This window comes from Methylomonas sp. Kb3 (assembly GCF_002834115.1).
GTDB classification, from domain to species: domain Bacteria; phylum Pseudomonadota; class Gammaproteobacteria; order Methylococcales; family Methylomonadaceae; genus Methylomonas; species Methylomonas defluvii.
Map to the genome: position 1 here is coordinate 1 of NZ_PIZT01000017.1, position 47,656 is coordinate 47,656.

Below are 47,656 nucleotides of genomic sequence, written 5' to 3' on the forward strand. Positions count from 1 at the left end.
GCTCGACTACTCGAGCTTCTTCCGTACGGCTCGCTGCGCGTCGCTCTAACTCTGCCCGCACGTCCGCGGAACACTCAATTTTTGGGGCTACTCGTGACATCCCTCCAAGATTACATTATTAGCGCTTAATAACGCAACTAAGCACTAGTTCTTTAAGCCATTTTTTTGCAGCGATTGTCTGCTGTTTTTTAAGTGTCTTTCTCTTGAATTTCTTGTGGTCTAACACCATATTGGCATAGAAACATTCAGGTTTTTACATGCAACAAAGAGGAGAATCGACATGAGTAACTTAAGCCCATTTGTTAGTCGCGGTCTGTTTGACGAACTGTTTCGCGATGTTAATCCCGGTTATTACATTAAACCGCTGCACGGCGACGGTTTGCCGGCGCAAATCAAAGTGGATGTGAAGGAAAATCCGTCGGAGTTTATCGTCCAAGCCGAAATTCCGGGCGCCGGTAAAGAGAATATCCATGTGGACATCGACGGCAACGTGGTTGCCATCCGCGCGCAAATCAGCCAGCTGGATACCGAAAACAAAGACGATAAATTGCTGCGCAGCGAGCGCTATTTCGGTGAAGTGTCGCGTAGCTTTCAACTATCCGCCGAGATTGACGAGGAAGCCAGCAAAGCCCGTTACGAGAACGGCATATTGACGCTGAATCTAGCGAAGAAGCTGAAAAAAAGCGGACAGCGGATGACTATCGATTAACTGCCCGGAGGAACCTCTATAGTGGGTGGTTCACGGGTTGACTGAGGTGAGCCCGTGAACCGATCTCCGATCAATAAACGTCTCTGACGTAGCGTTTATCTTTTTTCAATTGGTTGACGTAATCAACCGCCTCAATTAGGGATTTTTTGCCGTGCTCGCGGATCACATCGTGCAGGGCTTGATCGACGTCTTTGGCCATCCGGTAAGCGTCGCCGCAAACGAAGAAGTAGCCGCCTTGTTCCAGCCAGGCATAGAGTTCGGCACCATGCTCTTTCATGCGATCCTGCACATAAATTTTTTCCGCTTGGTCGCGTGAGAACGCTAAATCCAGCTTGGTCAGCAAGCCGCTGGATTGCATCGCTTCGATTTCCTCGCGGTAGATAAAATCGGTCGAGGCGTTGCGGTCACCGAAAAACAGCCAGTTTTTGCCGGAGGCTTTGCGGAATTCCCGTTCTTGCAGAAAAGCGCGGAACGGGGCGATACCGGTGCCGGGTCCAACCATAATCATGGGCAGGCTATCATCGGCCGGCACGCGGAAGTTGTTGTTGGGGGTGAAGAATATCCGTACATCGGTTTCTTCATTCACCAAATCCGCCAGATAAGTGGAGCAAACGCCTTTGTGCTGGCGGCCATGCGCGTCGTAGCGCACGCTGGCGACTGTCAGATGCACGCTGTCCGGATGTTTCTTGCCGCTGGAGGAGATGGAGTAAGCGCGATGTTGCAACGGTTTTAATAAACGCAAAAATTCGGCGGCCGAAAATTCCACGCCGGGGAATTGCAACAGCAGATCGAGTATGTCGCGGCCCCACAGGTAATCGGACAGTTTTTCCTTGTCGCCGGACAGCAATAATGCGTTTAACTCTTGATCGCCGGAACGGCTGGCGATTTCTTCAATCAGTTCTTTGCTGGGTAATTTGATCTCGAAATGTGTGCGCAACGCATCCGACAGCTTCATCAACTCACCATTGACCGGTTCATCTTCCGCACCGGTGCAACCGATGGCTTTAACGATTTGAGCGACCAGATCCGGGCAGTTAGTCGGGATCACGCACAATGCGTCGCCGGCTTCGTAACTCAGGCCGGAGCCATTGATAGAAATTTCGTAATGCCGAGTTTCTTTCGACGAATCCAATGCCGTGACAATGCGGTTGACGCGCATTTTGGCTGGGAATGGGTTTTTGCGGTTGTAAACCGATTTGGCAGCTTGGGTTTCGGTATCGACTACCGCAACAGTGCTGGCGCCTTCCGCCATCAACGGAATCACTTCGCTGAGCCATTTTTCCGCTGGGGCTTCGAAATCCACATCGCAGTCGACGCGGTCAAACACGCGCTTGGCACCCAGAGCCGCCAGTTTATTATCCCAGTCTATGCCGGCCTGACAGAACAAGTCGTAACTGGTATCTCCCAGGGCCAATACCGAATAATTGACGTTGTCCAGGCGCGGCGCGGCATCACTATTGGCCGCTTCCCAAAGCATTTCGGCGTTGTCCGGCATAGCGCCTTCGCCGTATGTGCTGGTAATGATCAGCAAGTATTGCATTTGCGGCAATTGGCCGATTTCGACTTCATCCATGCTTTTGACGACCGGTTGCAAGCCATGTTTTTTGGCTGCATTGGCGGCGTCGTTAGCCAGCGACTCGGAGTTGCCGGTCTGAGTACCGTAAAGAATATGCAAGGTGCGGGCGTTCGCTTGATTGACACTACCGGCGCTTTGCAGCATATGGCTATGCATGCCGGCGAAAAAACCGCCAAGCCAGGCGCGTTGAGTATCACTAAAAGGGGCGTTTTGCGGGATAAAAGGTGCTTTCATTTCATTACCATCTGTGGACAGGTGTCAGGTTGTCCAGTCACTGTATTTGGTTCTTGCCAAGTGGCGCGAAGGGTGCGTGAAGCACCCTCCCTCAGCTCAGGCAGACGCGCTTTCCAGCATGTCTTTCACAATAGACAGGCTTTCCAAGCTCGCCAGATTTTTATCGATAGACGGCAGGCCGGCCAACGCTAAACGGTTGAATCTATCTTGTTCGATGATCCAGGCCGTGGAGCCTATCGAGTAAATGCTTTGCACGTCGCGCAGCATCAGCGTGGTTTTGTAGTCGTTCAGGCGTTTTTCCGCCATCAACGCGGCTAACTGACCATCATCGTATTGGCTGTAAGCTTCGCGGATATTTTTAATCAGCGCATCTTGCAGCTTGCGCGGACGTTCCATCACGAGCTTGTAGGCATGTTGATCAACTAAGGCTTCAGTAGCCGGTTGGCCGGCTTTAGTTAACTGATCGCGGGCAATTTGCTGGGCTTTATCGATCACCGCATAGCTGTTGATCAATTTCAAGGTCAGATCGGTGTCGGTTTCGCCGTAACCCGGAATGGCGCCATCGAACAATGGTGTATTGTGTTTGTAAGCCTGTTTGATTTGCTCGATTTGTTTTTGCGCAAATGCCACCGACAACTCTTCGATCATCGCTTTGCGATCCAGCGCTTTGCTTAGGTATTCCGCGGTTTGCGTGCGATTTAACCAGAGCGGCAAGGCAAATTTGAAGTGCCGACGCTCGTTGGCCCAATTAGCCAGGATAGCCTTGGCTTTTTCCGAGTCGGTATGTTCAACATGTTGTTCCAGCATGTACAAAATAAATTGCTCATGGCTGCTTGCTAGGTCGTTGTCATCGGTCAAACTGTGTATGGATACCGAGGTATCGTCATACAAATCATTTAAACGATTGTCTGGATCGTACTGATAAGCGTTGCCGCCCGACATGCCGGTGCAGAAGCCTTTACCGAAACCGCCCAGATTCAATACCGCGCCGTTAATCATGTATTCGCAGGCAAAATCACCGACGCCTTCGACAACCGCCATCGCGCCGGAGTTACGCACGGCAAACCGGTCGCCGGCTTCGCCATTGATAAAGGTTTTGCCGCCGGAAGCGCCGAACAGAGCGAAGTTACCGATCAACACGTTCTCGCCAGGTAACTGGGAGCCGCCACCGGGTGATTTAATCACGATGGTGCCGCCGCAAGCGGTTTTTCCGACACCGTCGTTGCAAGTGCCGGTGTGTTCCATGCGCATGCCGTCGTTGTTGAACGCGGCATAACTTTGTCCCGCCGAACCGTGGGTACGGACGATAATCGTATCGTCGGCTAAATAGCGGCGACCATGTTGGTTGGTATAGATGATGTTCGATTTAGCGACTTGCTCAGGGCTGAGTTCATAAGCCAACAAGCGTTCCAGATCGACTGCGGTTTGACCGCCGACGGTTTTGTTACGGTTGTTCAGTTTGAATTCGTCGCCTTCGACAAGTACTTGCTTTTGACCTTTTTCGAACAAGGCCGATTTAACGCGGGCAAAGATCAAATCGTCGATGGCGAAATCTTTTTCCAGATAAATCGGTTTCTCAATTTTGACAACCGGTACTTCCGCCAGTAGTTTTTGCAAATGGATTTGGCCGACCATGCTCGGATGGTCGATCAGATGCAGCAACTCGGTTTTACCGCGAATTTCCTGCAAACTGGTGTAGCCTAAGTCAGCCAGGATTTCGCGCACTTCGTGGGCCAGGTTCATAAAGAACTGTGCCAACACGCGCGGGTCGCCTTTGAATTCCTCGTGGGCAGTGGTCAAACCGGCCGGGCAGCGGATGTTACAGTTTTTCGCCATCACGCAACGCAACATCATCAAGGCGGTGGTGCCGAATTCAAAGGAATCGCCACCTAAAATAGCGGATTTGACGACGTCGGCACCGTTCTGGTGGGCCGCGCTGCACCGTATAATCACTTTATCGCGCAAACCGTTGGCCGCCAGTGCTTGATGCACTTCGGCGATACCGATTTCCGGAGAACGACCTGTGTTTTTCAAACTGGTCACCGCCGCTGCGCCGGTGCCGCCTGTGTTGCCGGCCACGTTAATCACATCGGCGCCGGCTTTAGCCACACCGACTGCGATGGTGCCGATACCTTCCGAAGATACCAGCTTGACCACCACGCGAACGCGCGCGGCTTTGGCATCGTGGATCAATTGGCCCAGGTCTTCGATGGAATAAGTGTCGTGATGCGGTGGTGGGCTGACCAGTTCTACTTTGGGTGTGCCGCCACGTAATGCAGCGATTTCCACTGATACTTTCGGTGCAGGCAATTGGCCGCCTTCGCCGGGCTTGGCGCCTTGGCCGATTTTAATTTCGATTTCTTCCAGATTCGGATCGGCCAGATAGCCGGCCCAGACGCCGAAGCGGCCGGACGCGAACTGTTTGATTTTACTGGAGCGAATCGTGCCAAAGCGGCTGGAGTGTTCACCACCTTCGCCGGAGTTACTCATGCCGCCGGCAATGTTGGTGCCTTGCGCTACGGCTTCGTGGGCTTCGGCCAGCAGCGCGCCGTGACTCATCGCGCCGGACGCGAAAGTCGGGGTGATTTGATGGGCAGGTTGCACCTGATCCAGTGCTATCCGCGAGCGGGCAGAGCGCACGTTGCTCAAATAGTGGTAAATCAGGCTGTCGCTGTCGTTCGCCCGCAGACTGATACTGTCGTTATCCAGGTTTAAACCAAAATCGTTGCCGGCAAAACGCGCTTTCAGATGTTCTGCTAGTTGTTCCAGACGCGCTTTGCTTGAGTTCTCGGTAAAGCGAATGTTGAACACCACGCCATTGCTTCTCTCGACCTGTAAGCCGCGGATCATGTAATTGTTGTTACCGTGCAAATCCTGGCTGCCCAGTAGGCGATCAAAATCGGCTTTGCTATTAGCGCTGCTGACATCGGCTGGGAACTCCATCACATCGCGCAAAGCAGCGGGACGGTTCGCGCGTTCCTGAGCCAGATTGTGGGTAAAGCTGCGATAGGCCGGCGTAATGCCGAAAGCGTCGATTTGCTCGGGTGTGCGTTTTTCGTAGCCGAAATCCAAATAGGCGGTATCACTGGCTTCCGGCGCTTGTTGTGGCGCTATATACATGATCGCTTCATCGGTCATGTTGATATATTCTCGCACCGCCGTATTGCCAAACGTGTGGCCGGCGCCTTCATTCCGCTCTTTGAATAATCCAAGGAATGGAATATCGCTTTCGCTGGTTACGGATAGCGCCTTATGGTGCCATTCCGTTGCGCTGGCGGCTATGTCGCTGTAGCGAACACCGCCCACCGAGGCATTAATGTTGGGGAAATACGGTTTCAGCTTTGGTTCGTCAGTATCCAGGTAGTTGGATTCGAAAAACTCCCCGCCAATATAGCTTTCCGCTGTACACAAGCCGAATTTGCCCATGGTTTTCATCAGCGATTTTTCGACGCCTTTTTGAAAACTGTACAGGGCTTTTTGTTGCGCGGTCACATCGGCATATTCGGTAATTACCCGGTTATGCACGCTGAGCGGGCAGATCGCGGAGGCACCGAAGCCCAGAATGGTGGCGACGTCGTGCGGGCTGGCTGCCTGGCCGGTTTCCATGATCAGCGAGCTGTTAAAGCGCAGACCATGTTTGACCAGATGCTGGTTGGCCGCAGCAATGGCGAGCAGCGCCGGGAGAGCTGCCTGGGATTTGCTGATGTTGGCATCGCTTAAAATGATAATGCCGGTATTATCGCGCGCAGCTTGTTCGACTTGTACGCATACCGCTTGCAAGGCTTGTTCCAAAGCCAGTTCGTTTTGCGCGGCATTGTCAAAGTTTGGAGTGTATAGCGCCTCAATAGTCGCGGTTTTTACCTGGCTTTGTCTGCGAATCTGCTCCAGTTGGGTGCGTTGCAGAATCGGCGATTCGATCATCAGCTGTTTGCTGCTTTGCGGCGCAAAAGTAGGTTTGGCGCCCAGTGCCACGCGCAAAGTCATGCCGTCGCTTTCCCGCAGGGAGTCCAGCGGCGGATTGGTCACTTGCGCAAAGCGTTGGCTGAAATAACGCGACATACCTCCTTCAGATGCGCTCAAGGCGTTTGGCGTCAGGCCGTAACCCATCGCGGAGACTTTTTCCAAGCCGGTTTGCAGGATAGGGTCCAACAAAAATTTAAAGCTTTCCTGGTTTAGCGAATAAGCCGTGTGACGCTGGTCGATATTCAGTTCATGCTCGTTACTGAGTTCCGAAAGCTCTACTTTGGGCAATTCGCTGATATGAACACAGCTTTGTTTCAGCAGCGCTTTGTAGTCTCTTTCCTCAGCCAAACGCTCCATCACTTGATGGCTGTTGTACGACTCACCGGTGCTATGGTCGAAATACAGCATGCCGCCTGCTTCGATGCGGCCGCGTTTGAGCACTTTTTCCGGTGGAAAATCGATCTGGCCCGCTTCGGACATCACCGCCAGATACTCTGCGGTTTCGACCGAGCGCAATGGTCTTAAGCCAAGGCGGTCCAGGCGTGCGCCGACGCGAATGCCGTCATTGAAGATTAACGCGGCCGGGCCGTCGTTTTTCTCTTCGTACAGGCTGAAATATTCCAGCATCGCGCGTACATCTTCCGATAGGGTGCTATCGTTTTCCCAAGCCGGTGGCATCATCGCCAAAATAGCGGTGACAATGTCCAGTTGATCTTCATTGATGCGGCGGGTCAAGGTTTGATCCAGGCGGCCGGAATCGGATTGGCCGCAAGGAAACACCACATGTTTGTTGTTTTGCCGAGCAATGGCGTTTTCGCTGAGGCGGTTTTTCTTGTCGGTGTTCAGCTCGCCGTTGTGTGCCATATACCGAAACGGCTGCGCCATCATCGTCGCCGGTGCTGTGTTCGTAGAAAAACGGGTGTGGAAGAACAGCGTACTGATTTCGTGGTCCGCGTCGTACAAATCGACAAAGTAGGGGATGACTTCAAACGAGTTCAGGCGGCCTTTGTAAACTTGGGTGCGGGAACTCATGGATAACGGGTAAAAGCCATTCAGTTCCGGGCGAGTAAAGCCATGGGCTTCAATAGTCAGCAGCGCAGACTGAATATGTCTTTCAAAAGCCTCGTGACTGGCATCTTTGAGGGATTTTGGCCGACCGAAAATGACCTGTTTGATCGGCAATTGCGCGCGCAACGCTGCGGCATTCAACACAGAACTGTCAACAGGCACTTCCCGCCATTTGATAATCGGTAGATCGAATTCCAGAAATTGTTCTTCGACCAGTTTTTGTGCTTCGGAATCGTAATGCGCGTGATCTTCCGGGAAGAAAAAGTTGGCTACGCCGAATTGCCCCAGTTCCAGGTCCGCATTCCCTGTGGCCTTACGGAAAAACTTCAGAGACAAATCGATATTAACGCCGGCGCCGTCGCCTATACCTTCCGCGCTCATGCCGCCGCGATGAGGAATAGTACACAAGGCTTCGTGTGACTTGACTAGGAGCTCGTGAGTCTGTTTGCTGTCTTTGCGGGTGATAAATCCAACACCGCAGCTGTCCTGGGAAAGATCAGCGTCGTAAAGCATGTGTATTGCGTTAATTTTCTGGGCGTTTTTAATCATTGCTATCCAGATCCTCTCATACTGAATAAATGCGCTAGCCGGTATTTTCCTTACCGGTAGTGCCGTTTATGGTTTTTCTGCCTGCTGCGTGTTAGAGTCGTCCCATGCGGCGAGAATCCCTGATTAACTTCGGAATTTCAGTTGGCGAAACTTTGTAATTCTACCATGTGGCGCGGCCTCTGTCATTCCGTAAAGCCAATGGCGGCGTCGTTCTCTCGTCTGGTCTCTAGTTTTAAAACTTTGTGAAGAAATATGAAAGAACAATTTGATGTGGTGATCGTCGGCGGAGGGATGGTGGGTGCCGCCGTGGCTTGTTGTCTGGGTGGTAGCGAGTTAAAAGTAGCTGTGATAGAAGCGCAGGTTCCGGAAGCTTTTGCCAGCGATCAGCCACATGATTTAAGGGTTTCGGCACTCAGTATTGCCTCGAAAAATATTCTGGAAGCAGTAGGCGCTTGGGAAGGCGTGACATCGCGGCGTTATTGCCCGTTCAAGCGCATGCGGGTTTGGGAAACCGCCGGTGATACGACTTTTAATAGTGATGACATTCGCTATCCCGAGCTGGGCTATATCGTCGAAAATCGCATCACCCAGCTGGCGTTACTGGATAGGTTGTCCCATTTCGACAATATCCAATTGCTGATGCCGCAAACCATCAGCAAGATCAATTACGATGGTCACGAATCTGAGTTGATATTAGCGGACGGTCGTATACTCCAGGCAAAATTGCTGGTGGCGGCGGACGGCGGACAGTCGCGAGTCAGGCAGGCGGTAGGTTTGGGTGTGACCAGTTGGGATTACAATCAGCACGCTTTGGTCATTTACATAGAGACCGCCTATCCGCAGCAAGACATTACCTGGCAGCGCTTTGTGTCCAGCGGCCCGCAAGCCTTTTTGCCGTTGACAGGCAATTACGGTTCCATCGTTTGGTATCAATCCCCCGATGAAGTTCGGCGTTTACAAGCCTTGTCTTACGAGCAATTGCGGGATGAGCTGGTTGCGGCTTTTCCTGATTGCCTGGGCGAGGTCAAGCAGGTGTTAGGTGTGGCGAGTTTCCCACTGAAGCGGCAGCATGCGCAACGCTATGTGAAACAAGGTGTGGCTTTGGTGGGTGATGCGGCGCACATGATTAACCCATTGGCCGGGCAGGGCGTAAATATCGGCTTACTGGACGCTGCGGCGTTGGCGGAGATTTTGGTGGATGCGCGTAAACGCGGTCAGAATATTGCGGATTTGGCGGTGTTACAGCGTTACGAAGCGATGCGCCGCAACGAAAATCTGAAAATGATGACCCTGATGGATGTGTTTTATAAATCGTTTAGTAACGATATTTTGCCGATCAAGTTTTTAAGAAATCTTGGGCTGGGCTTGGCGCAGCGCATCACCCCAGCGCGCAATAAAGCGATGAAGGCTGCGATGGGGCTGGAAGGCCGTCTGCCGAAATTGGCGCGCGGTGAGTCCTTGTTGGCAAGATAGCTTTCCTAACCTTTGAGGCTCAAATATCTCAACATGGTGGTACGTATCTGGGCTTTTTTGTCTTCGTCGGTGATCGGCATTGATTGCTGGTCGCTGATGTAGAACATGTCTTCCGCGCGACTGCCTATCGTCGTGATTTTTGCGTCGTGCAGTTGAATATCCAGCTCCGTAAACGCCTTACCTATGGTCGATAGCAAGCCGGCGCGGTCCGTCGTCACTAATTCGATGACGGTGTGTTTATGCGAAGGATCTTCCAGAAAGGTGATGCTGGTTTCTATCGGAAAGTGTCGGGCCTGGCGGGACTGCTTGTGGATATTCTTTGACGCTTTCACTTTTTTGGCGATTAAGCCTTGGCGTAGCGAGGTGCAGATATGTACTTCGCGATACAAGTCGTTAATGGCTTCGCCGGATTGTTCCAAAACCTGAAAACTGTTCAGTACGTATTGATCGGCAGTCGTGATGATTCTGGCATCCAGAATTGTTAGGCCCAAATGGTCCAGAGTGGCGGTCGAAATCGAAAAAATCTGCGCTTCGTTGCGGGTGTAAACGAAAATCTCCGCACTGCCGCGCTGGGTTTGCGGGCGCAGTAATACCAACGGCAGTTCGCTTTCCTGGCAGGCCGCGATGGCGATGGTGTGCCAGGCGATTTCGTCCGCAGAATAACGCAGAAAATAGTCGTCGCTGAGATGCTGCCACGACTGCGTGATATTGGTTTTGGATATACCCAGTTTCAAAAGCTCGTCGCCCGCTTCTTTTTTGTTTTCCTGTACCCGTTCCGAGCGGGCCACCGGATTTTGCAGGCCGCGGTGCAAGGCTTGGTGGGTGGAAATATACAAGTCTTTAAGCAATACGTCTTTCCAGGCATTCCATAAGCTAGGGTTGGTGGCGCGAATGTCCGCCACTGTCAGTAGATATAAATAATTTAGCCGCTCTATACTGCCGACTTCTTGGGCGAAGGTGTGGATGACGTCCGGGTCGCTAATATCCTTGCGTTGTGCGGTCATTGACATCAACAGGTGCTGACGAACCAGCCAAGTGATCAACTTGGTATCGTGGCTTGATAATTCGTGTTGCTGGCAAAAGTTGTTGGCAATGGTTTCGCCGAGCGTGGAATGATCCCCGCCCCTGCCTTTGGCTATGTCGTGAAACATGGCGGCGATGTACAAAATGTCAGGCTTTGAAATCAGTAAAAAAATATTATTGCAAAACGGCAATTCCTTGTTGTGTTTGGCCAGCGAGAAGCGCCGCAAATTACGGATAACAAACAGAGTGTGCTCGTCCACGGTATAGATGTGGAATAGGTCGTATTGCATGCGCGCCACGATATTGGCGAAATCCGGCAAATAGGCGGCGAGTACGCCGTATCGGTTCATGCGCTTGAGTTGGCTGGTAATGCCGCGGGGTTGTCTGAGAATATCCATAAACAGGCGATTGGCCTGTTTGTTGGTACGGAAGTCGGCATTGATCAGGTGCAGATTTTTGCGAATCAAGCGGATGGTGCTGGCGCGAATTCCCTTCAAAGAGGGCGATTGTTGCAAGATTAAAAAAATTTCCAGCAAAGCCAGCGGTTGTTTTTGAAATACGTCTTTGTGGCTGACTTCCAGATAGCCGTCAATCGATGAAAAATTGGCGGTGATAGGGATGGGAGTTAGGCTTTCCTTGTTGCTGATCAGTCTCTCGTTCAGCAGTTGCAAGAGCATTTCATTAAGGCGTTCAATGTCCACGACAGTTTTGAAGTAAAACTGCATGAATTGCTCGACGTCGGGTTGTTCGTTTTTATCGATGTAACCGAACTGGCTGGCTAGCTCGCGTTGGTAATCGAACACCAATCGGTCTTCGCAGCGGTTGGTCAGATTGTGCAGTGCAAAGCGCAGGCGCCAGAGGATGTCGCGAGCGGTAATAAGATTGTCGTATTCGGATTTAGGTAAAAAACCGTACTTGATCAACTCGCGGAGAGAGGATGCGTTGTAATGGCGCTTGAATACCCAGCTGATGACCTGCAAGTCGCGAAGTCCACCAGGGCCTTCCTTAATGTTGGGCTCCAGGTTGTAAGCCGTGTCGTGGTACTTGCTGTAGCGCTTTTGCTGTTCAGCCATTTTGGCTGGAAAAAATTGTTCCGATGGCCAGAGTGTTTCAGAATTTATCTGGTGTTTTAGATCGCTAAATAGTTCGGAGTTGCCGGTAATCAGGCGCATCTCGAGCAGGTTGGTAAAGACGGTTTGGTCGTCCGCGGCAACCGCCAGACACTCTGCTACAGAGCGTGTACTGAGTCCTGGTTTTAAGCCAATGTCCCAAAGAAAGTTACAAAAACTGGATACCGGCTGTTGAAAGTCTATCGGGTTAGCGGCGTCTAGCAGCACCAAGATATCGATATCCGAGTAGGGAAACAATTCGCTTCTGCCATATCCGCCGGTCGCAATCAGGCTATGGCGGCTAGCGGCTGCGTCGAGGAAATGTAGCCAGCAGGCGGTCAATAGATTATCGATGAAGCGAGCTTTCTCGGTCAGCAGACCGACGGTCGCCTGGTCCGGGTTAAAGCGCATTTTTAACTGCGCATTTTCTTCGTTAATCGCATTCTTGAATTTGGCGACCGGATTTTCGCCTGCAAAGCAGTCGAGAAAATCGTTTTCGGTGAACATCGCTTGGCTCACAGTTCTTCCTGTCTCAGCGTCAAAATCTCGTAGCCGGTGTCGGTCACCAAAATCGTGTGCTCCCATTGTGCTGACAAGCTGCGGTCCTTGGTCACTGCCGTCCAGCCGTCGGCAAGGATCTTCATATGGCGTTTGCCTTGATTGAGCATGGGTTCTATCGTAAAAATCATGCCGGGCTCGATTATTTCGCCTTCACCGCGTTTGCCGAAATGCATCACGTGTGGGTCTTCGTGAAATTTTTTGCCGATGCCGTGACCGCAGAACTCTCTGACGATAGAGTAGCGATTGCTTTCCGCGTGTTTTTGAATGGCATGGCCTATGTCGCCCAGGCGGGCGCCGGGTTTGACTTCTGCTATACCCAAAAACAGGCATTCGCGGGTGATGTCTACCAAGCGTTTGGCGTGTGGGCTGACCTCGCCGATGCAAAACATTTTGCTGGTGTCACCGTGGTAACCGTCTTTAATCACCGTGATATCGATGTTAACGATGTCGCCGTTCTTCAGTTTTTTCTCGCTGGGAATACCATGGCAAATCTGTTGATTAATGGATGTGCAAATCGACTTAGGGAAGCCGCGATAATTTAAGGGCGCGGGAATGGCTTGTTGCACATCGACGATGTAGTCGTGGCAGATTTGGTCAAGCTCTTCGGTGGATATGCCGGCAACGACGTAGGGGGCGATCATTTCAAGTACTTCAGCGGCCAGTTTTCCGGCAACGCGCATCTTGTCGATTTCTTCAGCGGTTTTTATGGTAATAGTCATCGGCAGGTGGCTAATTATTAGGATAAAAGCGGGTGCGGGCCTGGTTTTGCTATTTAATCAAGATGCTCTCGCAGGCAGGCGCCGACAGGAGTCTATCAGACTTGAAGTTGTTGTGAAATTCTAATCATGGTATAAAGGTAAGTTCACTATGTAACCAATACTCACACTTGTCGACACGGTCGGTGGGGTGCTGAAAGTCTATTTCGGATTTTCGGTCACTGATCGGGGCGAGTGGAGGCGTAACCCAACGCCGAATTATTCGGCAATTTTAGGAGAAGTAAATGGCAGCAGTGTCAATGCGTCAAATGCTGGAAGCGGGTGTTCACTTTGGACATCAAACTCGCTACTGGAACCCAAAAATGGCTTCATACCTGTTTGGAGCTCGTAACAAAATTCACATCATTGACTTGGAACAAACGCTTCCATTATTCAACGATGCCATGAACTACCTCGGCCAAATGACCGCCAACAAAGGTACCATCCTGTTCGTCGGTACCAAAAAAGCGGCGCGTAAAGTCGTGGCGGAAGAAGCAAAACGTTGTGGCATGCCTTACGTTAACCATCGTTGGTTGGGCGGCATGTTGACCAACTTCAAAACCATCAAAAAGTCCATCAACCGTTTGAAAGAACTGGAAGCGATGAAAGCCGATGGCACCTTGTACCAACGTTTCAGCAAAAAAGAAGCTTTGGGCATGGAGCGCGAATTGGAAAAGCTTGAGCGTAGCTTGGGCGGTATCAAAGATATGCGCGGCACTCCTGACGCTATTTTCGTGTTGGACGTAGGTTATGAGAAAAATGCCATTATGGAAGCCAAAAAATTGGGCATTCCAGTGGTCGGCGTGGTTGACTCCAATAACTCGCCCGAAAAAATTGATTACGTTATCCCAGGTAATGACGATTCTATCCGCGCAGTGACTTTGTATTGCCAAAGTGCTTCGGCTTCCGTGCTGGAAGCAAAAGCCTTGCGTATGGATGCTTCAGCCAAAGCCGACGATTTTGTCGAAGAAGTCGTAACGGAAGCGTAAGTTTTAAACGCGCTCGGCCAAGGTGGTCGAGCGCCGCTGAATCTGGTATTCAGAACAGACTGTCTTTTAAACGCCTCCTTTGTGAGGCGTTTTTTTAGTTAATAAAATTTGAGGAAAAAACGATGAGTATTAGTGCGGCGATGGTCAAGGAATTGCGTGAGCGTACCGGCTCAGGCATGATGGAGTGTAAGAAAGCCCTGGTTGAAGCCAATGGCGATATGGAACTGGCCATTGAAAACATGCGTAAAGCCGGTTTGGCAAAAGCCGATAAAAAATCCGGCCGTATCGCGGCGGAAGGCATCATAGGTGTTAAAGTTTCCGACGACGCTAAAACCGTTGTTATGGTAGACGTTAACTGCGAAACCGATTTCGTCGCCAAAGGCGATGATTTTATTGGTTTTGCTAATGATGTCGTCAATAGTTTGTTGACCAGCAATGTCAACAGCGACGAAGAATTGCAAGCAATGGTACTGAGCACCGGCGTCAGCGTTGACGATACCCGTCGTGCGTTGATTGCTAAAATCGGCGAAAACATTACTGTGCGCCGTTTCGTCAAATTCACCACCACTGACGGTGGCCAGGCAGCTTACCTGCACGGCAGTAAAATTGGCGTTATCGTTGAATTAAGCAAAAACGATCCCGCTTTGGGTAAAGACGTGGCGATGCATGTTGCCGCTGCTAAACCTGAGTATGTATCGGATGATCAAGTATCAGCCGATGTCATCGCTAAGGAAAAAGAAATTTTTGCCGCGCAAGCACTGGAAAGTGGCAAGCCTGCCGAGATCGTTGAAAAAATGATTGGCGGTCGTATCAATAAATTCCTGGCGGAAGTGACTTTGTTGGGTCAACCTTTCATCAAGGACGACAGCGTTACCGTTGGTAAATTGCTGGCATCTAAAGACAATGCTGTCGTGCGTTTTGCTCGTTTCGAAGTGGGCGAAGGCATTGAGAAAAAAGAAGAAGATTTTGCCGCCGAAGTAATGGCACAAGTTAGAGGCTAAACGCCTCGGAATAAACCCGGTTCGCCGGGTTTATTTATATCAGTTCGTTGCTTTTAACCCATGTTTACGGTGGATATTTGATTATGAGTCAATTGATTTGTCAGAGAATTTTACTTAAATTGAGCGGCGAAGCACTGGCGAGCGAACGCGGCGGCAGTATCGATCCGGATATAGTGCAACGCTTGGCTCAAGAAGTGAAAGACTTGTGCGATGCAGGTATCCAGGTTGGCTTGGTGATTGGTGGCGGCAATATTTTGCGCGGCGGCGAGAAAGCATCTGAAGGCTTAAATCGAGTCACCGGCGACCAAATGGGTATGTTGGCAACGGTGATTAATGCCTTGGCGATGCAGGACGCGCTGGAGTATCTCGGGCAGCCGGTTCGGGTCATGACTGCCTTGAAAATCAATCAGGTGTGCGAAGATTACATCCGTCGCCGGGCTGTCAGACATTTGGAAAAAGGTAGAGTGGCTATTTTCGCTGCCGGAACCGGTAATCCGTTTTTTACTACCGATACCGCCGCCAGTTTGCGTGCTATTGAAATTGACGCCGAGTTGATGATTAAGGCGACCAAAGTCAAAGGCGTTTATTCCGCGGACCCGAATAAAGTGGCTGATGCCGTATTTTATCCCCGCTTGACCTATGACGAAGCCATCGATCAGCGCTTGAATGTCATGGACACCACGGCCTTGGTTTTGTGCCGGGATAACAACCTGCCCATGCGGGTAATGAATGTATTTGAGCCGGGAGCGATTATGCGCTTGATGCGCGGTGAAGACATAGGCTCCCTAATCGAGAGGAACTAACAGAATGATCAGCGATATTCAACAAGATGCCGCCAGCCGTATGGTAAAAAGCATCGAGTCCTTACAAAAAGCATTTACCAAAATAAGAACCGGCCGCGCGCATCCCAGCTTGCTGGACCAAATCAGCGTCACGTATTACGGTAACGAATCGCCCTTGTCGCAGGTTGCCAACGTCTCTGTCGAGGACGCGCGTACCTTGAAAGTCGTGCCTTGGGAAAAGAGCATGATCCAGGCTATCGAGAAAGCCATCATGTCGTCCGGCTTGGGCTTAAATCCCGCCACGCAAGGTACCGTCATCAGACTGCCGTTGCCGGCGCTGACCGAAGAGCGTCGTCGTGATTTGGTTAAAATCGTCAAAAATGAAGCCGAACAAGGCCGCGTAGCGATTCGCAATATTCGCCGCGACGCCAATGCCGCGATCAAAGATGCTTTGAAAGAGAAATTAATTTCTGAGGACGATGCGCGTCAAGCCGAAGAAAAAATTCAGAAGCTCACCGATCAATACATCAAGGAAGTAGAGAAGCATCTTGAAGAAAAAGAAGCCGATTTGCTTTCCATGTAATCGAGAGGCGTGATGACTGCTGCTGACAACGATAAACCGGCGATAAATAACGGCAATCCACGGCATATTGCCATCATCATGGATGGCAATGGTCGCTGGGCGCAAAAACGCTTGATGCCCAGGATCATGGGGCATTACGCTGGTGTGAAGGCGGTCAGGAAGATCGTCGAGTATTGTGCCAAAGAGAACATTGAAGTGCTGTCATTGTTCGCTTTCAGCAGCGAAAACTGGCGCAGGCCGCAAGATGAAGTGAGTTTGTTGATGGAGCTGTTCATGAACACACTGCAATCCGAGGTCGATAAACTCGACAAAAACAACATCAGACTGAAAATCATCGGCGATAAAAGCGCGTTTCCGGAAAAACTGCGGGAAAAAATCGCCGCAGCCGAAGGACAGACCGCACAAAACGACGGATTGACATTGCTGATTGCCGCTAACTACGGCGGACGTTGGGACATCACCCAAGCTTTGCGGCAAATCGTCGCTGGGGTGAAATCGGGCGAGATCGACGAGCAAGCCATTTCCGAACAACTCGTCAATCAATATCTGGTGACCGCTGAGTTACCCGAGCCTGATTTGTTTATTCGTTCCGGCGGAGAGGAACGGATCAGTAATTTTCTTCTGTGGCAACTGGCCTATACCGAATTTTATTTTACCGATGCGCTTTGGCCGGATTTCGATCAGCAAGCATTGGAAAAAGCTATCGGCAGCTTCAAAGGCCGGCAAAGACGTTTTGGGCACACTGGCGAACAAGTCATCGATAACAGAGTTCTCTAGGGATTTTTTCTATAACCATAATAATTAAAAAACCACACACATGTTATTAAAACGCATCTTAACCGCGCTAGTACTGGCTACCGTGGTCATCACGGCAGTTATGCTGCTGCCAGCCCTTTATTTCTCCCTATTTATCGCTGTGGTTACACTGATCGCCGCCTTCGAATGGATGGCCTTGACTGACGTAAACACGCTTATCCGCAAAATACTTTTCCTCTTGTTTTTAATTGTGCCGATGTTGGGCGTTACTTATTGGACGGTATTGCTGGAGTTGCTTAGCGAGGCGATGGAATGGCCGGAAATCAAAGACTATTCGGATGCTTTAGAGTGGTTTGTTATCGCTCCGGTGCTGTTCTGGGTGCTAACGATGGTTTTGATCAGAAAAGCCGGTCCGCAGTTGTTGAATATCGAGTTCAAGGCACGGCTCAAGACTTTCAGCGGTTGGTTGGTATTGCTCTCTGCCTGGATGTTTCTCAGCAAATTAAGAGCGTATTACGGTCCTGGCATGGTGATCTACTTTTTGCTGTTGATTTGGGCCGCGGATATTTCCGCCTTTTTTGCTGGTAAAACTTGGGGTAAAGATAAACTCGCGCCAGAAATAAGTCCGGGTAAAACCATTCAAGGCATGTATGGTGCTTTAATTTCCGCGGCTGTCTGCGGCATAGGTTTTACTATTTATGGTTGGATTACCGCGACTCAGCCAGAAGATGTTGACTCCGGAACGTTGCGCTTCCTCAATGGATTGGTGTGGACCGATATGTTGATATTGTCGGTGATGACCGTGTTGATCTCAATTTACGGCGATTTGTTTTTCAGTCTGATAAAACGCAAAAAAGGTGTTAAAGACAGCGGTAACTTGTTACCCGGTCACGGTGGCATTTTGGACAGAGTGGATAGCATCATTGCTGCCGCGCCTTTTTTCTATGCAGGGATTTTATTGATTGGTAGGGTGTTTTACGCATGAAAGGTCTTTGCATACTCGGAGCCACCGGCTCGATTGGCGTCAGCACTTTAGATGTGGTTGCGCGCCACCCCGACCAATATAAAGTGGTAGCGTTAACCGCCAACGGTAATATCGACGCCTTGTACGAACAATGTTTGGCCCATCGTCCGGAGTATGCAGTAGTTGCCAATCCGGATAACGCTCAAGCATTCGAGGACAAAATCGCCGGTTCGCCTCTTGCCGATATTAAGGTGTTAGCCGGCGCGGACGCCTTGACGCAAGTAGCAACCTTGGACAATGTTGACGCAGTGATGGCCGCTATCGTCGGCGCAGCAGGTTTGTTGCCAACTTTGGCCGCAGCAAAAGCTGGCAAAACGGTATTGTTGGCTAACAAGGAAGCCTTGGTCATGTCCGGGCAAATCTTTATGCAAGCCGTCGCCGAAAACGGCGCGACCTTGTTACCGATTGATAGCGAACACAACGCAATATTTCAGTGCATGCCTGCTGGCTATACGACCGGGCATACTGCCAAACAGGCCAGACGTATTTTGTTGACCGCATCCGGCGGTCCGTTTCGGCAAACGCCAATTGCCGATTTGGATACTGTGACCCCCGAACAAGCGGTCGCGCATCCGAAATGGGATATGGGCCGAAAAATTTCGGTGGATTCCGCGACGATGATGAACAAAGGCTTGGAGTTGATCGAGGCCTGTCTGTTGTTCAATATGGACCCGGATGCGATTCAAGTAGTGATTCATCCGCAAAGTATCATTCACTCCATGGTGGATTATGTCGACGGCTCTGTGTTAGCGCAAATGGGCAACCCCGACATGCGCACACCTATCGCGCACGCCATGGCTTGGCCGGAGCGCTTTGACTCCGGCGTGGTGCCGCTGAATATTTTCGAAGTCAAGCATATGGATTTCGAACAACCTGATTTGCAACGTTTCCCGTGTTTGCGGCTGGCCTACGAAGCTATCAAAGCTGGCGGCATTATGCCGACCGTTTTGAACGCCGCGAATGAGATTGCCGTGGAAGCCTTTTTGAACGAGCAGGTACGCTTTACCGATATTGCGCGCATCATAGAGCGAAGCATGGCCCAATTTACTGCCGATTGCGCCGATACGCTCGAACACGTCTTGGCAGCCGACCAGCAGGCCAGAGACGTTGCGAATAAAGTGATCGCCGAACTCAAACAATAGATTTGATGGATACTTTGCACACTTTGTTTTATTTCACCGTCGCCATCGCGGTACTGGTGGCGTTTCATGAGTACGGCCATTTTTGGGCGGCACGCAAGGTTGGCATCAAAGTTATCCGTTTTTCCATCGGTTTCGGCAAGCCGTTAATCAGCTGGCAAAAAAGCTCGGCCGATACTCAATTCGTCGTCGCTGCCATCCCGTTGGGCGGCTATGTGAAAATGGTCGACGAACGCGAAGAAGCCGTAAAGGCGGAAGATTTACCTTTCGCCTTCAATCGGCAGCCGTTATTAGCCCGAACCGCCGTCGTCGCAGCCGGACCGATTGCCAATTTACTGCTGGCCGTGGTTTTATTTTGGTTGGTGTTGGTCATCGGTGAAGCGGGCGTTAGACCGGTTATCGGTGGAGTGGAGGCCGGATCTCTGGCCGAGCAGGCCGGTTTTGCGGCAGGGGACGAAATAATCAGCGTTGATGAGACTGCCACGCCTACCTGGATAGAAGCTCTGGACACCTTGTTGACCTCGGCGATTGACGGTAAAACCGAAATAAGCGTAGTGACTAAAGCGATAGACGATAGTCAACAAGTACGCTTGATTCACTTGACCGAACAAGACGTACAAACCCCGGAAATGCTACATAAGCGATTGGGTCTGAAACCTTGGGTGCCCACTATTAAACCGGTTATCGGTAAGGTGCTTGAGGATGGGGTTGCCAAACAAGCCGGTTTACAAAGCGGTGATTTAATTATCAGCGCAGACGGCACCGCCATTACCGACTGGCAACAATGGGTAGATTATGTGCAGGCCCGGCCGGATGTTGAAATTAAGTTATTGCTGGAGCGTAGCGGCGCGCCATTATCCTTAAGCATAACGCCGCGTAGCGAACAGCAGGGTGAGGGCAAGGCTGTCGGCAAAATCGGCGCCGGTGTGGATACGCCGAAAGACTTGCTGGACTCCATGATGGTGACACATGCTTTGTCTCCCTGGGATGCGGTTCCGGTCGCCGGAAAGCGAGTTTGGTTTTACGCGGTGACCACATTAAAAATGATGGGAAAAATGGTGGTAGGTTCGGCTTCCGTCGAGAATTTGAGCGGTCCCATCAGTATCGCCCAATATGCCGGTCAATCGGCTGAAATGGGATTTACGGCGTTTCTGAAGTTTCTAGGCTTGGTTAGCGTCAGTCTCGGTGTGTTGAATTTGCTGCCTGTCCCGGTGTTGGATGGTGGTCATTTGCTGTTTTTCGCCGTTGAGGCCGTAAAAGGCAGCCCGATTCCGGAAAGAATACAACTGTATTTTCAACAGGCCGGCATGTTGCTGTTGATGCTGCTGATGGGTCTGGCGATGTTTCTGGATATAGGCAGATTATTTCAATAACGCTGAACAAAGCAGTCGCGTTGTGGTCAACCACATTCATTTCTAATCTTCCCTGGTAATTACATGAAAAAAATCACATACACGCTGGCTCTGACGCTACTGGCTTTGACTAGTCCAGCATTATTTGCCGACGAAGCCGCGATAAAAAAAGCCTTGAGTAACTTTATGCCGGGCGGGCAGGTTGACTCGGTGAAACCATCGGAAGTCAAAGGTCTGTACGAAGTGTCTATGGGCGGCAATATCTTTTATTCATCCGAAGACGGTAAATATTTACTGCAAGGGCAATTATTTGACGCCGAAGCAAAGAAAAATATCACCGAATCTAAGCTGGCTGAGGTGCGTAAAGCCTCGCTGGATAAAGTCGGCGAACAAAAAATGATTATTTTCAAACCGGAAAACAGCAAACATGTCGTGTCTATCTTTACCGACATCGATTGCGGTTATTGCCGTAAGTTGCACTCTGAAATCGATCAATACATGGCGCAGGGCATTACGATACGCTACATGTTCTTCCCTAGAGCCGGCAAAGGGTCGGATTCCTATAAAAAAGCAGTGTCAGTCTGGTGTGCCGCCGACAAAAACAAAGCATTAACCACCGCGAAGAAGGGTGAACATCTGGACGCGAAAACCTGTGAAAATCCAGTGGATGAACATATGGCCTTGGGTGAAGCGTTCGGTATGAATGGCACACCGATGATAGTCACGCAAAAAGGTAATATCCTGCCCGGCTATGTGCCTGCCGCGCAGTTGGCAAAAGTGCTGGCCAGCGAATAAGCAAATACAAAAAACCGCCAGCTTTCGAGTTGGCGGTTTGATGGGTTAGAAAGTTATCGGATCGTCACTTCTACCCGACGGTTTCGCGGTTCGGACGTTTCATCGCCGGTCTTGATCAACAAATTCTTTTCGCCGTGCGATGTCACGGCGACCTCTTTGACATCCATTTTGCCGGCATCGAATAACTTGCTGACCTGAACGGCGCGCTCATTAGCCAGCTTTTCGTTTTTGCCGGCATCGCCCACGGTGTCGGTGTGGCCTATCACTGAAATATCGGCGGCCGGATGTTTGCTGGCGGCTTCGATGATCTTCGGAATCAAGGCCGCAGAATCCGCGGTCAGCTTGGTGCCGCCGGTTTCAAAATACAATAAAAATGTTTCCGGTAATACCGGCTCGGAAGCTAAGGCTCGACCAAAGTCCTTATTGATCTTCTCTTGTTCTACTTTGAATACGGTTTTAGAGTTATCCAGAGCCGCACCAAAACCGGCTTGTTCAACCACGGTTTCGCTGCCGGCACCGCTGAAAATCACTTTTCCGGTTGAGCCGTCGTGATCTTCCAGTAAGACCAAATAAGATTTGGCGCAACCGCTTAAAGCCAGCGCGACTGCGAATGTTAAGGTTTTGGGTATGGAAATTGTCGTCATGGCAAATACTCAGTTTAATCTTCAACTTTGACTAAAAAACGTGTGCCTCTTACCGCAATCACGCCGGTGGGGGTTTTTACCGTTACCGCTTCCGGTTTGAGTTTGGCGATGACGCCGGAAATATAGTGCAGGGTGCCTTTTAATAAGCTGGCGTTTAATTGCAATTTGTCCTGTTGTGGTTCGAATTGATATGCTTCTATTTTGAATTCGGTATTCGGGCCGATCGACAAAATGGTATTGTCTTTCAGCGTTACCCCGGCTGCGCCGTTTTGGTCGGTTTTGATAACGTTGCCGACATGAATCGGCGAACCAAGGCTGGCTTTGATTGGGCCGCTACTCTCGTCAATAGTCGTTTGATCGTTGATGGTTTTGATGTAGCCGATGACTGTTTCATCGGCCGATGCCGCATTCGGCATGCAAAGGGCTAACCCCAGGCTACAACAGGCGAAAAGACGTTTCATAATGGCCTCTACAAACGGTGTTTTGGGACATCAATAGCCGCGCGGGCGGTATCGAAATTCAGCGTGTAAGTATAGACAGCATTTAATTGTTGTCAGATTCAAGAGCTTATTTGTTTTAGGGCTATTCGTACGCCGCTTTTATATATTGTCTCACCGGCGAAGGCGGGAGCCTGGTGGCTATGTGGGATTCGGTTCGTGGTCTGGCTTTCTGGCGCGCGCTCACTATCGGAAACCAGCGCTCATAGAAGGGTTACCTGCATTAGATAAAAGTCTAAGCGGCTTAACGGGTCAGCAATTCCACCCAGAACGTGCTGCCCACACCCGGCGTGCTGCTAACCCCGACGGTACCGTTCATCAATTCCGCCAGTTGTTTGGTAATAGCCAATCCAATACCGGTGCCTTCTATTTCGGTATTATCCGCACCCAGGCGCTGAAACGATTGGAATAACAATTGTTGTTGTTGCTCCGCCAGACCGTTGCCGGTATCGGTGATAGAAATTCTCACCCGGTTATCGTCCACCCGTCTGCTGCTCAAGTTGATGGAACCGTGGGGGCGATTGTATTTCACGGCGTTGGACAAAAAATTCAATAAAATTTGTTTGGCGCGTTTCGGGTCTGCTTGCAACTCAATGTTCTCGGGTAAGCAATTATCGACAAGCAACGCCAGACCTTTATTTTGCGCCAAGGGTGTGATCAGGGTTTGGCAATCCTTGATCAGCTCCGCCAAATTGATGCTGCCGATATTCACGCTGATTTTGCCGGACTCGATTTTAGCCAGATCCAAAAGCTCGTTAATCAGCCCGAGCAAGTGCAGGCCGGCCTTGAGTATTTCATTCACCGAGTCCAGGTGAGTTTCAGCCAAAGGATGTTCCTGGTCGTCCATTTGCATCAGCTGCGCAAAACCGATAATGGCATTTAGCGGGGTACGTAATTCGTGGCTCATTTGCGACAGAAATTGGCTTTTGGCCAAGCTGACTTGTTCGGTCCGGTTAATCAATTCCCGCATTACCGTTTGTTCTTCGGCTTTTTTCAGCAGCATTTTCGCCATGAGCATCCGCTCGCCAATATCGTTGATGGTCAACACCGTGCCCATCAGTGCGCCCCGACTGCCTATCAAAGGGGCGATGGTCAGATTCGCGTTCATCGCATAATGGTCGGAAATGGATAAGCGGGTATTGCTGATTTTCAACGGTCCTTGATTGATGACGCTTTGTTGTATCAATTCTGCGATTCGATGCGGTTTGCCGTCTATTTCCAAATTAAAAATGTCGTCGATATTTTGACTGCTAGTCTTGGGACGTTTGCTGCCGATGATGTCCAGAGCGGCGGCATTCATGTATTCAATCGAGCCTTTGTTATCGGTGGTGATTACCCCATCGACGATAGCGTTTAAGGTGATATAGGCGCGCTTTCGTTCTGCGAATAAGGATTGGATCAGTTTCTCAAAATGCCGCCAGCTGCGCAGTGGATAGCTGATTATTAACACCAGTAATGCCACGGACGGTGCAAACCAATAGTGGCTGGTATGCAGTAAGACTAAGCAAAACAGTAAAATTGCCATGGACAGCATAGAAACCGCCAGCGCCAGCCAGCGCAGTGAAAAACAGGTGCTGATCTTGATGGCGATCCCGGCTATGGCCAGGCTTAACAGAAATTGCCAATGGCCCGGTAGCGGTTGCCAAAGCGTTTGCTTAATCAGGCCATCCAAGCCGGCTGCGACGAAATCCACACCGCTCATGGGCCGACTACCGATAGCCAGAGGTGCCGGCAGGTCACGTTCTATACCGCTGGCGGTGAGCCCGACCAATACGTATTTATCGGTGAATAATTGTCCGGACACATTACCCGACAATACGTCCAAATAAGAAACCCTAATGAAATCACTATCCGGCGCAAAGAACGGCAACCACACCCGGTAATCGCCATGAATGCTTTCTGGCGTTGTTTCGATCCGTAAGCCCGGTAAATCGGCAAGTATCTCCGGATGGCTCAACGCATAAATAGCCAGTGGCATCGCCGACCACTGCGAGTCGCCCAAGGACAATCGCAATAAAATGCTTCTACTGATGCCGTCTTTGTCCAAATCGACATTGGCGTGCCCCAGGACTGCATGTTTGGCATAGTCCGGCAAGGGCAGCGTTTCCACCATCTTGTTATCGTTTTGTTCGATAATTACCGGCAGTACGACCTGTCCATAATTGGCTAGAGCACGGCTTAAGTGCGCGTCCAACTCAGGATGTTGCCGATCCGCTTCGGAAAAAATAAAATCCAGCCCAATTGCCTTGGGTTTTGCCGGTGCTAGCGTCTCCAGTAGGCGAGCGTGAATATCTCTTGACCAAGGCCAGCGCCCCAGTTTTTGCAGGCTTTTTTGATCGACTTCGATAATGACAATATCTTTTGAAGCCGGTGTAGCCAGCAGCTTTAGTTGGGCATCATAAATCCACCGATCAAAGCGCCACAGTGCATCCGTATAGCTTAAGCCGACTGTAAATAGTATCAGCAGCAAGACGATCAATGATTTTTCGAAGCGGCAAGTCGCCATGGAATTTACTGTGAAAGTGGAAATACTAGGAAAAGTATACTAGTTGCAACCGCAAACAGTTAATGTAAAACAAGGCTTTCCGCTGTTAATGGCCTGACAGCAGGGCGCAAATTGTCTTGAACCCGCAACCCGCCACTATCAACGCTTGTTAGCTTTTAGCAGCGCTTTCAATCGATATAAAGCGTCCAATGCTTGCCGAGGACTTAAATGATCGGGATCGAGTTCTTCCAGCAGCACGACCGCCGGATGGCATTCCTGACTGGTGAATAAATCAAACTGGTTGATTTCGCTATGATTTTGCAGCTCGATATAGGCGGTGTTTTCCAGTTGGGCCAACTTGTTTTTGGCGTTGGCAATCACACTCTGCGGCACGCCGGCCAGTGCCGCCACTTGTAAACCGTAGCTTTGACTGGCCGGACCGTCTTTCACGGCATGTAAAAATACGATCTTGTCGCCGTGTTCCATCGCGTCCAAATGGATGTTATGGATATTGCCTTGTTCTTCGGCCAACGTGGTTAATTCGAAATAATGGGTCGCGAATAGCGTGAATGCCTGAGTGTGGCGAGCCAAATAATCGGCGCAAGCCCAAGCCAACGATAAGCCGTCGAAGGTGCTGGTACCGCGGCCGATTTCATCCATCAATATCAAGCTGTTGCTGGTGGCGTTATGCAGAATATTGGCGGTTTCCGACATTTCCACCATAAAAGTCGAGCGGCCGCTGGCCAAATCGTCGGAAGCACCGATGCGGGTGAATATCTTGTCTATCGGTCCGCAGCGCAGTGCTTGCGCCGGCACATAACAGCCGATGTGAGCCATCAGCACAATCAATGCCGCTTGGCGCATATAAGTCGATTTACCGCCCATGTTCGGACCGGTGATCACCAGCATCCGCCGCTCTGTTGAGAAATTAAGATCGTTGGCGACGAAGGGAATACTGGATAGCGTTTCCACCACCAGATGCCGGCCGGCGATAATGTCGATGCCCGGCTGTTGGTCCAATATCGGTTGGGACAAGTTTAAGGTTTCGGCACGTTCGGCAAAATTGACCAGCACATCCAGTTCGGCCAAGGCATTGGCGCACTGCTGCAGATCGAGTAACGCATTGCCTAGCGTTTCCAGCAACTGATCGTATAAGGCTTTCTCGAAGGACAGGGATTTTTCGCGGGCACTTAGCACCTTGTCTTCAAAAGATTTAAGCTCCGGCGTGATGTAGCGCTCCGCACCTTTCAGCGTTTGTTTGCGGGTGTAATGCACCGGGACTTTGTCGGCTTGGGCATTGGAAATCTCGATGTAATAACCGTGCACTCGGTTGTAATTGACCTTGAGTGTAGCGATACCTGTAGCCGCTCGTTCGCGCAGTTCCATATCGATCAGAAACTGGTCGGCGTTTTGACTGAGATTACGCAACTCGTCCAACTCAGGATGATAACCGGGGGCAATCACACCGCCGTCGCGAATCAGCACCGGCGGATTGTCTATGATGGCGCGTTGCAACAGGGCCAGTAATTGCGGTTGTTCGCGCAATTGCGTTCGCAGGCTTTCCAGATGCGGATTGTCGCTATCGGCCAGTTGGTTTTGCAGTTGCGGCAAAACCGCCAAGGTCTGTCGCAATACCAGTAAATCACGTGGTCGCGCTGACTTCAAAGCAATCCGAGAGCTAATCCGTTCTATATCGCCCACCTGACGCAGGCTGGCTTGTAGATCTTCATGTAAATGATTCAGCAACAGGCTGGCGATGCAGGCGTAACGGCCATTGACAACGGCATGATCGCGTAGCGGTCGGTGTATCCAACGCCGTAGGCAACGGCTGCCCATCGCGGTGGCGGTTTTGTCCAACACCCCCAACAAGGTGTATTGCATTTGGCCGCTGGGATGGCTGTCCAGCTCCAGATTACGGCGGCTGGCGGCGTCCAAGCTAATGCTGTCGTCGCTGTTCTCGACGCGGATGCCTTGAATATGGGGCAGGGCGCTTTGCTGGGTATCGCGGATGTATTGCAACAAACAACCTGCCGCGCAAATGGCCGACGGTAAATGTTCGCAGCCGTAGCCTTTTAAATCGTGGCTGTTGAACTGCTTTAAAATCAATAGCCGACAACTATCCAAGTCAAAATGCCAGGGCGGCCGTTTGCATAAGCCCCGGCGTTCCTTGATGGCCGACGGCAGTTTAATATCCTCGCTATACAACAATTCAGCCGGGTTCAAGCGCTCGATCTCGCTAAGTAGCTGGGTTTCGCTGTCCAATTGCTGTAGTGTAAATTTCCCGCTGCCTAAGTCCAGGCAAGCCAGCCCGAAGAACTTGTCGAATACGGCTAAAGCCACCAGCAGGTTGTCCTTGCGATCCTCCAACAACGCTTCGTCGGTGACAGTGCCTGGCGTGACGATGCGCACCACCTTGCGTTCTACTGGACCTTTGGATTTGGCCGGGTCGCCGATCTGCTCACAGATTGCAATCGATTCGCCTTGTTTAAGCAGGCGGGCGATGTAGTTTTCCGCTGCATGATAAGGAATGCCGGCCATAGGGATGGGTTGGCCGCCGGACTGCCCGCGAGCGGTCAGCGTAATATCCAATAACTGCGCGGCCTTTTTCGCATCATCGAAAAACAGCTCGTAGAAATCTCCCATTCGGTAAAACAACAGCGTGTCAGGCTGGCCGGATTTGATGCGCATATATTGTTGCATCATCGGGGTGTGCTGTGTTTTGTTGCCTTGCCTGCTGTCTTGTTTTGTTTGGATATTCATTCGTAAGCTAATGAAATAACAGATAATATGTCTATGTTGTGAGCCGGGTTCACTCCAGCTACACTTTTCAAAACTTCCCTGCACTTTGCTGTTTAGTATAGGTTTTAGTATAGGGTTTTTCGAGTTATACTCGTGTCATCGATCAACATAAAAAACCTATACTAAAATGCAATTCGATGCCCGCACCGCTAAAGCTTTGCAGCCAGGACAGCATATGGCTTTTGACGATTACCCAGGACTGCGTTTGTCTGCCATGGCAAAAGTGAGAACTTGGTTTTATCGGTATAGAAGCACTGTTGATGGACGCCTTAGGCAGGTGTCAATTGGTCATTGGCCATCTATGTCATTTCCCGTGGCTATTGTCGCTTGGGAAGCTTTGAAAAACCAGCGTGATTCTGGTAATGATCCTGTATTAGAGGCAAAGCAAGCTAAGTTAGAGGCAAAAGCTTTAATATTAAAACAAGAGGCGGCAAATTCTGAAAACGCTTATACAGTTAGAGTGCTGTGTGATGAATATTTAGCTGGACATGTTTGTCGCCACAGAGCCAAAAAAGGTTCTACTGAAATTACTAGGATGTTTAACACAATGCTGGGTGATATGGCGGATTTACCATCCACTGCAATTACCCGCTCAATGGCTTTTGATTTGATTCAAAAGTACGCCGCAATATCGCCCGTGCAGGCCGGAAAATTACGATGTGAGTTAGGAGCAGCATGGGATTATGCAATGGATGCCGGCAGACTACCTGAAGCTGCAGTAAATTGGTGGCGCTTAATTTTACGTGGAAAAATTAGATCAAAAGGAAAGACCATAGAAGGTAAGAACATCGGCGTGGTCAAACGCGTACTCACTGAAGACGAAATCGGAGAATTGATAGCTTGGCTTCCAAATTTCGCACCGATAATTACTGACGTTCTAATGTTATATCTTTGGACCGGAACTCGCGGCTCAGAAATTGTCGGCATGTCAGGAACTGAAATTAGTGAAGAGGGCGGTCAAGTTTGGTGGACGATACCGAAAATTAGAACGAAAAATGCTCGACATGAAACTGCTACAGATCAAAGGGTGCCCTTATTCGGTAGGGGTTTGGCAGTGGTGTTACGGCGGAAAAAATTGTATGGAGACGGTTTTCTATTTCCATCCCGTCATAAAGTGGGGCACATCGAACAAAAATACGTCACTGAACAGGTGTTTTATAGACAGCCCTATAGTCAGATACGCCCTGAGCAGGTGAGGCCTCGATTAACGGTGACTCATTGGGCACCGCATGATTTGCGACGGACTTCACGCACCTTGCTTGCAAAATTAGGATGTCCAGATTCCGTAGGTGAAACGATTCTCGGTCATATGTTACCCGGTGTGGTAGGAACTTATAATCGGCATCAATATGACGATGAAAAACGCCTATGGCTCTTTAATCTGTCAGAGCATCTTGAGTCATTGGCAAATTTCTAGATTTAGGTTTGCCGTTGCGTCCGCCTATTGCCGTATTAGGAGGGGGTAATAAATCGGAAACAGGACGCGACTCAGCCCATTCTTCAATTTCGCGTAGTAACCAGCAGGAACGGCGTGCAGATGCTTTACGAGGCTTAGGGAACTCATCGGCACGAATCAATGATTGGATGGTAGATTCAGAAAGCCCTGTGACTTCTGAAACCGCCTCAAGATCAATCATGATGGGTCTCAATACCGACTGATGTTTATGGGCGTTACTCATGTATTTGTTGTCTACCAATAAATAGGTCGCTCGTTCGATCCGGCCTTGTTTTAAATAAAGCAATGACCGGATTGGTTGCCATTTTATCTTATTCAGGATTCAAATATTTTTGGTTAACCTTCTCATAAATGTATTTTGCAGATGCTGCAGCGATCAGTGAGATCTTCACGGGCTTTTAACAAAACCCAAGATTGACATTGTGGACACTTCGAAAGTTGAACTCGTTTATCTTTGATGTCCTGTGCCACCACCCAAGCATCGGAAAACTCGAGTTGTCCCAAGGGATATGATTTTTTATACGCATTAAAGGCAGTAATTAGCGTCTGGATTTGGCCTTCTTTCGATTTGGCCGTGGCAACCTGAAAACACACGGCGAAGATGGTTACATCTTTATACTTACGGCGACTACCGGTCAAACCTCGGGTTGAAAACTTGATCGATCCACGACTGGGCGATTGGCCATGTAATTGACGGTATGTCTGCCTCAGTAACTTTATTGGTACTCCCGTTGCTTGATGCACGATTTTGACTTTCGCATGGAGATTGAGCAGTTCTATCGCCAAGGTTTGTTGTTGATATTTCATGAGCATTAGCTGCCTCCCTTAATCAATAGTGCCACTTAATCCGAGCATGGCTTCCGCCATTGGGGGAGAGTCTTTCTTGATGCTTTGGATAAATTGACTCGAAAACCGAGGGGTAAAACATAGCCAGTTGGAGCGGGCAATGAAATCGATGTCTTCTAGGGATAAGCACCCAACGGCTGATCGCATGGATTCGTCCGAAATTCCCCGCACCAATTCCGTCAATACTGAATTTTCTCTAGCGATTTCCCTAGCTTTGATGAGCCAGGCCTGATTCATGGTATAAATCTCTTCATCGCATCCCAGCTGATCGATCGTCGTCAATTTGTCAAAGTAGCCCTTCAGATTTTTGAATGCTGACTGCATAATGTTATCGACGTGCCCAGCCATATTGACTATTTTCAGTTTCGATTTCAGATAATCGGATCCGAATTCGGCAACCAGTGGCAAAAACAATTCCTGAAAGAAACTCTGCGTGATGGTTTTGACGTCCTTAAAATCAATCGTCAGCGATTGCTGATTGGCAAAACACTCCCGTGCCAGTCGCGCGAAATTTTTGCCATGGATTGTCTGGGGTATTTGGGAATGGGTGGCTGTAACGACAACGATATGCATGCGACTTCTCCTTAGTAGCTCATTGATTGCCTCTAACGAGTGCTTGGTTTGTTCAAAGATTGACTTTTTGATTTTGCGGAAACCCAACGCCGCCGCCCCGACCGATCAGTCCACACCTCGCAGATAGGGCATTGGCTAAATGCGGCATCAGGGTGAATCATGCCCAGGTAGCGGGCGCGGCAACGACCGCAAACCATGAATACCAAATCACCCGCAGAGAGCAGGCTGGTCAAATACCAAGCCCTGTTGATGTCTAACGGATAAAGTTGACTGGAGCGTGGTTGGATAAATTGCCTATCGGCTAAAATTCTGGAAGCAACCTTGGTGTATATCTCATAGGTCGCAACCAGTAAGGTCGCGCTTAGGCTTGGGGTAGAAAGCCGGCTCCTAATGTCTTCAATAATGCTTAAAAATAAAGAAGCATGAATATTGTTGAATGCTGAGCGAATGGCCCATTGATGATCATGTGGCAGCATGCCTTGTTTGGGCGATTTTCCTTGTATAGCTTTAAAAAATGTGATGCTTTGCTTTCGGGTTAGATGGCAGAGTTGGCTGACAATTGGCGGACGGGTGCCGAGTTGAATTAGCCTTTCCGCCAAGACCAAGTCTGCGCCTATATTTGACCTGCTTTTAAACGGCATTGGTTTCATCCGCAGTTCTAGTGATACAAGGTTGGAGGAGATCCACATAGGCAACCAGGGGCAAGTTGCTTGGGGTATAGACAGGCAATAACTGAATCACAGCGCGACTGCTTTCGGCGTGTTCACGAAGTTGCTCCTGTGTCATGCCGGCGAGACGGTCTATGCCAACTCGATCTAATCCAAATCGCCAGGCCGCTTCTTCAGGATTACTGCGCGCGCACTCTCTAGCAAGCATGAGATATTCGAAATTTAACCGGGCAAGATCTTCGTCCAGTGTTGACATAAACGCCTCTGAGTTGATTAACGACTGTTGTCGATATGCTAGGAGAGCAACGCGCAAATGTCTCGGTCGCAAAGTGACCTGATTTGGGTCACAAAGCTCCGGAAGCCTCGATTGATCTGATTTGGCGTTGTTGAAAATAATTGGCTTATTGGGCTGGTTATGCTTCTTTCGGCATGTGATGTGCGGCCAATTTGATAACGCCAGGCAATTTGCATGGTTTGATGGATTGAATGATTCTGAAATTCTTCTAACCTCGTTCTGCTTATTAGAGGCTTTGCCCACAACAAGTGGAGTCTTAATTGGCGTTTGACCTGAATAAGTGCTTTCCAAAATCATTTTTACTTCGCTCATCTCGCATTCGTTATGGAGGACATTGTTATGAATCGGCTATTCGCTAACCAGACCGCAACTACCGGTTACCTGGTTTGGGGTGGTTTATGCGCGAGGTAATTCAATGCTTGATCGATTGGTTGGATAGTGAGCCAAGCGATGAAAAAGGCCACCGCATATTGCGCGCGTTAGCTCAGGAATCGTTAAAGAAAGTGGATTTCGAAGAGTCGGAGCGACGTTTCACGGCCGATGCAATCGTCGCTGCTGTTGGTGAGTCCTTAGACAGTGCCGAACCTAAAAAATGGATCGACTGGCCGGGTTCGTTAAAAAAATATTGCGAAATCCGTGAACCGCAAATCATGGAGTTTGCCCGTAAGCGTAGGCTTTCGCATTATCCAAAGCCGGAGCGTAAAAGCACAAAGGGAGGGCCGGGACGACACACGACGTTCTATATCAAAGCTGAAACGGTTCCGGTGATATTGGAAGAAGACCAAGCAATCGAGAATGTTCGGGCTGGGAGCAACATAGCCGATTTGCAAGCCAGCTATCAACTGACAGAATTGGGTGAAGTCAAACCCAGTTGGATCGCGAGTTGGTTATTTCGGCACGGACAAATCGAATTACGCCGATGGCATGTATGGGGAGTACTGGGCTGGTTGGCAACAATAGGCGGACTTGCATTGTTAATTGCCTATGCAGGATGGCTATCGTTATCCGTGCCTAGGCCGGTGACAACGCAAGATTTGACATTACTGGTCAGTATTTTTGCGATTCCCTATGGTTCCTGGGTAACTATCATCAAGCCTTGGATATTATTGTTGGATGATCGAATTGTCGTAGCCCATGAACTATTCACAAATTTTTATGAACAGTCTGCGCAGTTCGAACTGCTTCGAGACGGAGATTTAAGAGTAATTCGGTTAGTTCGGTATTCGGCGGCATGTCCCATTTGTGGCGCCACTATTTATCTCGAAAAAGGCGAGCCGGATTACAGACGAAGATTGGTGGGGCGTTGTTATGAAAGCCCGAGAGAGCATGTGTTTAGTTTTGATAGAATCACTCGTTGCGGGCGATTACTGGTTGATCGATAACTTGTCGAGAGGAGCTGCTGCCGCACCGTTTATTCTTATTTCAATACATTTCATTTGCCCTACGACTAGCTGCGGCATACAATCGCCGCTGGTTTTAAGGTTCCCGCTCTTGGCGGGTGAAACTGGAAGTCGGTTAAATGCCGACGCTGCCCCCGCAACGGTAGGTGATTCGTCACGAGCCCGGAGACAGGCCTAAAACTGTAGTCAACAGTATTGCGGAGGGCGATCTGTCAAATCGGTTTTTTTGGTTTGTCTTTCCCTCTGTTATTCCGTCCACCTTTTTCGGAACAGACAACCATGAAAACACTCGCGGCATCTACCATCCTTTCTTCCTCAAAAATCCTGCCCGGCCTGAGTGCTATTGTTTTGGGCCTGACCGTCGTGTTAGGTTTGGGTTTCTTGCAGGACGCTAACAACTACCTGCATAACGCCGCCCACGACGGACGTCACAGCGCAGCTTTTCCTTGCCATTAACATGGCGGATTTTCGTAAGCTGGTCACCATCTCGCTACTGGCGGGACTATTGGGCGGCTTGTTACTCAGCGTGCTACAACACTATCAAACCTTGCCCTTGATTTTGGCCGCCGAACAATTCGAAACGCCATCGGCTGAGCATGTGCGTGACTGGCAACCGATGGACGGCTGGCAACGTAATGGCTTTACCTTGCTGTTCAATGGCCTAACCGGCTTCGGCTTTGCCTTGTTTATCAGTGTCGCCCTGTACTGGCGGGATCAACATGGTTACCTGTACGGACTCGGCTGGGGTTTGGCCGGTTATTTGGTATTTTTTGTCGCGCCATCATTGGGCTTGCCGCCGGAGTTGCCGGGCACCGACAGCGCCGAATTACACAGTCGCCAAGCGTGGTGGCTTTTTACGGCCGCCGCTACCGCGATTGGCTTGTTTGGTCTGTTTTTGACCAAACAGCGCTGGCTGCAAATCGGCGGCGCTGGCTTACTGGCCTTACCGCATCTGATCGGCGCACCGCATCCGGAGGTTGCCCAGGCTTTAGCGCCCGAAGCCTTACAACAGCATTTTGTGGTGTTGACATCCATCAACAACGCTATTTTCTGGCTGACCTTGGGCGCAATATCGGGCCGATTGTTGCGTAAAGTAACGTTTTAGTGGTGAATGCTACTGCAACACGCCATTGCCCGGCGATATTGATCAGCGCTCCTGCCTCCGGGCAAGGCAAAACCACCATTACGGCGGCTTTGGCCTATTACTATCGCCAGCAAAACCGCAAGGTACGCGTGTTCAAAACCGGCCCGGATTTTATCGATCCGCAAATATTGAGCTTTGCTTGCGGACAACCGGTTTATCAGCTGGATTTATGGATGATGGGCGAAGCGCATTGCCGTGAGATGCTTTATAACGCCGCCGACGCTGACATCATCTTGATTGAAGGTGTCATGGGCTTGTTCGACGGCGATAGCAGCAGCGCCGATTTGGCACAAACACTAGACGTGCCGGTGGCCGTTGTCATCGATGCGGGCGGCATGGCACAAACTTTTGCCGCTGTGGCTTACGGCTTAGCCCATTACAGAGCCAACTTGCCGTTTGTCGGCGTCATCGCCAACAAAGTCGGCAGTCCGGGTCATGCTAAATTGCTGGAAGAAGCCTTGCCGGACAGCATGCCGCTACTGGCGGCGATGGCGAAAGATGAAACGGTCGGCTTGCCGTCGCGGCACTTAGGCTTAGTGCAGGCCGATGAAATTGCAGACCTTGACCTTCGCCTGGCGCGCGCAGCCGAATTACTCAGTAGCCATGCGCCGTGCCGATTGCCGCAGCCGGTTGCCTTCGCGCCGATCGCCACCTCCCCGCCGCCACCGTTACTGGCTGGTAAGCTTATCGCTGTGGCTCGTGATGCGGCGTTTTCGTTTATCTATCAAGCCAATCTGGATTGTTTGCAAGCCATGGGCGCTGAACTGACGTTTTTCTCGCCGCTCGCAGACCACGTATTTCCCGAGGCAGACAGTGTCTACCTGCCCGGCGGTTACCCGGAACTGCATCTCCAAACATTGGCCGACAATGTCGCCATGAAACAAGCCTTGCAGCAACATCATCAAGCCGGTAAGCCGATTTACGCAGAATGCGGCGGCTTTTTATATTTGCTGGAACGCTTGATCGATAAAGACGGCCATGCGGCAGCGATGGCTGGTCTGTTACCCGGCAGCGCGCAGATGCAAAAACGCTTGGTGAATCTGGGCATGCACAGTTTGCAGTTAGAACAAGGCGAAATTCGCGGGCATAGCTTTCATCACTCGCAACTGGAAACCACACAGCAGCCGTTCACCGAATCGAAGCCTCAACGCAATCGTAGCCGTAGCGAAAACTTTTATCAGGTGGGTTCGTTGCGAGCGTCTTATCTGCACACCTACTTTCCGTTCAACCCCCAGGTCGCGGCTGGATTTTTTCTATGAGCACTCAACCTAAAGTATGGTTTGTCGGCGCAGGTCCCGGTGATCCTGATTTAATCACTGTCAAAGGTCGCGACTTAATTGCCAAAGCGGATGCCATTTTGTTCGCAGGCTCTCTGGTACAGGCCGCAGCGACGCAATGGGCACCAAGCGCTTGCGTGATCAAAGATTCCAAAGACATGACTTTGGAGCAGATTACCAACTGGCTGACCGAACAAGCCGGTCCGGGCAAAACCGTCATTCGCCTGCAAACCGGCGACCCTGGCTTGTACGGTGCATTGATTGAAATGGTGCAACCACTGGATGCGGCCAACATTGCCGTCGAAGTAGTGCCGGGCGTCTCGTCGGCATTTGCTGCGATGGCTTGCGCAGTCGAAAGCCTGACCTTGCCGGAAGTCACGCAGACCGTGATTTTGACTCGCGTTGAAGGCCGCACACCAATGCCGGACGGTGAATCCTTGCAAGAATTGGCCAGCCATCACACCACGCTGTGCCTGTTTTTATCGATCACCTTGTTGCCCTTGATCGAGCGCGAATTAAAAGCCGCCAACTGGGCTGATGATTCCCCGGTATTGGTGGTTCATAAGGCCAGCTGGCCGGGTGAACAACAGATTATTCGCGGCACCCTGGCTGATATTCGCGAACGCTGCCGGGCCGCCAAAATCAACAGTCAGGCCATGATCGTGATTAGCCCCACCTTGGGCGCGAGGCACTGGCCATCGTTAAAAAAATCCAAACTTTATGATGCCGGTTTTACGCATCGTTTTCGCCGCGCCGAGCGGCCTCAGCCTAAGGAATAAGCATGACAACCACCGTTCTCTTGGTCGGCCACGGATCGCGCAATCAGGCCGGCAACGATGAAATTCGCGAATTTCAACAACAATGGCAGGCGCAACACCCTGACTGGCGCATCGAGTTGTGCTATATCGAACTCGCCGAGGTGCTGTTGGAAGAAGGATTGAGCCGCGCCGCGCAAGGATCTAGCCGCGTGATAATCGTACCGCTGATCATCAGCGCCGCCGGGCATGTGAAGATGGAGATCCCCGAGCATATCGAGGAAGCCCGCGAAAAATTTCCAACCGTCGAATTCATCTATGCGCCGCATCTAGGCAGTAACGAAACCTTGTTGGCCATACTGCAAAAACAGCTCAATTCAGCGCTTAAATCACTGGCGATGCCGGATCCTAAAACTACCGGCGTGATCATTTTAGGCCGTGGCTCCTCCGACAAAGTCGCCAACGGGGAATTGGCAAAATTAGCGCGTTGGCTGTTTGAAGCTACCGAGCATGAACTCGTCGACATTGCCTTCACCGGTATTACCCATCCGCGTTTGGAAACCGCCGTGCAACGTCAAGTACGACTGGGCATGACGCAGATTGCGATTTTGCCCTATTACCTGTTTACCGGCTTGCTGATCGAGCGCATCGGCAAACAAATCGAACGCTTGCAAAGCCAATATCCGCAGATTGTCTTCGGTGCCGGCACTTATTTTGGTTTTGATCCGGCCATTTTTAAATTGCTTGATCAACGGGTTACCGAAGCCTGGGACCCGCTCGCGCCGAAAATGCTGGAATGCGACGGCTGTCAGTATCGCGAGCAAGCCGAACATCACCACCATCATTGATTAGCCATGAGCCACAACATTCAAACCGAACAACTGACCCAGGCTGGGCAACAAATCGAACACGATTCCTTTACCATCGTCGACCGCGAAGTCGGCGAGCACCATTATTCAGATGGGCAATGGCAAGTGGTGCGTCGCATGATCCACGCCACTGCGGATTTTGAATTCAATGGCCTGACCGAGTTTTCCGCGCATGCAATCGAAGATGGTATTCAAGCCATTTTAACTGGTGCGCCTATCGTTGCCGACGTGGAAATGATTTGCGTCGGCTTATCGCAGCCGCGCCTGGCGCATTTTGGCATCAGCGCCCGCCAGTTCATCGCCGATGCGGATGTCATAACCGCCGCCAAACAGGTCAACAGTACCCGCGCGGTACAAGCCATGCGTAAAGCGCAGCGCCTGGGTTTAATCGCCGGCGGTATCGTCTCAGTTGGCAACGCACCGACCGCGCTGTTGGAAGTGTTGCGGATGATCAAAGAAGAAGGCGTCAAGCCGGCACTGATCGTCGGGATGCCAGTCGGTTTTGTCTCTGCAGCGGAATCCAAGGATTTACTCGCCGAATTAGCCGATGTGTCATGGATCATCACCCGTGGACGTAAAGGCGGCTCGACCTTGGTCGTCGCGGCGATTCATGCCTTGTTGAGCTTGGCGGAAACCCGGCAGAAAAACGGCTGATAGCATGGCAATGCCGGAACGCAAACCCAAAGGTACCCGCAAGGGTTACACCACCGGCGCCTGTTCGGCGGCAGCGGCACGGGCGGCAGTGCAGGGTTTGCTGAATGGGCGCGTGCCGGACACTATCGACTGCGTGCTGCCCAATGGGCAAGACGTGGCATTCAAAGTCGAAGAAAGCTTCGTACAGAACGACCGAGCACATGCTGTCATCGAAAAAGACGCCGGCGACGATCCGGACTGCACCCATCGCGCTCGGCTGACGGCGGATGTGATGTGGATAGAACAACCGGACACTGTCGTATTGCAAGGCGGCGCAGGCATAGGCCTGATCACTCGGCCCGGTTTGGGGCTGGCGGTCGGCGGTCCGGCCATCAATCCGGTTCCGCGTAAAAATATCGAGGATAACATCCGTCTGATCGCCGCCGAAGCGCTAAAAACCCGAGGTCTACAGGTAACGATCTCGGTGCCGGGCGGCGAAGAGATGGCGAAAAAAACCCTGAATTATCGTTTGGGCATTATCGGCGGTATTTCGATTCTAGGTACGACCGGGATCGTGCATCCGTATTCCACGGCGGCGTTTCGGGCTAGCGTGGTGCAAGGCGTGGAAGTTGCGGCCAATCAGGGGCAGGCTAGCGTGGTGCTGACCACCGGCGGCCGCACCGAGAAATTCGTGATGCGCGAATTGCCCGAGCTGGATGAAAGCTGTTTCGTGCAAATGGGCGACTTTCTAACACCCGCACTGGACGCCGCCGCTCGTTGCGGCATTCAAAACATCATCATCGGCGGCATGGTCGGCAAGCTGACCAAAATGGCCCAGGGCGAGACCATTACTCATGCCGGTCGTGCACCGGTCGACGTTGAACTGGTCGCTGATATTGCCCGTAGCATCGGTGCGCCGGACGATGTGTGCGACGCCATCGCTGCTCAAGAAACCGCTCGCTACGCCTCCGAATGCATGGCCGAGTTGGGGTTGGAATACGAATTTCATGTCGAACTGGCTAACCGAGTCATCGCCACCTTGGAAAACCGTTATCCCGGCCGTTTTCACATCAGTGTTCTGGTGTGTGATTTCGATGGCAACAAACTGGCCGAAGCCGGAAGGAATTGATCATGCAAGCGATGTGCAGTTTTATCGGCGTACTCGACAACGGCGTCGCCAGCCTGAGCCAGGAGGCCTTGCAGGTATTACGCGAAGCCAAACATGTCATTGCCGGTAGCCGTCTGCTGGCAACGCTGGCTGATGACATCATTGAAGCCAGACACTACGACTTAACCGGGCAAATCAAACAAGTGCCGGACTGGATCAATGCCGCGTTGGCACAAAATGAAGCGGTCGCGGTACTGGCTACTGGTGACCCCTTGTGTCACGGCATCGCCGGGTTTCTGGCCGGCAAACTGGAATCCAGCCGTGTGAGTATCCTGCCCAATCTGAGCACCCTGCAATTGGCCTTTGCCGAGTTGAAATTATCTTGGCAAGCCGCCACTATCGTTTCGATCCACAGTAAGGATGCCGGTGAATGGCTGCGCGGGGCCACGCCGGAGCATGGCTTGTACGAATTGGCTCAGCGCTGCCGCCAACACGATTTGCTGGCGATATTGACCAGCCCGGACAACACCCCGGCGCGTATCGCCCGCTTATTGCAAATCGAAGGCTTGGCCGATGTGTTCGAAATGGCGATTGCCGAAGCCCTAAAGCAAGCGGAACAGCGCGTCAGCGCCTGGCTGACCATCGCTGAGGTGGCCCAAAACAGCTATCGAGATCCCAACGTCGTCATTCTGAAACGCAAAACGGCTTTGTCCGCACCGGTATTGTTTGGCGTCAGCGACGACAGCTTTCAGCAGCGCAAGCCGGAAAAAGGCCTGATCACTAAACGCGAAGTGCGTGCGGTATCGTTGGCGAGGATGCAATTGGCGCGTCGAAGTATTGTCTGGGACATCGGCGCCGGCTCCGGATCGGTGGGTTTGGAGGCGGCGCGGCTGTGTTCGGAGGGTCATGTCTTTGCCATCGAAAAAAACGCCGATGACATGGCTAATGTCGAACAGAATCAGGCTGCCTGGGGTATCAGCAATTACAGCTTAGTGCATGGCAAGGCGCCGCAATTTCTCGACACCTGGCCCGATCCGGATGCAGTATTCATCGGCGGTTCCGGTGGCGAATTGGCGGAATTGATAGCCTTGTGTTTAGGGCGTTTGCGCCCGGCGGGTTGGCTGGTGATGAACTTCGTCACGCTGGAAAACCTGTCCACCGCCGTCGATACCCTGAAACAACTCGGCGCAGACTGGGACGTCTGTCAGATTCAAGCCTCGCGTAGTAGCCCGATTCTCAATATGCATCGCATGCAGGCCGAAAATCCAGTGTGGATCGTATCTGCCACCCATTCTTTACAGCCCATATTATTCGGTCACGATGAACACTAAACTCGGCACCCTCTACGGCGTTTCCCTTGGTCCCGGCGATCCTGGCCTGATGACCCGGCACGCCTGGGATTTACTGACCGGTCCGGGCCATTGGACTTATCCGGTGCGCAAAAAAAACAGCGATAGTTATGCCTTGGACATAGCCTTGCGCGCCGGCCTGAAACTGCCTGTCGAACATAGCGAACTGCATTTTCCGATGACTCACGATGCCGAGATTCTGGCCCGTTACTGGCTGGCAGCAGCACAAACCGTGTTAGCACTATTACAACGCGGCGAGGATGTGTTGTTTCTGGTGGAGGGCGACGCCTCGACCTATTCCACTTTCGGCCATTTGCAACGCAGCGTGCGTGCTTTGCAAGCCGATGTCACCGTGGAAGTCGTGCCGGGGGTGTCGTCGTTTCATGCCGCTGCGGCGCGTAGTGGCGAACCGCTGGCTGATGTTGATGACACTATCGCCATCATCCCCGCCGGATACGGCATTGATCAGATTGAACGCCTGCTCGAGGATTTCGACACCTTGGTGCTGCTTAAGGTCAAACCTTTGCTGGACGATGTAATCGATTTGCTGCGCCGCCGTGATTTGCTCGGTCAAGGCTGGTTTATCGAAAAAGCCGGGGCGCCGGAAGAACGCATGGTGCACGACATCGCCAGCCTCGAGGGGCAAAAGGTCAATTATCTGTCGTTACTTATCATCAAAAACCCAGGCCGTCAGCGCAGCGAAATGCAGCGCGGTTGCCGCAAGAAAAAGGACTCAATCGATGAATGAAGTGCGTGTCGCCCTGGTGGCGATTACCAAACACGGCGCCGGGATTGCCACTCGCCTGGCACCACAACTCCCCGAAGCGGAGGTGGTGGTATCGGAGAAGCAATCCGAACATTTGGGTGATTTTGCCAATCCGCGTTGCGTGTATCAGGGGGCGTTGAGCGCGCAACTCGGCAAGTTGTTCGCATCCTACGACCAAATTATTTTTCTGGTGTCGCTCGGTGCGGTGGTACGGCTGATTGCGCCGCATCTTAAATCCAAGGATGTGGATCCCGGTGTGCTGGTGATCGACGATGCCGCCGAATTCGTGATCCCGGTGCTATCCGGCCATGTCGGCGGTGCCAATGCTTATGCCGAAAAGGTCGCCGCGTTGCTAAATGCCACGCCGGTACTGACCACCGCATCGGACGTGGGCAAAACCATTCCGGTGGATATCTTGGGCCGTGAACTGGGCTGGCAAGTGGAAGCCCCTAAGGTCAACATCACGCGTGTGTCGGCGGACGTGGTCAATCAACTGCCGATTGCCTTCGTGCAGGAAGCCGGCAGCTCAAATTGGTGGACGCGGCCATCGCCGTTACCGGCCAATATTCATCTGTTCCAGCGTTTCGAGGACGTTGATACCGAACAATACCGGTCGGTTTTATGGGTTACACACCGGGCCATCGATCCGGCCGTTTGGCAACAACTGGCTGAGCGATTGGTGGTGTATAGGCCGCCCACGGATCAAGCGTAAGTGTATGAAAGTCATGATTGGCATGGGTTGCGACCGCAATGCCAGCCTGGATACCTTGCGGCAAGCCTTGGCCCAGGCCTTGTGGCGTTGCGGGCTCGATGCATCTACGGTAGCCGGCTTGGCCAGCATCGACAAAAAAAATGATGAAGCAGCCTTGTTACAACTAGCCCAGATATACGATTGGCCGCTGTATTTTTATCCGGCTGAGGCTCTGGCCACCATCCCGGTACCGAATCCATCCGAGGTGGTCATGAAATACATGGGTACTCCGGCTGTGGCGGAAGCGGCCGCTTTGAGAGCGGCCAATGCCGAATTGTCGGATTTACTGGTAGAGAAACATAAATATTGCGGCACGGACGGCAAGAACGCCACCGTTTCAATAGCGAGAATCAAATGAAAAAAGCAGGCAAAATTTTACTGGTGGGTATCGGCCCCGGCGCGCATGAGCACATGACTGCCCGCGCTCGCCAAGCGATTGCGGAAGCGGACGTGGTGATTGGTTACAGCACCTACATCAAACTGGTGCAAGACTTGCTCGATGGCAAGGAAGTCATCAAAAAAGGTATGACCGAAGAACTCGATCGCAGTATCGAAGCGTATGAACATGCCAAGCAGGGCAAAATCGTCGCTATGGTGTCGTCCGGCGATATCGGTGTTTACGGCATGGCCGGGCCTACTTACGAACTGCTGCTGGACAGTGGTTGGACGCCGGATGATCCAATTCAGGTGGAAGTGGTCCCCGGTAGTACGGCGTTGTCGAGTTGCGCATCCCTGGTCGGAGCGCCGCTGACCCATGATTTTTGTTCGATCTCGCTGTCCGACTTGTTGACGCCTTGGCCGGTGATCGCCCGCCGCCTGGAAAGCGCGGCGCGCGGGGATTTCGTGGTAGCTTTGTATAACCCGAAAAGCGGTCGCCGCACGCAGCATATCGTCGAAGCGCAAACTATATTGCTGCGTCATCGGAGCCCGGACACGCCGGTTGCGATCGTTAAATCCGGTTATCGTGCTCGGCAACACATCCAGCTCGTACGCTTAGCGGAGATGGCCGATTGCGACATCGGCATGTTGACCACGGTGTTGGTCGGCAATAGCAGCACCTTCGTCCGTGCAGGGTTGATGGTAACACCGCGCGGCTATGCCAATAAATATGACGCCATGACAGGCGAAACCCGCGCAGGCGAAAAGGCGGGGCATTCGCTGAGCATGGGATTGGAGGGCTGGAAAGCTTGTGTGCGGCAATATTTACGCGACACGCCCAAGGTGACATGGCAACAGGCTGCAGCATACTTCGCACAACCGTTGGCGGACATTCTCGACGCCGTCAGCCAGTCCACGCCGAGCGATCAAGCCGGTTTATTCTGCTCGCAACGTGCAACCCCAGACAGTCATGAACGTTTACTTGTGTCACTCCAGGGTTGGGGCAAATTACGCGCCGTCGTGCGCAGCGAAGCGGGCGCCGTGGCGGAACTGTTGATCAACGCCGCTGATTTGCAAAGCAAAAACGGCTGGGTGAGTATCGTCAACAACGCCTTTCATTTGCACATCGACTGGCGCAAAACGCAGCAGATTTGGTTTGTCAGCCGTGATGATCAAACCTATGGCATTCAGGTACTCGATCAACACGGCGACGCCTTATTCAATTTATGGTTAGTCGCTGACGAAGCAGGATTCGACAGCACAGCCCTACAACACTACCGCAATGACCGAGCGCAATTTAGCGCCCCAACTGTTCTGGAACCAACCCACCATGACTGATAACACCATCCCCATGCCGGAAAAACCCAAAATGGGTGACTACAAACGCCACTTGCTGGTGTGTACCGGCCCCCGCTGTACAGAGAATGGCGAAGCACAAGCCTTGTTCGAAACCCTGGGGGACAAGTTTAAAGCAGCCGGCATCGACAAAGGCGAACTCAGGGTTAAGCGCACCCGCACCCACTGTTTCGCCACCTGCAAATCCGGCCCCATCCTTTGCGTGCAACCCGATGGTGTCTGGTATTACAACGTCAATGAAACCAATTTACAGCGCATCATTGATGAGCATTTGGTGGGCGGTCAACCTGTCGAAGCGCTGATTTATCATCAAAGTACTTGCTCGGTTCCATAGCAGTAAAACAAAGCGTTATGGATTATTTTCCTCTTTTCTTAAAAGTTAAAGACCAAACGTGTTTAGTGGTAGGCGCTGACGAAATTGCGGCGCGAAAAATTGAATTACTGCTGCAGGCTGGGGCGAACATCGTCGTCGTTGCTTTGGAAATTGGTAACGCGGTAGCCGCTATGCAACAGTCAAATCAAATCGTTATCCGTCAAAAAGCATTTACGCATGAGGATATCGACGGTATGGGGCTCGTGGTTTCCGCTACCAATTGCCGCTCCACAAATATAGAGGTCTCCAAGTTGGCGAATCAGCGGAAAATCCCTGTTAACGTGGTTGATGATCCGGCGTTATGTTCCTTTATATTCCCGGCCATTATTGATCGTTCGCCCCTACTTATCGCCATATCCTCAAGTGGTGTATCTCCCGTATTAACGCGACTTTTACGCGCCAGGGTGGAAAGTGCCATTCCGGCATCGTTTGGCCTGTTGGTGCAATTGGCTGAAAAATTCAAATTATTGGTCAAACAACGCATTGTACAACCGAGTCTGCGTAGAGTTTTCTGGGAAAAGATTTTACAAGGGCCTGTGGCTGAATTAGTTTTTGTAGGCAAGCAGAGCGAAGCGGAAGAATTGCTGCGATCGCAACTGCAGCAGGCTGACCCTACAGCAAATCAGGGTGAAGTGTATTTAATAGGCGCCGGTCCTGGCGACCCCGATTTATTAACGTTTAAAGCCTTGCGTCTGCTGCAGCAGGCAGACGTTATTGTTTATGACAGGCTGGTTTCTATCGAAGTGCTCGATATGGCCCGACGAGACGCCGAGAAAATCTATGTCGGCAAACAGAGGGATAACCATAGCCTACCGCAGGAGTCGATTAATCAACTGTTAATTGATTTAGCCCTGGCCGGCAAACGTGTCGCCCGATTAAAGGGGGGCGATCCTTTTATCTTTGGTCGTGGGGGTGAAGAAATCGAGTCCTTTATCCAACTCGGGATCCGCTTTCAGGTTGTGCCTGGCATTACTGCAGCGGCAGGCTGTGCCGCTTATGCGGGCATTCCGCTGACCCATCGCGATCATGCTCAATCCTGCACATTTGTCACCGGCCACTTAAAAGACGGCAGTATCAATCTCGACTGGCAGCAATTATCTCGTCCCCATCAAACCATTGTGATTTATATGGGACTGGCTGGATTGGCAATCATCTGCCGATCGCTGATCCAGTACGGTTGTCCGGCCAATCACCCCATTGCCGTCATTCAGGAAGGTACAACCCGAAACCAGCGGGTTTTAACCGGAACACTAGCGGATATGCCAAGTCGTATGGAACAGTCCGAGATCAAGCCGCCGTCACTGATTATTGTCGGTGCGGTAGTTACACTTCATCAACAATTGGACTGGTTTCAGCGTTCGGACTAAATCACAAGTGGAGGTTAGCATTGCCCGAAACTGAGGCTTTTTGGTAAACGGTCTCATTAGGAACAATATGAGATTCTTAAAAACGAGCCAATCAACAGACGATAGCGGGTTTATGTTCAAGAACTGACGAAAATCAACCTCGGAGGCGGTGGAGCGGATTTACATCCAGGTTTCCAGGGCGGTTCGCGATTGTTGCCAGAGATTGGAAATCCCCCACGAGCGTTTCAGATTGTGGAACAAGGGTTCTATCCACCAGCGACGGGCGTAAAACTCGACCATCGCTTCGACCTGACAGTTCGGTTTCAGTCACCAACAACAGGCGCGGCTTTGCCCAGGATAGTTTTTTGTCGTCGTAAAACTCGCACCAGCCGGCCCGCACAGGTGCTCCTTTCAGGAAGCGGGCCAAGGCTAGCGCCGAACGTATTCGCGTTTGCCCTAGATGGTCAGCGACAACTCAATCGCCGGCAAGGTGGTGATCGCCTCCGCCGTCAGGCGTTGGCCATACTTCCGCGGTCGGCCACGACCAGACTTGCCGGACATGTCGGGCGGCAAAAACAAGGCGGATCGATGCGGGCTTGGGTAATGGCCTGGATGCCACGGCTGAGCAACGGCAAAACCAAACGGCCGCGCATGAACCATGAGTCGCATAACAACCGTGTCGGCACCGTCTGTGTTGTTGCCAAGACTCGCGCAAGGCTAATGCGAGGGGCAGCTTGTTACGATTGCCGGTGTCTGACACCAAACGCGAAAAAATCTGCAGCACCAACTTAGCCTTGTTGTGACCCAAGACGCTGACGCTAAGCGTCGCCCAACATTGTGCCTGCACGAAATCAGGGCGACTGGTTTTGTGCTCATGATCGTGGCGCATCGCCAGTGTATCGTCGATCACCAAGTTCAGGGTTTGCACCGGCAACACTAGGCAGGCGCGCAGCAATCTGATGAAGGTCGCCCGCGAACGCGGCGGCACGGCGGGAAGCAAGGCGGAAATCCATTGGGACAGAAAATGGCCACTACGCAGAGAAAAGGACATGAAGTGAACCCGGAGCAAATAAATGCTCCATGGGCCGCCACTCGACAATCTATCAATGGGTTGTCGAGTGGCGGCCGCGCGGGTTAGGTATTATATTAACTACTTTTTTACGCAACGTGAAAAAGCCATGCACAAAAAAGCCGCCGACCCTAACGGATCTGGCGGCTGAATGTCTAAAGTTGATTTTTCACTATCCATGAATGGAGCTTTAATTTGATTTCATTTGCGGTGATTAAGGAGAGCGCATTATTCGGCTGGATAATGCGCTAATATAAAAGTGACTTAGCTACCTATCAGCTGCAGGTGTTTGTGCTTGAACGGATTGAGCCGCTGGATACGCCATTACCGAAGCCAGTTTACCTTGCTGATCCAACTCCACCACGAAGGCTTTGCCGTACAACGCCGGACAGCCGCAAAAGTTTGGCAATAGTTGCTGCATGGCATTGGCTGGATCGCTGGCGGTATTGGCCACCACAAAGGCGATGAAGGCATCCGAATCACTTTCAAAGGTCGATTCCTGAAATTCATCGTATTCGCTTCTGAAACTGGCCATTTGTTGCAAAACCTGAGCCGAGCAATCGCCCTTGGGCACAATGATGTCATCAGCGTTTTCCTGACCTTGATAGCAAGCCTCATCCCTGATTTCAACAACATCCTGCCCAAGCCGGATACGGTAAGCATCGCAAAAACGTACGCTAACCCAACACCAAGCACCTTGGAATTGAGCTTGGTGCGTTTCATTGACCGTTTCAATCGCTAGCTCTTCGTCGTTAAGATGCCGAACCAGTGAATGAAGCCAATGCCCGTTATCCAGGTTGCCGTGGTACAGCAAATAATCACGGTTCCAGGCAAACAAATATCGCGCAGCGCCGTCCTGTTTGATGTCATCGTCAATCGAGACGATGCCGCGGGCCATTATGTCTGCACGGGGCATGGCTTTTTCCGGCCGCTGCTCGAAGTTATCAAAAACTTCGGTATCGCAAACCGGATAAGCGATGATTTCGCGTAAGGCCTCGGGCGGTACTACGGGCACATCGTTGAGTAACCGCAGAAGCTCCCAATGCCGCAGCATGTCATAAAATCCGACAAATTCTTCGGCAGACAGCGTGGCTTTCATCTGGATAAAGCGCTGTTCGATGGTTTGCGCCAGCACGGCTTTAACCCGCTTGACCACATCAGCCTCGTCGACCAGCTTGTCACGATCCGGCAAGCGGGCGTGAAAACGGGCAGAATCCAGATGAATGATATGGCGGTGCGATGTATAGCTGTGCGAGGAATATATAGGTAAACCCTGCAGGTAGACATCGAACTCATATTGCGCCCCATTGGGTTGCTCCATGCCATGCAGATAAATCGCGCCAATCTCAGTGTCAACAAAAGTCAATCCGCTATCCAG

The 47,656-nt window shown here is 51.3% G+C and carries 43 protein-coding genes and 1 riboswitch; of the genes, 27 read left to right on the forward strand and 16 right to left on the reverse strand.

The features are described from left to right. Window positions 1–280: 280 nt before the first annotated feature. The gene (locus tag CWO84_RS12420) at window positions 281–709 is read left to right on the forward strand and encodes an Hsp20 family protein (protein WP_101052961.1); all 429 of its coding nucleotides are present in this window, start codon (window positions 281–283) and stop codon (window positions 707–709) included. A gap of 70 nt (window positions 710–779) precedes the next feature. Here CWO84_RS12420 and CWO84_RS12425 read toward each other — a convergent pair whose 3' ends face one another. Together CWO84_RS12425 and CWO84_RS12430 are read right to left on the reverse strand one after the other, a co-directional pair. Continuing rightward, window positions 780–2,519 (reverse strand): sulfite reductase subunit alpha, encoded by a 1,740-nt coding sequence (locus CWO84_RS12425; protein WP_101052963.1) that lies wholly within the window; start codon window positions 2,517–2,519, stop codon window positions 780–782. A gap of 96 nt (window positions 2,520–2,615) precedes the next feature. After that, window positions 2,616–8,099: a glutamate synthase-related protein gene (locus tag CWO84_RS12430; RefSeq protein ID WP_101052965.1), complete on the reverse strand. Its 5,484-nt coding sequence runs from the start codon at window positions 8,097–8,099 to the stop codon at window positions 2,616–2,618. 252 nt (window positions 8,100–8,351) lie between these two features. Between CWO84_RS12430 and CWO84_RS12435 the strand changes: the two genes are divergently transcribed. Then, window positions 8,352–9,572: an FAD-dependent monooxygenase gene (locus tag CWO84_RS12435; RefSeq protein WP_101052967.1), complete on the forward strand. Its 1,221-nt coding sequence runs from the start codon at window positions 8,352–8,354 to the stop codon at window positions 9,570–9,572. A 5-nt stretch (window positions 9,573–9,577) separates the two neighbouring features. Here CWO84_RS12435 and glnD read toward each other — a convergent pair whose 3' ends face one another. Both glnD and map read right to left on the reverse strand, forming a co-directional pair. Next, window positions 9,578–12,211, reverse strand: a complete 2,634-nt coding sequence (gene glnD / locus CWO84_RS12440) for a [protein-PII] uridylyltransferase (protein WP_165786314.1) — start codon at window positions 12,209–12,211, stop codon at window positions 9,578–9,580. 8 nt (window positions 12,212–12,219) lie between these two features. Then, window positions 12,220–12,984, reverse strand: a complete 765-nt coding sequence (gene map / locus CWO84_RS12445) for a type I methionyl aminopeptidase (protein WP_033158773.1) — start codon at window positions 12,982–12,984, stop codon at window positions 12,220–12,222. A 281-nt stretch (window positions 12,985–13,265) separates the two neighbouring features. On the opposite strand from map, the gene rpsB reads away from it, so the two are divergent. From rpsB to CWO84_RS12490, 9 genes are all read left to right on the forward strand, one after another. Continuing rightward, window positions 13,266–14,009: a 30S ribosomal protein S2 gene (gene rpsB, locus CWO84_RS12450; RefSeq protein ID WP_020481858.1), complete on the forward strand. Its 744-nt coding sequence runs from the start codon at window positions 13,266–13,268 to the stop codon at window positions 14,007–14,009. A 122-nt stretch (window positions 14,010–14,131) separates the two neighbouring features. Then, window positions 14,132–15,010 carry a translation elongation factor Ts gene (tsf, locus tag CWO84_RS12455; protein ID WP_101052971.1) on the forward strand — a complete coding sequence of 293 codons (879 nt, stop codon included), beginning with the start codon at window positions 14,132–14,134 and terminating at the stop codon, window positions 15,008–15,010. Between the two features lie 83 nt (window positions 15,011–15,093). Next, complete coding sequence (pyrH, locus tag CWO84_RS12460) at window positions 15,094–15,813, forward strand: UMP kinase (RefSeq protein WP_020481856.1); 720 nt, start codon at window positions 15,094–15,096, stop codon at window positions 15,811–15,813. 4 nt (window positions 15,814–15,817) lie between these two features. Continuing rightward, entirely contained in the window at window positions 15,818–16,375 is a 558-nt protein-coding gene (frr, locus tag CWO84_RS12465) for a ribosome recycling factor (protein ID WP_020481855.1), read from the forward strand. A 12-nt stretch (window positions 16,376–16,387) separates the two neighbouring features. Continuing rightward, window positions 16,388–17,152, forward strand: coding sequence for an isoprenyl transferase (locus CWO84_RS12470; RefSeq protein ID WP_084153436.1), 765 nt, complete (start codon window positions 16,388–16,390; stop codon window positions 17,150–17,152). 40 nt (window positions 17,153–17,192) lie between these two features. After that, the gene (locus CWO84_RS12475) at window positions 17,193–18,116 is read left to right on the forward strand and encodes a phosphatidate cytidylyltransferase (RefSeq protein ID WP_033158770.1); all 924 of its coding nucleotides are present in this window, start codon (window positions 17,193–17,195) and stop codon (window positions 18,114–18,116) included. Beyond that, window positions 18,113–19,297 carry a 1-deoxy-D-xylulose-5-phosphate reductoisomerase gene (gene ispC, locus CWO84_RS12480; RefSeq protein ID WP_033158769.1) on the forward strand — a complete coding sequence of 395 codons (1,185 nt, stop codon included), beginning with the start codon at window positions 18,113–18,115 and terminating at the stop codon, window positions 19,295–19,297. Before CWO84_RS12475 ends, ispC begins: the two co-directional genes overlap by 4 nt. A gap of 5 nt (window positions 19,298–19,302) precedes the next feature. Next, entirely contained in the window at window positions 19,303–20,667 is a 1,365-nt protein-coding gene (rseP, locus tag CWO84_RS12485) for an RIP metalloprotease RseP (RefSeq protein WP_033158768.1), read from the forward strand. Between the two features lie 63 nt (window positions 20,668–20,730). Beyond that, window positions 20,731–21,441 (forward strand): DsbC family protein, encoded by a 711-nt coding sequence (locus CWO84_RS12490; RefSeq protein ID WP_033158767.1) that lies wholly within the window; start codon window positions 20,731–20,733, stop codon window positions 21,439–21,441. A gap of 53 nt (window positions 21,442–21,494) precedes the next feature. Here the strand turns inward: CWO84_RS12490 and CWO84_RS12495 are convergent, their stop codons facing one another. The 4 genes from CWO84_RS12495 to mutS all read right to left on the reverse strand — a co-directional run bounded on the left by CWO84_RS12495 (window position 21,495) and on the right by mutS (window position 27,827). Continuing rightward, entirely contained in the window at window positions 21,495–22,085 is a 591-nt protein-coding gene (locus CWO84_RS12495) for an OmpA family protein (protein ID WP_051670395.1), read from the reverse strand. A gap of 14 nt (window positions 22,086–22,099) precedes the next feature. Beyond that, window positions 22,100–22,546 (reverse strand): FecR family protein, encoded by a 447-nt coding sequence (locus CWO84_RS12500; protein WP_225892855.1) that lies wholly within the window; start codon window positions 22,544–22,546, stop codon window positions 22,100–22,102. Between the two features lie 280 nt (window positions 22,547–22,826). Beyond that, window positions 22,827–25,088, reverse strand: coding sequence for a CHASE2 domain-containing protein (locus CWO84_RS12505; protein ID WP_051670393.1), 2,262 nt, complete (start codon window positions 25,086–25,088; stop codon window positions 22,827–22,829). Between the two features lie 138 nt (window positions 25,089–25,226). After that, a complete protein-coding gene (gene mutS, locus CWO84_RS12510) occupies window positions 25,227–27,827 on the reverse strand; it encodes a DNA mismatch repair protein MutS (RefSeq protein ID WP_033158765.1) in 2,601 nt (866 codons plus the stop codon). Between the two features lie 166 nt (window positions 27,828–27,993). Here mutS and CWO84_RS12515 point away from each other — a divergent pair, with 166 nt between their 5' ends. Next, the gene (locus tag CWO84_RS12515; protein ID WP_101052973.1) at window positions 27,994–29,283 is read left to right on the forward strand and encodes a tyrosine-type recombinase/integrase; all 1,290 of its coding nucleotides are present in this window, start codon (window positions 27,994–27,996) and stop codon (window positions 29,281–29,283) included. Here the strand turns inward: CWO84_RS12515 and CWO84_RS12520 are convergent. From CWO84_RS12520 to CWO84_RS24945, 5 genes are all read right to left on the reverse strand, one after another. Continuing rightward, the gene (locus CWO84_RS12520) at window positions 29,243–29,503 is read right to left on the reverse strand and encodes an AlpA family phage regulatory protein (protein ID WP_203531396.1); all 261 of its coding nucleotides are present in this window, start codon (window positions 29,501–29,503) and stop codon (window positions 29,243–29,245) included. The genes CWO84_RS12515 and CWO84_RS12520 overlap by 41 nt on opposite strands. 164 nt (window positions 29,504–29,667) lie before the next feature. Continuing rightward, on the reverse strand, window positions 29,668–30,135 hold the full coding sequence (locus CWO84_RS12525; protein WP_033158763.1) for a FlhC family transcriptional regulator: 468 nt from the start codon (window positions 30,133–30,135) through the stop codon (window positions 29,668–29,670). A gap of 12 nt (window positions 30,136–30,147) precedes the next feature. Further along, window positions 30,148–30,741, reverse strand: coding sequence for an STAS-like domain-containing protein (locus CWO84_RS12530; protein WP_101052975.1), 594 nt, complete (start codon window positions 30,739–30,741; stop codon window positions 30,148–30,150). 32 nt (window positions 30,742–30,773) lie between these two features. Further along, window positions 30,774–31,391, reverse strand: coding sequence for a FlhC family transcriptional regulator (locus CWO84_RS12535; protein ID WP_165786313.1), 618 nt, complete (start codon window positions 31,389–31,391; stop codon window positions 30,774–30,776). Further along, window positions 31,372–32,016 carry a flagellar transcriptional regulator FlhD gene (locus tag CWO84_RS24945; RefSeq protein ID WP_240618036.1) on the reverse strand — a complete coding sequence of 215 codons (645 nt, stop codon included), beginning with the start codon at window positions 32,014–32,016 and terminating at the stop codon, window positions 31,372–31,374. The genes CWO84_RS12535 and CWO84_RS24945 overlap by 20 nt, the downstream gene beginning before the upstream one ends. A gap of 191 nt (window positions 32,017–32,207) precedes the next feature. Between CWO84_RS24945 and CWO84_RS12545 the strand changes: the two genes are divergently transcribed. From CWO84_RS12545 to cysG, 15 genes are all read left to right on the forward strand, one after another. Further along, window positions 32,208–33,086: a hypothetical protein gene (locus CWO84_RS12545; RefSeq protein ID WP_240618037.1), complete on the forward strand. Its 879-nt coding sequence runs from the start codon at window positions 32,208–32,210 to the stop codon at window positions 33,084–33,086. An 80-nt stretch (window positions 33,087–33,166) separates the two neighbouring features. After that, window positions 33,167–33,297, forward strand: a riboswitch (cobalamin riboswitch). An 86-nt stretch (window positions 33,298–33,383) separates the two neighbouring features. Beyond that, on the forward strand, window positions 33,384–33,560 hold the full coding sequence (locus CWO84_RS12550; protein WP_101052980.1) for a CbtB domain-containing protein: 177 nt from the start codon (window positions 33,384–33,386) through the stop codon (window positions 33,558–33,560). Between the two features lies 1 nt (window position 33,561). After that, window positions 33,562–34,209, forward strand: coding sequence for a CbtA family protein (locus CWO84_RS12555; protein WP_101052982.1), 648 nt, complete (start codon window positions 33,562–33,564; stop codon window positions 34,207–34,209). Between the two features lie 2 nt (window positions 34,210–34,211). After that, window positions 34,212–35,507, forward strand: a complete 1,296-nt coding sequence (locus CWO84_RS12560) for a cobyrinate a,c-diamide synthase (RefSeq protein WP_101052984.1) — start codon at window positions 34,212–34,214, stop codon at window positions 35,505–35,507. Beyond that, window positions 35,504–36,304, forward strand: a complete 801-nt coding sequence (gene cobM, locus CWO84_RS12565; RefSeq protein WP_033158757.1) for a precorrin-4 C(11)-methyltransferase — start codon at window positions 35,504–35,506, stop codon at window positions 36,302–36,304. Before CWO84_RS12560 ends, cobM begins: the two co-directional genes overlap by 4 nt. A 2-nt stretch (window positions 36,305–36,306) precedes the next feature. Further along, entirely contained in the window at window positions 36,307–37,128 is an 822-nt protein-coding gene (locus tag CWO84_RS12570; RefSeq protein WP_174843456.1) for a sirohydrochlorin chelatase, read from the forward strand. 6 nt (window positions 37,129–37,134) lie between these two features. Beyond that, on the forward strand, window positions 37,135–37,803 hold the full coding sequence (locus tag CWO84_RS12575; protein ID WP_101052986.1) for a precorrin-8X methylmutase: 669 nt from the start codon (window positions 37,135–37,137) through the stop codon (window positions 37,801–37,803). Between the two features lie 4 nt (window positions 37,804–37,807). Next, window positions 37,808–38,911: a cobalt-precorrin-5B (C(1))-methyltransferase gene (locus tag CWO84_RS12580; protein WP_101052988.1), complete on the forward strand. Its 1,104-nt coding sequence runs from the start codon at window positions 37,808–37,810 to the stop codon at window positions 38,909–38,911. Between the two features lie 2 nt (window positions 38,912–38,913). Further along, window positions 38,914–40,221 (forward strand): precorrin-6y C5,15-methyltransferase (decarboxylating) subunit CbiE, encoded by a 1,308-nt coding sequence (gene cbiE / locus CWO84_RS12585; RefSeq protein WP_101052990.1) that lies wholly within the window; start codon window positions 38,914–38,916, stop codon window positions 40,219–40,221. Next, window positions 40,211–40,987: a precorrin-2 C(20)-methyltransferase gene (gene cobI, locus CWO84_RS12590; protein ID WP_101052992.1), complete on the forward strand. Its 777-nt coding sequence runs from the start codon at window positions 40,211–40,213 to the stop codon at window positions 40,985–40,987. Before cbiE ends, cobI begins: the two co-directional genes overlap by 11 nt. Next, entirely contained in the window at window positions 40,980–41,717 is a 738-nt protein-coding gene (locus CWO84_RS12595; protein WP_101052994.1) for a cobalamin biosynthesis central domain-containing protein, read from the forward strand. The genes cobI and CWO84_RS12595 overlap by 8 nt, the downstream gene beginning before the upstream one ends. A gap of 4 nt (window positions 41,718–41,721) precedes the next feature. Continuing rightward, window positions 41,722–42,114, forward strand: a complete 393-nt coding sequence (locus tag CWO84_RS12600; RefSeq protein WP_101052996.1) for a cobalamin biosynthesis protein — start codon at window positions 41,722–41,724, stop codon at window positions 42,112–42,114. After that, complete coding sequence (gene cobJ / locus CWO84_RS12605; protein ID WP_101052998.1) at window positions 42,111–43,472, forward strand: precorrin-3B C(17)-methyltransferase; 1,362 nt, start codon at window positions 42,111–42,113, stop codon at window positions 43,470–43,472. Before CWO84_RS12600 ends, cobJ begins: the two co-directional genes overlap by 4 nt. Beyond that, on the forward strand, window positions 43,465–43,824 hold the full coding sequence (locus tag CWO84_RS12610; protein ID WP_101053000.1) for a Fe-S-binding domain-containing protein: 360 nt from the start codon (window positions 43,465–43,467) through the stop codon (window positions 43,822–43,824). The genes cobJ and CWO84_RS12610 overlap by 8 nt, the downstream gene beginning before the upstream one ends. A 17-nt stretch (window positions 43,825–43,841) precedes the next feature. Next, window positions 43,842–45,230 (forward strand): siroheme synthase CysG, encoded by a 1,389-nt coding sequence (gene cysG / locus CWO84_RS12615; protein WP_101053002.1) that lies wholly within the window; start codon window positions 43,842–43,844, stop codon window positions 45,228–45,230. A 159-nt stretch (window positions 45,231–45,389) separates the two neighbouring features. Here the strand turns inward: cysG and CWO84_RS24050 are convergent, their stop codons facing one another. The 3 genes from CWO84_RS24050 to CWO84_RS12625 form a co-directional block, all read right to left on the reverse strand. Beyond that, a complete protein-coding gene (locus CWO84_RS24050; RefSeq protein WP_117433616.1) occupies window positions 45,390–45,509 on the reverse strand; it encodes a transposase in 120 nt (39 codons plus the stop codon). A gap of 175 nt (window positions 45,510–45,684) precedes the next feature. After that, a complete protein-coding gene (locus CWO84_RS12620) occupies window positions 45,685–46,260 on the reverse strand; it encodes a hypothetical protein (protein ID WP_101053004.1) in 576 nt (191 codons plus the stop codon). A gap of 286 nt (window positions 46,261–46,546) precedes the next feature. After that, on the reverse strand, window positions 46,547–47,656 hold a 1,110-nt coding region (locus tag CWO84_RS12625), incomplete at its 5' end, for a hypothetical protein (RefSeq protein WP_101053006.1).

Excerpts from the sequence above, each read along its gene's own strand:
- CWO84_RS12420 (WP_101052961.1), top strand. The coding sequence starts at position 281 with ATGAGTAACTTAAGCCCATTTGTTAGTCGCGGTCTGTTTGACGAACTG.
- CWO84_RS12425 (WP_101052963.1), bottom strand. The coding sequence starts at position 2,519 with ATGAAAGCACCTTTTATCCCGCAAAACGCCCCTTTTAGTGATACTCAA.
- CWO84_RS12430 (WP_101052965.1), bottom strand. The coding sequence starts at position 8,099 with ATGATTAAAAACGCCCAGAAAATTAACGCAATACACATGCTTTACGAC.
- CWO84_RS12435 (WP_101052967.1), top strand. The coding sequence starts at position 8,352 with ATGAAAGAACAATTTGATGTGGTGATCGTCGGCGGAGGGATGGTGGGT.
- glnD (WP_165786314.1), bottom strand. The coding sequence starts at position 12,211 with ATGTTCACCGAAAACGATTTTCTCGACTGCTTTGCAGGCGAAAATCCG.
- map (WP_033158773.1), bottom strand. The coding sequence starts at position 12,984 with ATGACTATTACCATAAAAACCGCTGAAGAAATCGACAAGATGCGCGTT.
- rpsB (WP_020481858.1), top strand. The coding sequence starts at position 13,266 with ATGGCAGCAGTGTCAATGCGTCAAATGCTGGAAGCGGGTGTTCACTTT.
- tsf (WP_101052971.1), top strand. The coding sequence starts at position 14,132 with ATGAGTATTAGTGCGGCGATGGTCAAGGAATTGCGTGAGCGTACCGGC.
- pyrH (WP_020481856.1), top strand. The coding sequence starts at position 15,094 with ATGAGTCAATTGATTTGTCAGAGAATTTTACTTAAATTGAGCGGCGAA.
- frr (WP_020481855.1), top strand. The coding sequence starts at position 15,818 with ATGATCAGCGATATTCAACAAGATGCCGCCAGCCGTATGGTAAAAAGC.
- CWO84_RS12470 (WP_084153436.1), top strand. The coding sequence starts at position 16,388 with ATGACTGCTGCTGACAACGATAAACCGGCGATAAATAACGGCAATCCA.
- CWO84_RS12475 (WP_033158770.1), top strand. The coding sequence starts at position 17,193 with ATGTTATTAAAACGCATCTTAACCGCGCTAGTACTGGCTACCGTGGTC.
- ispC (WP_033158769.1), top strand. The coding sequence starts at position 18,113 with ATGAAAGGTCTTTGCATACTCGGAGCCACCGGCTCGATTGGCGTCAGC.
- rseP (WP_033158768.1), top strand. The coding sequence starts at position 19,303 with ATGGATACTTTGCACACTTTGTTTTATTTCACCGTCGCCATCGCGGTA.
- CWO84_RS12490 (WP_033158767.1), top strand. The coding sequence starts at position 20,731 with ATGAAAAAAATCACATACACGCTGGCTCTGACGCTACTGGCTTTGACT.
- CWO84_RS12495 (WP_051670395.1), bottom strand. The coding sequence starts at position 22,085 with ATGACGACAATTTCCATACCCAAAACCTTAACATTCGCAGTCGCGCTG.
- CWO84_RS12500 (WP_225892855.1), bottom strand. The coding sequence starts at position 22,546 with ATGAAACGTCTTTTCGCCTGTTGTAGCCTGGGGTTAGCCCTTTGCATG.
- CWO84_RS12505 (WP_051670393.1), bottom strand. The coding sequence starts at position 25,088 with ATGGCGACTTGCCGCTTCGAAAAATCATTGATCGTCTTGCTGCTGATA.
- mutS (WP_033158765.1), bottom strand. The coding sequence starts at position 27,827 with ATGAATATCCAAACAAAACAAGACAGCAGGCAAGGCAACAAAACACAG.
- CWO84_RS12515 (WP_101052973.1), top strand. The coding sequence starts at position 27,994 with ATGCAATTCGATGCCCGCACCGCTAAAGCTTTGCAGCCAGGACAGCAT.
- CWO84_RS12520 (WP_203531396.1), bottom strand. The coding sequence starts at position 29,503 with ATGATTGATCTTGAGGCGGTTTCAGAAGTCACAGGGCTTTCTGAATCT.
- CWO84_RS12525 (WP_033158763.1), bottom strand. The coding sequence starts at position 30,135 with ATGCTCATGAAATATCAACAACAAACCTTGGCGATAGAACTGCTCAAT.
- CWO84_RS12530 (WP_101052975.1), bottom strand. The coding sequence starts at position 30,741 with ATGCATATCGTTGTCGTTACAGCCACCCATTCCCAAATACCCCAGACA.
- CWO84_RS12535 (WP_165786313.1), bottom strand. The coding sequence starts at position 31,391 with ATGAAACCAATGCCGTTTAAAAGCAGGTCAAATATAGGCGCAGACTTG.
- CWO84_RS24945 (WP_240618036.1), bottom strand. The coding sequence starts at position 32,016 with ATGAGCGAAGTAAAAATGATTTTGGAAAGCACTTATTCAGGTCAAACG.
- CWO84_RS12550 (WP_101052980.1), top strand. The coding sequence starts at position 33,384 with ATGAAAACACTCGCGGCATCTACCATCCTTTCTTCCTCAAAAATCCTG.
- CWO84_RS12555 (WP_101052982.1), top strand. The coding sequence starts at position 33,562 with ATGGCGGATTTTCGTAAGCTGGTCACCATCTCGCTACTGGCGGGACTA.
- cobM (WP_033158757.1), top strand. The coding sequence starts at position 35,504 with ATGAGCACTCAACCTAAAGTATGGTTTGTCGGCGCAGGTCCCGGTGAT.
- CWO84_RS12570 (WP_174843456.1), top strand. The coding sequence starts at position 36,307 with ATGACAACCACCGTTCTCTTGGTCGGCCACGGATCGCGCAATCAGGCC.
- CWO84_RS12575 (WP_101052986.1), top strand. The coding sequence starts at position 37,135 with ATGAGCCACAACATTCAAACCGAACAACTGACCCAGGCTGGGCAACAA.
- CWO84_RS12580 (WP_101052988.1), top strand. The coding sequence starts at position 37,808 with ATGGCAATGCCGGAACGCAAACCCAAAGGTACCCGCAAGGGTTACACC.
- cbiE (WP_101052990.1), top strand. The coding sequence starts at position 38,914 with ATGCAAGCGATGTGCAGTTTTATCGGCGTACTCGACAACGGCGTCGCC.
- cobI (WP_101052992.1), top strand. The coding sequence starts at position 40,211 with ATGAACACTAAACTCGGCACCCTCTACGGCGTTTCCCTTGGTCCCGGC.
- CWO84_RS12595 (WP_101052994.1), top strand. The coding sequence starts at position 40,980 with ATGAATGAAGTGCGTGTCGCCCTGGTGGCGATTACCAAACACGGCGCC.
- CWO84_RS12600 (WP_101052996.1), top strand. The coding sequence starts at position 41,722 with ATGAAAGTCATGATTGGCATGGGTTGCGACCGCAATGCCAGCCTGGAT.
- cobJ (WP_101052998.1), top strand. The coding sequence starts at position 42,111 with ATGAAAAAAGCAGGCAAAATTTTACTGGTGGGTATCGGCCCCGGCGCG.
- CWO84_RS12610 (WP_101053000.1), top strand. The coding sequence starts at position 43,465 with ATGACTGATAACACCATCCCCATGCCGGAAAAACCCAAAATGGGTGAC.
- cysG (WP_101053002.1), top strand. The coding sequence starts at position 43,842 with ATGGATTATTTTCCTCTTTTCTTAAAAGTTAAAGACCAAACGTGTTTA.
- CWO84_RS24050 (WP_117433616.1), bottom strand. The coding sequence starts at position 45,509 with ATGGTCGAGTTTTACGCCCGTCGCTGGTGGATAGAACCCTTGTTCCAC.
- CWO84_RS12620 (WP_101053004.1), bottom strand. The coding sequence starts at position 46,260 with ATGTCCTTTTCTCTGCGTAGTGGCCATTTTCTGTCCCAATGGATTTCC.